This window comes from Parafilimonas sp. (assembly GCF_047606085.1).
Classification (GTDB): Bacteria; Bacteroidota; Bacteroidia; order Chitinophagales; family Chitinophagaceae; genus Parafilimonas.
On the sequence record NZ_JASGEX010000092.1, the window covers coordinates 1 to 57,671 of the forward strand.

A 57,671-nucleotide genomic window follows, 5' to 3' on the forward strand; every position below is an offset into this window, starting at 1 on the left:
CCATAGCCGTCAACTTAATCCCTCCGGGCTTAATTTGACGGCTATGGTGAGGATTCCCACCTGCGAAAAGAAATGCTGCCAAATAAACCGTGAACAAGTGAACCCGTGAACTTGTAAACTATAAGTAAACGATATTGATTCCATCAATAAAATTTCGCTTACTTTCATAATGCCTGATACAAAAATTTTATTACAGATATGCGGCCAATATTCCATAACATATATAAACACCCGCTTTTATCTGAAACAGATTTGCAAAACATTTCGGCTTTGCATGAACAGGCAGGCTTTGCCAAAGGCGATATTATTTTAAAAGCCGGCTGCATTGCCAATGAATATTATTTGCTTGAAACAGGGCTGGTGAGGGCGTTTCTTATCAATTATAATGAAGATGAAATTACTACCGGCTTTTTTGCCGGGGGCAAGATCATTATTTCCCCTTCTTCCCTGTTTTAGCGCACACCATCGCAGGAAACTTTGCAGGCTGTTACAGATTGTGCTGCATGGAAAATAGTATTTGAAGATTTTCAGGAATTATACCATAATCTTCCCGGTTTCAGGGAATGGGGCAGGCTCTGGTTTTCCCCTTAGCTTTTTGCATTTAAACAACGGTCGCTGGACATGATTACGGAAACAGCCACCCACCATTATATCAGGCTTATAAAAGAAAAGCCGCAGATCATTCAAAACGTGCCATTAAAACAAATTGCCACTTATCTCGGCGTTACGGATACTTCACTAAGCAGGATACGGAAAGAGATTGTAAAAACATCCGGCACATCTGCATAACCGTTATTCACTGCATATAATAACATGCGCATTTCTTGCCAAATGGCAAGTTAGCGCAACCGTTTATTATGATAGTTTTTGACCTGGCAAAATTTATGGAAGACAAACGATTTAATGCCGTTATTGGCTGATGATATTTAAATGCTAATAATCCATACGCTCATAAAAGGCAATAACAACTATGTTTCTATTTTTCCCGGTTCAAGGGACGAAGCCGATAAGCTGTTTAACGGTTTACAGCAGGCGGAGAGGCTGAAATGCCGGTGGCAGACCAGTTCTGGGGCGATTATTTTGGAAGCTTCACCGATAAATATGGTGTGAAGTGGATGATCAACTATTCTGCTAAAAACAAATGAGCGCATACTGTATGTGTAAGCCTTGCTGCGGCAGGGCTTTTTATTTTAATCCTAATTATCCGCAAGCCAGGCCATAATACTGTTTCCCACAGGCTCTGTGCCAACAGCGGTATTTGACAAAACGATAACCGCAGCTTTTTTATCTATATCTATTTTTTATCTATATCTATCCCGAGATAACTGCGGTAACCGCCTGTGCCGCCGTTATGAAACAAAATGCTTTTGCCTGCCGGCGTTGGTTTTATATAATGCCAGCCCAATGCTGTTGTAACACTGCTGTCTTTAAAAACAGGCGCATGTGTAAGCTCAATAGCCGTCTTTAATGGTGGTGGTGCTTCGCCAAGATTGGCTTTGGCATACAGCAGCATATCTGCCGCATCAGAACGCAGGGAGCCTGCTGCTGCAAACGCTTTAAAATCCCAGGGGCCGTTATAGGCGCCGGATTCATTGTACCCTTTCGCAACCCGCGCTGAATCTTTTTTCTTTATAAACTGCATGGTACTATAAATATGCAGCGGTGCGCATATTTTTTCAGGCACCAGTTCGCTGTATGGTTTATTATAAATACGCTCAAGTATTACGCCCAGTGTAGCTGCCGCCAGGTTGGAATATTCGTACATTGTACCTGGCTTACGTGATAGTTTATATGATAGCAAAAAACTAAAAAGCTCCTTCTCTGTGTAGTTTTTATACGGGTTTAACGAATCAGTTGATGCTTCTGAAAAATTGGAAGGCATCCTCGGCAATCCTGACGTGTGGGCTGATAACATTTTTACAGTGATCATCGTGCCATCATAACTTAACGTTGGTATAGAATCAGGCAGGTATTTGTTTATGGGATCATCCAGTTTTATTTTGCCTTCATTCACTGCAAGCGCCAGTAAAATGGCGGTGAATGTTTTTGATATGGAGCCTATTTCAAACAAGGTATGCGCACCCGGTATTTCCTGATTGCCTTTTGCCGTTTCCCCGTAACCATAAAAGAGCATCCTGCCATCTTTCAAAACACCAATGCTTAAGCCGGTTGTAACACTATTGCTTAAATAGTTTTGCGCAACGCTGTCAACAATTTTATCTAACGGTGTGGCAAGCGGGTTATTGGTTGCTGCTGCAACTGCCTTTTTTGCCTGGGCCTGTGCATGCGGTTTAAACAGGAAAGTATATATCTTTTCTTTGTCATCAAGGCTTAAATAAAAATCAAGCATGGCATTGCCAAAGATTGCTTTGTATTGGCTTACACCGTTGTTTATGGCAACAAATTCAGTTTCCATTTTCCCCAGCGGAAAAAGATTATTATCTGTTATCTGTTTAAAAGTTTCATACGGCAATTGATTCCTGAAAATTTCTCCTGTTAATGCATATAATGAGTCAGCCTGCCTGGCATTAAAATATTGCTTTACAAGTGTGCAAACAGAATCTGTTTTTTCCTGTATTTGTGCTGAAACATCCTCTATCATAAGCAGGCAAAGGAAAGAAAATAAAAATGGCTTCATCTGCTGTGTTTTATAAGAGAGCAAGATAATTTTTTATGAAACACAGTGTTTGGAAGAATGCCTTTATACGTCTTTATTTTCAGCCAGGCCGCTGTTGCAGGCCGCCGGGCTTTGCCGCCAATCATAGTCTGAAAGCTTAGCTTCTTATCTCCCTGCGCATAAATAAATAATATGCTAAAGCGAAGCAGGCCGTTGTAGCCGCCAGCAGGCCGCTCAACTGCGGCCAAACCACCATCAGGCTTTCTTTAAAAGGCAAAGGCGAAGGAATAGCGCCGGCCATCTGTTCCATGGTAAGCGGGCCCAGGCTTCTTACCGAAGGCATAAGCAGGGTGGTAACCGCATCGGTATAAAGCTGGTTGGGCGCAAGGCTCATGATGTTCAGCAAAATACCGTTGTAATAAACAGCTTCTGCCGGGGAAAGAAAATTAGGGTTTGGCAGAAACGATTTGGCTATTAAGCTCACAATCATCGGGTAAAAGATGGTAAAGAACAGCCAGATGCCAATAGCTACCAGCGCCGATGTGGCCGCCTGTTTGAATTTGATGGAAAGCAAAATGGAAAGGCTCAGCCAAAAGCCAATATATACAATTGTGATGATAACAAAGCCGGCTATGCGCAGCGCTTCTTCAGGCTCCATGCGCACACCGGTAAGCAGCAGCCCGCCGCCTACCATGAGCAGGGCCAGCGAAAAGAACAGCGTGCTTACAATAATTAATGCGCTGATGAATTTAGACAGCAGCAAATTATCCCTGTAAACCGGTTGCGCCATCAGGCGGATAAGCGTGCCGCTGTTTTGCTCGGAATTAATGGCATCAAACCCTAAGCTTATGCCTAATAAAGGGCATAAAAAGCTGAGGAATATATGAAAGGCAGGCAATGAGCCATCGGTTGTTGTAAGCAGCTTCAGATAAAGAAAAAGATGGTCGGGGTCTTTTACATTCGCTATTGCCGTTTTTATGTTATTTAAGGAAACGTACATGGAAGCGAAGAAAGTAAGCGCCACCAGCAGCAGCAAAACCAGAAAGCGCCAGCTCCTGATATTATCAGCTATTTCTTTATACACCATTACCCTGAACGGGCTGTGTGGCTGTGCGTTATTGTTTGTTATATCTTTTAAAGAAAGATTTTTTAAAGAAACCGCCATGCTTTTCATGGGCTGTGCCCTCCGTTAAATTGTTTTCAAAATATTTTTGATAGATTTCATCCAGGCCATATTCTTTTTTCTGAACGCCTGTAACATCAAATTGCCGGTTCACAAAAAAGCGCACAATGCCGGGTGTTATATCTGCAGCACAGGCTACTTCAACGGCATTGCCGGCTATTGTAACTTTCTTAACGGCAGGCTGCAGCAGCAGTTCCTGTTCCAGGCTTTCAGGCGATGCTACCGGCTGTTTAAATGTTACATGCACCACATAAGTTTCTTCTGCAAACAGGTTGCGGGAAAGCTTATCCATATTGCCTTCCACCAGCAACCTGCCTCCCACAAAAATGCCCACCCTGTCGCACACCTGCTGCACCTGGTGCAGGTGATGGGATGATAATAAAACCGTGAGTCCCTGTTGCCGGCTCAACTGGCGTATCAGCGCAAGAAAGTCTTTCACACCGCTGGGGTCAATGCCGAGTGTGGGCTCATCCAGGATGATGACTTCCGGCTGTTTTATAAGCACATCGGCAAGGCCAAGCCTTTGCTTCATGCCCCGTGAAAAAGCGGCCGTTTTCTTTTCCATATCAGCGCCAAGCCCCACCATTTCCATCATTTCCACGGCACGCAGCCTTACCTCTTTTTCCGGTATGCCATTCAGCCTTGATACATACATCAGGTTTTCCAGCGCCGTCATGCCATCATAAAAGCCAACGCTGTCGGGCATATAGCCTACTTTTCTTTTTACATGAATGGGCTGCGTGGTGGCATTATAACCGCACACCGTAGCAGCGCCTGCTGCCGGCTCTGTTAACCCAAGCATCATCAGTATGGTGGTTGTTTTGCCGGCGCCATTGGGACCAAGCAGGCCGAATATTTCCCCCTTGTAAATATCCAGGTTAAGGTCGTCAACAGCCTTAAGCGGGCCATAACATTTGGTAAGCCCTTTCAGTTCTATAACAGGATTTTCCATAGCCGTTTATCTTCTGCCGTATTTGCGAATGAGACGATAAACAAGATATATCGCCAGCAGTATCACCAGTATGCCTATCCATCCTGAAATGATGGAGGTTTTAACCGTCATCCGGAATGCGGCATCGGAATGGCCGTTGGTGTTCCTCGCTGTAAAAGAAGTAACATAATCGCCGGTAATGGTTTTATCAGGCACTTTTAAAGTGGCTGTTACGTCGGCGGTTTTGCCCGCGTCGAGCTGCTGTATTTTTGCAGGCTCAAAAGTAGCTTCCCATTTGGATGGCGTTTGCGCCGAAAGCTCTACATTACTTAAAGGAAGCGAACCCGTATTCTTTACCACCAGTTGTATCTGCTTCTGGCTGCCTTCTGTTATATCGCCGCTCAAAAGCCCGGTGGGTGTGCTTAGCTGAATGCCGTAACTGCCTTTTACCACAGCCTGCAGGTTTAGCCGCAGGGTATCTTTTGCAGAAATGGCCATTACAGGTATATTGTATTTAGCCGGGCTGGTATTTTCTGCTGCATTTATTTCAATGCTTATATTTTGTGTTTTGCCGGCATCCACGCTTATGGAAGATACCTGGCTGCCCGAGGCGCGGAACACTATATTCCAGCCTGCAGGCGCCTGTGTGTGCAGGTCGTAAATAAGCTGTTGCGAAGATCCATTGTGCAGGCTGGCATTGTACCGGAAGGTTTCATTAACCGCCGCTTCCACGTTAATGAGGTTTGATGTGAAAGCAGATGGGGCGTTTGCCCCTGCGGCCGCCGCCGTTTGGGCTGCAGCAGGCAAAGCACGGAATAAACAAACTGATAAAATAAAAACTGCCTGCAGGCGGAAAAGGCGGCCCATGCGCCGCATGATAATTGTAGATTTTGCTGACATAGCCAAGAAATAAAAATTATTATAGTTAGAATAATAGTTTCGTTATTAAAATACTCCCGGTTAATAAAGGAACATTTGCGGCAGCAGTGGTTAAAAAATCGAGCTGCCAAGGTAATAGAAGAAAAAATATAGAAACAACAGATATTTTAGTTTTAAGAAAATTTTTAAATAAAGGCGAAGAAAAAAAGGTTTAAAGTTGAAGGTTTAAGGTGTAGGGCAGGATGTATTTCATCATTGCTGAACTCTTTTTATTTTGCGATATCTTATTTTAAATAATAATAACCGGTATAATGAAAAAAATATGCAGCTTTCTATATACAAAAATCTTTTACTGTTGCTTTATTACCCTCCTTTTTGCAGACTGCAAGCCAAAGCATGCGGCAACTGCAGATGCTTCTTTAAGCGATGCCGGCGTATCGCTTTCGCTCGCCACAAAAAGAAAAGCTTTAATCAGCAACATTCATTATACAGTAGCCGTGCATATTCCTGCCGATGCTGAAGAAATAATTAATGGAGAAGAAATCATTGCTTTTAACCTTGCCAGTGCTGACGACAGCTTATTGATTGATTTCAAGAATGATTCCAGCCATATTAAGCTGATAAAAGTGAATAAAAAAGAAGCGCCTGTCATCATGAGGAATGAGCACATTTTTATACCGCCCAATCTTTTAAAAAAAGGAAGCAACCATGTTCAGGTAAAATTTATTGCAGGCAATGAGGCGCTCACCCGCAAGCCGGAATTTATGTACACGCTGTTTGTTCCCGAACGGGCAAGAACCTTTATGCCTTGTTTCGACCAGCCCGACCTGAAAGCTGTTTTTACCGTAAAGGCTGCGGTGCCATCCGAATGGATAGCCGTTTCCAATGGCGCCGTTAAAAACACAAATATCAGCGGCAATGAAAAAACCTATTCCTTTAAAACTTCCGATACCATCAGCACGTATCTTTTCTCTATCGTTGCAGGCAAATTTCAGGCAGTTGCAAAAAAATTTGATAACAGGCGCATTACCCTGTATTACCGCGAAACAGATACAGCAAAACTCAGGTACAGCCTCGATACCATTTTACAGTTGCAGTATGCAGCACTGCAGTTTATGGAAAAATATACCGGCATCCTCTATCCCTTTCAAAAGCTGGATATCATCGCCCTTCCCGATTTCCAGTTTGGCGGCATGGAGCATGTGGGCGCTATTGATTATGTAGCGTCTTCCCTCTTTCTCGACAAATCAGCCACACAAAGCCAAAGGCTTGGCCGGCTAAAGCTGTTGTCGCACGAAATAGCGCATGCATGGTTTGGCGATATGGTTACGATGAAATGGTTTAATGATGTATGGATGAAAGAAGTGTTCGCCAATTTTATGGCCGATAAAGTGGCCGATGAACTGATGCCCGATGACAAAAGTGATTTTCGTTTTATGCTGGATCATTATCCTTCTGCATACTCGGTTGACAGAACGGAGGGCACGCATCCCATAAGGCAGCCATTGGATAACCTGAACCAGGCGGGCTTATTATATGGCCCCATTATTTACGATAAAGCGCCCATCGTTTTAAAACAACTGGAAAAACTGGCAGGTAAAGACCTGTTTCAAAAAGGCGCACAGGAATATTTAAAAACCTACGCTTATAAAAATGCGGAATGGCCCGATCTTATTGCCATTATAAATAGATTAAGCAACAAAGACATAACGGAATGGAATGATACCTGGATAAACAAAGCGGGCAGGCCGGTGATAAGTTATACGATGGGTGCAGCTAATGATGTTATCAGCAAATTCAATATTGCACAAACGGGTGAACATAACCAGCGCGGTTTATGGAACCAGCAATTTGCAACAGCATTTGTAGCGGAGAATAACATAAAAACAGTGCCTGTAGCCCTCAACGATGCATCCGTTACATTAAAAGAAGCGGCAGGCATACAACGCCCGGCTTTCATATTGTTCAATGCTTCGGGCGAAGGCTACGGATTATTCCCTGCCGATGAAAACATGCCTGCCAATATGCGCCTGCTGAAAGACCCGCTGATGCGTTTGTCAGGCTATATCAACCTGTATGAAAATGTTTTAAACGGCACCGTATTAACACCGCAGGAATTTTTGGAGGCAGGCATGAAAAACCTGGCAACAGAAAAAGAGGAGCTTAGTGTAAACCTGCTGAGCGGGCAATTCAGCAGCATCTACTGGCAGTTCCTGCTGCCTGCTGAAAGGGATATGATTGCTGCAAAAACGGAAACAGCTATATGGCAATGTATGCAGCAGGCAGATAACGCGGCCAAAAAGCGCATATTATTTTTGTTGTATAAAAATATTGCTGTAACAAAGCCTGCTGCCGATGTTATTTTCCATATATGGAAAACACAACAGGCGCCCCAGGGCGTGTTGCTTACGCCGGACGACTATACCTCCATGGCCGCCGATCTCGCCATACGGCAATATCCCAATGCTGATACTATTTTATACAGGCAGCTTTCAAGAATAACGGATGCCGACCGCAGGGCAAGGTTTAGCTATTTGCTGGCGCCGCTTTCAAATAATGTAAGCACAAGAGATTCTTTTTTTTATTCTTTATCGGTTAAAAGCAACCGTATGAATGAAGCCTGGGTATTAACGGCCTTATCGTACCTGCATCACCCGTTAAGGGCTGCTTATTCGGAGAAATACCTGCCGCAAACACTGGAATGGCTGAGCGATGTGCAGCAAACAGGCAGCGTATTCTTTGCCATGCGCTGGCTGAATGCGTCGTTCGGCTCATATCAAACCCAAAGCGCTGCTGATGTGGTACACGCTTTCCTGAATGAGCATCCTGATTATAATCCAATCCTGAAAAGAAAAATTTACCAGGCAACCGATATGTTATTCAGGGCGGAAAAGATCACGCAGCATATTGAACAGGCCGGCAAAGTAAGATAACCTTCCAAAGGTTATCTTACTTTGGTGTAAAATTGCATCAGGGTTTATTCACAATACACCAATCAAAAAAAATTCTGTTATGTCAAAACAAAACCACGCATCACGCAGAAAATTCCTGCAACAGATCGGCGCTACAGGCATACTGGCTGCCGCCGCGCCATTAAGCAGCCTGGCTGCAAAAGAAAAAGCGGAAGAAAGAATTCTGCATTACGAGAAAAAAATATCACCGGCAGACAAGATACGGATAGGTGTTATTGGTTTTGGCATACAGGGGCATTACGATCTTGCCACCGCATTAAAAGTGCCGGGCGTAGAATTAGCCGGCATTTGCGATTTATATACCGGCAGGTTAGAGAATGCGAAAGAACTATATGGCAATGATCTGTTCACCACAAGAAATTATAAAGCGCTTTTAGACAAAAGCGATATAGACGCCGTAATAATTGCCACCACTGATTGCTGGCATGCCCGCATTACAAAAGATGCACTGGCAAAGGGCAAAGCAGTTTACTGCGAAAAACCAATGGTGTATAAAATAAGTGAAGGCGCCGATGTAATTGATGCGCAAAAAAAAGCCGGCAAAATTTTGCAGGTGGGCAGCCAGCGGGTAAGCAGCATTGGACTGGCAAAGGCAAAGGAATTATTGGCGGCAGGGGAAATAGGCAAGCTGAATATGGTGAATGCTGTATATGACAGGCAGGGATCAATCGGGGCATGGGAATATACCATCCCTGATGATGCCAGTGCAGAAACAACGGACTGGGAACATTTTATTGAGGTGACTGAAAAAATGCCTTATGATGCTAAAAAATTCTTCTGGTGGCGCGCCTTTAAAGAAGTGGGCACCGGCGTGGCCGGAGATTTGTTCATCCACTTATTAAGCGGTACACATTTTATCACCAATTCCAAAGGCCCCTCCTCCATTTACAGCACCGGCCAGTTCAGTTACTGGAAGGATGGCCGCAATATGCCGGATGTGATGGCAGGCGTAATGCAATATGCCGATACACAGGAACATCCTGCATTTCAATTGACGCTGCAGGTGAATTTTATAAGCGGCACCGGCGGGCAGGAAGCCATACGCTTTGTTGGCTCTGAAGGCGTAATGGATGTGAAGGGAAGCAATATTACGATACACCACAGCATAATGCCCGAAGCGCCGGGTTTTGGCGGCTATGATTCTCTTTTCACCTTCTCAAAAGAAATGCGTGAAAAAATGCAAAAGGAATATGATGCCAAATGGACTGCGGCGCAAAAGACACAACTAAAAAAAGATGATATTATTTATAAAGCGCCGGAAGGATACAGCGAACATTTAGATCATTTCACCAATTTCTTTGACGCCATAAGGACCGGAAAACCCGTGGTGGAAGATGCCGTATTTGGATTCAGGGCGGCTGCGCCTGCACTTGCCTGCAATGAGAGCTATTTCAGGAAGAAGATCATGAATTGGGACCCGGAAAACATGCAGTTGCTGTAATTAAAAAAGGCTTGAAACAAGCCTTTTTTAATTTGCAGGATTTTCAGATGCATTACTTGAATGTATTGAAAAGCTCATCATATTTTTTGTACAAAGCATCATATTTATCGTAATCGGCAGCATTACCGTCGAATTTGGTCCTGTCGCGTTTCCACAGGTATATCTGCGAAAGAAAATTAACGGTGTGGTTCAGGTTCGCGGTTTCAAGCTTTTCCCTGTCCTGTTTGGCGCTGAGAACGGCAAAGGCCTTTTCAAGCCATGCTGCTGATGTATCGGCGTATAACATTTGCTCTTTAGCTATGTCGTTACGCTTGGCTTTTAATGCTGCCGATTCACCCGTATAGCCGTGATAACGGTCATCAAGCACTTCAAATGCATAATGATAATAATAACCGGCCCCAAATGCATACAGGCCGTTAGCGCCATTGGTAGCATCGAATGCTTTACCATACGCCTGGGCAGCCGCTAATTTTAGCTGGACCTTCTGGGTGCTGTCAAGCCCGTTTAACTGGGCAGAATCATTGGTGGCAAATGCTTCCCCGTATGCCACCAGTTTTTGTTCGTCCAGGCTTCCTGCCGATGATTCCTGCTGGTACTTTTGCAGAAGCTCAGTAAGGCTTGCATTGGCGGTCATGTTAGACATTTCATACTGCGACCAGGTGGAAGCGCTATCCGGGTAAACTTCTTTTGCAAGCGCAAGATATTTTTTAAAATCGTCATTGTCTTTTTTGTCCATGTAATATTGAATCAGGAACTGGTAGATGCTTGCATAATCTTCACCGGTTATTTTCAGGTCGGCCAGCCTTGAATAATATTTGGCGGCAGAATCAAGCTGTTTTGAATTTTGCGCGGCAACGCCGGTAAACAATACCATGGTTGTATCAATAGTAGAGGTTGACTGTGTCAGCTTATTATCAATCATCACCTGTCCCAGCCTTTCAGCTTTTGAAAAATATTTAAAAGCGCTATCCCAGGTTTTGGCTTTCCAGTAATCGTTGCCCCTTACTATATACCCGTTATAAACACTGCTTAGCCCATTAACAAAATTGCCTTCCTTCATTTGTTTTAAGGAAGGGTCTAATTGCTGGTACTGGTAAAAAGCATCCAGGGAAACAGCATCGGCGTCAGGGCTTTGCGGGCCCATCGCAGAGTCGCCGTACAACTGTCCATATACATAGGATTTCCAGAGTAAGGCAGTTGGCTTTTCTTTATCTTTCAACTTGGGATCGGCCGTCCATTTATCCACCTGTTCTTTTGCTTTATCAAATTTCTTTTGCGACACATACAAGGCTATAACATCGCCATCCTGTGCCATAAGGTAACTGCTGAATGAAAATGAAAGCGCAATCAATAGAATTATTTTTTTCATTGTTCTGTTTTTTAATTTTATATTAACCGATATTATAATTAATGCTTTTATATATTTTTTAAACAACCAACATACCTTCCGGTTTATGGTTCACAATAAAGTGTAAACAGCTTTATTAAATATATCAAATTTAGGCCGGCGCGTTTACATCATCACTATTCTTTTCATCATTATCCTCAGCCCCCTTATCAACATGCTCCTCTTTGCCGGTTGTTCCGGCGACGGATTCTTCACTGTGCTCTTCTGCTATATCATTTATTTCCGTCTCTTGCTCCTGTTCATCCAGTTTGGAAATAGCGGCTATTTCATCGCCTTCATCCAGCCGTATCAGTTTCACGCCCTGTGTGGCGCGGCCGGCCTCTTTAATATTGGCAACAGACGTTCTTAAAATAATGCCAGATTTACAAGTGATCAATAAGTCTTCCTTTTCCTGAACATCAAGAATGCCCACAAGGCTGCCTGTTTTTTCTGTTATGTTGATGGTTTTTACGCCTTTTCCGCCTCTGTTGGTAATGCGGTATTCATCTACTTTTGTACGTTTTCCAAAACCTTTCTCACTCACCACAAGAACAGTTTTGCCGGTTTCGCTCCTCTCGACACAAATCATACCAATTACTTCATCGTTTGCATCCTCCACTTCAATTCCTCCCACGCCAATAGCGCCACGGCCGGTGGCCCTTACTTTTTCTTCGGGGAAACGAATGGCACGCCCGCTTTTTACTGCCATCATTATTTCAGAATTGCCATCAGTTAACCTGGCAGTAAGCAACTCGTCGCCTTCCAAAACAGTAATGGCATTTACACCGGTGGTTCTTGGCCTGCTGAAATCTTCCAGCACTGTTTTTTTAATAACGCCTTTTTTGGTGCACAGCACGATGTTATGGCCCTGAACAAATTCTTTGTCATCAAGGTTTTTAACATTGATGATAGCCTTTACTTTATCGCCCGGTACCAACTGCACCATATTCTGAATAGCCCTGCCTTTGCCCTGCTTTTCTCCTTCAGGCACTTCATATACCTTAAGCCAGTAACATCTTCCCTGCTGGCTGAAGAACAACATGGTATCGTGCGTGGACGCTACAAACAAATGCTCTACATAGTCTTCTTCCCTCGTTTTGCTGCCTATGGCGCCGCGGCCGCCGCGGCGCTGCTGCCTGTATTCAGATGCACTGGTTCTTTTTATATAACCCAAATGGGAAATGGTTATTACCACATCTTCTTTTTCAATCAAATCTTCAATGCGCATTTCATTGGCGAGGTATTGAATTTCCGTTTGCCTTGGCTTGCCGTATCTTTCTTTAACCTCAAGCAATTCTTTCTTTATAAGATCATAACGCAGTTCTTCGCTTGCCAGCAAGGTTTCCAGCGCAGCAATCTGCCTTTGCAATTCTTCATATTCCTCCTTAATCTTTTCACGCTCCATGCCCGTAAGACGCTGCAGCCTTAATTCGAGGATGGCCTTTGCCTGAACTTCATCCAGGCCCCAGCCTGCATGTATTAAATTGTCTTTTGCAATTTCAGGCGTGGAAGAATTTCTTATTAAACGGATCACTTCATCCAGGTGATCGAGTGCAATTAAATAGCCGTTTAAAATATGCGCCCTTTCCCTGGCTTTGCGCAGTTCATAATTGGCGCGGCGTATCACCACCTCCATCCTGAAATCAATAAACTCGCTGATGAGTGCTTTTACATTTAAAGTCTTTGGCCTTCCCTTGCTTAAAGCAACATTATTAATGCCATAGCTCGTTTGCAGTTCAGTAAACTTGTATAACTGGTTAATGATAACGGTGGCAACACCATCGCGTTTCAAATCAATAACAATACGGGTTCCTTCTTTCTTATTGCTTTCATTGTTTACATGCGCAATGCCTTCAATGGTTTTATCGTTCACCAACTGGCCGATGCGGTCGGTTAACGTATCGCGGTTTACCTGGTAAGGCACGGCTGTAATAATGATCTGTTCCCTGCCGCTTGCCTTTGTTTCCACATGGCATTTTCCGCGCAGCACTACCCTTCCGCGGCCGGTAAGCATGGCCTGCTGCACACCGTCCATTCCGTAAATAACGCCGCCCGTTGGAAAGTCCGGCGCCTTTACATATTTCATTAAATCTTCTGCTGAAATTTCTTTGTCATCAATATGCGCAATACAGCCATCAATCACTTCAGATAAATTGTGCGGCATCATATTCGTGGCCATACCAACAGCGATACCGCTGGACCCGTTTACCAGCAACTGCGGGATGCGGGTGGGCAGCACAACCGGTTCTTCCAGCGAATCATCAAAGTTTAACTGGAAATCCACGGTTTCTTTTTCAATATCATCCAGCATGCTTTCGGCAAGGCGTTCCAGCCTTGCTTCTGTGTAACGCATGGCTGCCGGCGGGTCGCCATCGGGGCTGCCAAAGTTTCCCTGCTTATCCACAAGCGGGTGGTTCATGCTCCACTCCTGCCCCATTCTCACCAATGCATCATATACGGCGCCATCGCCATGCGGATGGTATTTACCCAGCACCTCCCCCACTATACGGGCGCATTTTTTATACGGGCGGTTATAGCTTAAACCCAGTTCATTCATAGCGTATAAAATGCGGCGATGCACCGGTTTAAAGCCATCCCGCACATCAGGCAGGGCACGGCCCACAATAACCGACATTGAATAATCAATGTAGGCCGTTTTCATTTGTTCCTCAATGTTTACCTGGATGACACGATCGTTATCTGCAGTTTCCTGCGGTAGTTGATTTTCTTCCATTCGTTATTTACATGTAATATAAAATCGCTAAAAAAATAAAGCCCGCAAATTTAATGATTTATATGCTGTTTAAGGGTTTAAATAAAGTATTTTTTGCACGTGTGAATGTTAATAAACCTCATCCTCATTCCTTCTCCAGAAATGAAGGGGATGCCCCTGTTTTAGTGTCATCATAAACTCGTGCATGGGGTTGCGAATATTTTTAGGTGCGCTTAAATATTTATTATTACGCTACGCTTACAGGATTTTTTATTTGGTTTAGCAGCAATGTTTTTTTATGGCAGTCCGCCGCGGCGGATCTCAACACTTGTGCAATATAGACCCCGAGGGTTTTTGAAACCCTCGGGGTCTATAGCTTAAGCACATTATAATCTATTCCAAAATATTTTTTTGCATAATCTTCTAATGGCTCAAGCCCAACAGATGCCCTGCGTTTATTAACATTTGGTTCGTCTATAATCGGATAAAACTCATTTTTACCAGTTTGTTCATTTCTTCTAACCTGACTGCCATATATTTGAGGTTTGCCCTGATTGGTTAACACTCGGTCTTCAAGCAGCGCTAATTGCTGGGGCTTGGCTTTCCCTTCTTTTACTGCTTCTTGCATTTTAGGCAAATAAGTTACTTGCGTCAGTGAATCAGCATGCTGAACTACTAAAAAAATTGTTGATGCTCCCTTTTCACCAACTACATCAGGTCCGGGCCAGCCATGCATATCAATAATATGTTTCACCCTCATTAAGTTCATTGAATCATGATAACCCATTATATTCATCAGAGAATCCATTTGTTTTGATTGCCATCCAAATTGTTTCCGGATCGTATCTATATTTAACCTGTCGCCTTGATCTTCTTTGAATATCGTATCAAGCAAAGCAATCAAGGGTTTGCTAAGGTTGCTTGCTGCGTTCTTCTTATCTGACATTATCTGTCCAATGCAATAACCTGTCATTAATACACAACAAAGAATTAATACTATTTTTTTCATTATGTAAACAAGTGTTTGTAATACCGCATCTGCAACCGACAGGGATGACAACCTTTTGAAAGCAATCAGCTACCCGCATTCAAATTATATAAACATTTTCGAGGCAGGGCATCCCTCCCGATGCATCGGGAGGGAACGAGGGTGAGGACAACTACACTTCCTGTATATCATATACCACCACCTTATTCCAAAGCCCGCTGTAGTTTTTAATAAACGCCTGGTGAATGGGATGATTTTGATAGTTTGCCTGGTCGGCGAGCGTATCAAAAAACATCAGTTCGGAAACGGCCCAGGATGCATCTACCACATCCCGCTTTTCGGTATCAGCAACAATGCCTACCTGTAATTCTTTTATCAGGGGAATTTTTGATAAAGTTTTTACACCTTCCACCAGCTTATCGCGGTCTTCAACAGAGCCGGCATTCTTAAGCCAGAAAAATACATGATGCGCTATTTGTTTACTTTTCATTTTGAGTGGTTTTGCGTTCAAAGCTAAGGCAGCGCCGCCTCCTGCTGATGTAAGTATAAATTTTCTGCGGGACGATTTTTTCATTGATAAGTATTTGAAGTGGGTGCTACACGTAAGTTTATAACCGAATATAAATATGTAAAGGATAATTAATCAAGATTAATTTCTTTATATCACAAACATACAAATTGAACTATTGTTTATTATCACTGTACATCTGAGATTTTGCCTATTTCTAAAATCTTCGCATTTTCTGGCAAAATATTTTTGAAGGTCTTTCAAATTCAGTATGGACAAGGGTTTCAGAGAAAAAATAAGAAATTCAACTTTTGAATTTTTATCCTTTATGGTCTGGCTTGTCTGGTGTCATGTCAATTATAAATTTTCTGGTAAAATAGATTACTTTTATAGCTAAAAAGGCTATGAAGAAATATAAAATTACCCTTACAGAGGAAGAAAATAGAGGAGTTAAAAGGGATAATGCAAAAAGGTAAGCACAATGCGAAAGTTGTTAAGAATGCCCTGATCTTACTGAATGCAAATGAAGGAAAGTATGGGAAATCCAAGAAAGATGAAGACATAGCGGATTTTATAGAAGTAACAGTAAGTACAATAGAGAACATCCGTCGCAGGTTTGTAGAAGAAGGATATGAGGTTGCTTTGTACGGCAAACCAAAAGAGCGGGAATATATAAATAAAGTAGATGGGGATATTGAGGCATATCTGGTGGCACTGAGTTGCAGTAAGCCACCATTGCATCAAGTGCTGCTGATCTAAAATCGAAAGCTGCAGGAATTGTTGCTGCTAAGTATGGAAGTGAAGAATTATTTGAAATCACTGGTATTGAATATTTTTCTGTTCAAAAAGGGCTTGCTGCAATTGTCATTTATAAAACTAAAAGCGGAGAAACAAACAACTTTGCAATGGTCAGGGGTGTAAAATCAAATATTAAATCGCTGTCCTTGGTAACCAGTACCAACAGAGGAAACTATGTAACTGCAAATGAAGTAAGTAATTCTGTGCCATCTGATAGTGCAGTTACTATTAAAATTTCTTGCACACGCACTGGCAGTTGCGAGTGTAAAGTTGAAGGAACGATCAATTCTAATACTGGTGTTATAACTTGGCAATGCAGTTGCGAAGATTGTGATGCTACAGTAACTTATAGTTGATCTTAAAATTTCCAATCATTACCTTTCGATATGCGCACATTTTTTTCCTTTTTTTTTATTTTTTCTGGATTAACGTTTCATGTACTGGCACAAACAGATACCGCTTCCAAAAAAGCTATAACAATAAATGCAGCAAAAGCAATTTTCTTAAATGCAAATAAAGACACCCTTACGTCTGATGAATACATGAGATTAGTAAATTCTGGTTTATATGCCATTAGTTATAAACAGTCAACTAATCAGCCAACTGTTTTTATATTGGATTCAACAGATCTGCTAAAATCAATTGGTAAAAAATTGCCAGAATTAAAATTCACTTTATTAAACGGAAAAAAGGCTTCTATAAAGAAAGGCCACGCAACTATTATAAATTTTTGGAGCACAACCTGCAAACCTTGCATAGAGGAGCTTGATTCTTTAAACGTACTATCTAATAAACAACAAAATGTAGATTTTTTAGCAATAACCCCGGACTCTATTAGTACAGTTCATACATTTCTGCAAGGCAGACATTTTAATTATAAGATAGTTTTTCTCAGCAATCAGGATATTGAGACCTTGCTTAAAGTGAGCGTGTACCCTACTCATTTTTTAGTTGATCCAAACTATGTTTTAGAAGATGTATATGTAGGAAAAGAACCAGCTACCTATAAAAAAATCAGAAACTTTATCAAAAAATATAAATAGCCCAGATAAACAACTTTAGATAAGGCCTGAAGGTTTAATAACCATTATTACTGACTGGTGCCAATCCGGCCGGCCCGCGGCAGCGGCCTGACCGCAGAATGAAAGCGCATAAACTGCACATCTCCCAACCATCATCCATCACACCGGCTTTGCCGTGCTTTGCTGCATATATTTATGGGTTCTCTCGCTTACATTTGCTGCAATCAAGAAAGAAAAATGAAAAAGTTTTTACTCCTCCTGTTATTATTCCCTGTTGCAACGGCAATGCAGGCCCAGTCGAAAAGAGCCAGGGCAAAGGCGGATAAAATCATTACCGCAAATATTGAGTCGCACATTAATTACCTGGCAAGCGACAAGCTTGAAGGCAGAAGGGCGGGCAGCCCGGGCGAAAACCTGGCCATGCAATACATCAGCAATATGTTTGAGAAATACAGGCTTTCGCCCAAAGGTGATAATGGTTTTATTCAGGCGTTCAATGTGAGCGAAGGCAATGCATACACCTCGCCCGATAATCATTTTTCTGTAAATAATGAAAAGCTTGAGCCCAAAACAGATTATTATCCTTTGTCTTTTTCAGCAAATACGGCTGCCAAAGGCAGCGTTTCGCCCATGCTGCGGGAGAAAGGCCAGATATGGTTCTGGAATGTATCGGATGTGCTGGAAGATAATAAAGGCAATCCACATTTTGATATGGCCGGTGCAGTAAAAGAAGAAGCGGAAAAGGATGCAAAGAAAGGCGCAACGGCTTTAATTGTGTATAACAGTTCCAATTTAGCAGATAATGTGCTGTTTGATAAGTTTGATACCACAGCGACAGTGGATATACCGGTGATTTATGTAACGCAGCAGGGCCTTCAGAAATATTTTGCTGATGTTACGGGCTATTATGACCTTGACCTGAATGTGCACCTGCAGGCTGATAACCGCAAGGCGCATAACGTGGTGGGTTATATTGATTTTAATGCGCCCACCACTGTGGTGATAGGCGCCCACTACGATCATTTAGGCTATGGGGAAGATGGCAACAGCCTTGATGGCGCCGGCCAGATACATAACGGCGCAGATGATAATGCAAGCGGCACCGCCGCCATGATGGAACTGGCAAGAATTTTATATAACACCAAAGCAAGAAACAATAACTACCTGTTCATTGCTTTTTCCGGGGAAGAATTAGGCCTGCTGGGGTCAAAATACTGGCTGCAGCACGCCTCAGCCGATATCAATATGAATTATATGATTAACCTGGATATGGTGGGAAGGTATTCGGCTGATCGCAAGCTCACCATTGGCGGTTATGGCACTTCACCCACATGGGGAGAGGTTTTTCAAACCACAACCGATCCCAATCTTGAAATAAAATTCGACAGCAGTGGCAGCGGCCCAAGCGATCATGCGGCTTTTTATAACGATAGTGTGCCGGTGCTTTTCTTTTTTACCAACAGCCATGCCGATTACCACAAAGCCACAGACGATGCTGATAAAATAAATTATAAAGATGAAACGGAAATAGTGGATTATATCGTAAACATCATTAATGCAGCCAACGATAAAGGCAAGCTTGCCTTTAGTAAAACAAAAGATGCGGAAATGCGCATGGTGAGCCTGCCTGTAACATTAGGCGTAATGCCGGATTATGGCTTTACCGGCGCCGGCATGCGCATTGACGGTGTAAGCAAGGGCAAAACGGCTGAAAAGATTGGCCTTAAACCCGGCGATGTTTTATTACAGTTGGGCGATTATAAATTTGTGGATGTGCAAACCTATATGCAGGCATTGCAGCATTTTAAAAAAGGCGATAAAACAACATTGATTATTTCAAGGGATGGAAAAGAAAGCAGCTTTGATGTGCAGTTTTAGGCTGGCGCCGTTACTTTAAGGCATTCCAGCCCTGCGCCGTAATATCAAAAACATTTCCACCTTTGCTTATTAGTTTGCAGCCTTCGCTTTGATCAGCCATATAACCAACTATGCTGATATTATCGTTCAAAACAAGTTTATCATAATCATCCTGCTTCGCCGTAAAAATCAGTTCATAATCTTCACCGCCGTTAAGCGCACAAACGGTGGGATCGAGCCCAAACTTAAAAGCAGCCAGGCGGGTTTCCTCGGCAATGGGCAACTTATCTTCATACAGCCTGCAGCCCAGGTTGCTTTGGTTACTTATATGTAATATTTCGCTGCTTAAGCCATCGCTTATATCCATCATGGCAGTTGGCACCATGTTTTGTTCAGCGAAATATGCTGTTATATCCTTCCTTGCCTCAGGCTTTAAAAAACGGCCGACAATATAATTTTCCCCTTCCAGGTCGGGCTGCACCTGCGGGTTTTCGAGGTAAATGCCTTTTTCCCTTTCCAGTAATGTAAGGCCTAAGAATGCAGCGCCCAAATCGCCGCTTACACAAATCAAATCGCCTTTATTCGCGGTGCTTCTTTTTACAAATTTATCAGGCGCCATTTCCCCTATTGCCGTAACGGAAATAATAAATCCTTTTTGGGAGGAAGATGTATCGCCGCCAACCAGATCAACATTATATTTTTCGCAGGCCGCATAAATGCCTTCATAAAATTCATTCAGGGCTTCGAGGCTGAAGCGGTTGCTTATGCCAATGCTTACGGTAATTTGCGTGGGCGTTGCATTCATGGCATACACATCGCTCAGGTTTACGATCACGCTTTTATAACCCAGGTGTTTTAAAGGCGTGTACATTAAATCGAAATGCACGCCTTCAATTAACAGGTCGGTTGTAACAACGGTTTGCCTTCCGTAATGATCAATTACGGCTGCATCATCGCCCACCCCAACAATAGTGGATGCATTATTTATTTCAAAGTTTTTTGTGAGGTGATTGATCAGGCCAAATTCTCCCAACGTTGATATTTCTGTGCGGTTACTCATTGCTATTTACGATTTACGATTTACGATTTTAGCCTCTGCTATTTTAATGGGTTAATTATTTATTCTGATTTCCGGCTGCGCAAAGTTTTCAGGCTTGCAACAATAATGGCCAGCAGTTCATCACCTTCTTTATGCAAAAGATTTATTGATTCGCCAAACGAAGGATTTAATTCAACTATCATTTCAAGAAAAAAAGTTGACTCATCCAATTCTTCTTCAACAATCTTAAATTTATTTATAAAATCTGCGTGTGATTTTGCCCGGCATGCAGCCCTGTAATTTGCTGCTGATGAAGATGCGGAACGATTACCCTGATCAGCATAATTTTTATTAACAATATTATACGGAAGGCGTAAAACAAGCTTTGCATAGTCCAAAGCATATTGCTTTAATCTGTGCATTAAAATTTCTTTCGTCATTTTGCTAAAGATTTAGAATTTACAATTTATGATTAAAATTTGTTTTGAATTATACACATATAAAGCAATCAAACATAAATAAATCGTAAATCCAAAATCGTACATCGTAAATCATTCCACCTCTCCGCCCTGTACCACTTTTAATAATGCATCATGAATAATGCCATTGGTAGCAATTATGCCTGGCTGGTAAGGGTTATAAGGATTGCCTTTCATATCTGTTACTTTTCCTCCGGCTTCTTCAATTATTAAAAAACCAGCGGCGCTGTCCCAGGCATTCAGCTTATGTTCAAAGAAACCATCAAAGCGGCCGGCAGCAACATAGCAGAGATCAATGGCGGCGCTGCCCAGCCTTCTCACCGGCACGCCTTTTCGTATGAATTTGCCAAATACTTCCAGCGGGCCATTCGGCATATCAAGATACGTGTAAGGAAAACCCGTAACGAGGCAACTGCTTACCAGTTCTTTCCTTTTGCTTACCTGTATGGGCTGCCCATTCAGTGTGGCGCCTTTGCCGCGCTCTGCAAAAAAGAGCTCATCTATAAAAGGGTTATAAACAGCGCCCAGTTCCATGCTGCCATCTTTTTCTATGCCAATGCTTACACAGCATACCGGTATGCGGTTGGCATAGTTTACGGTGCCGTCAATAGGGTCAATTATCCATTTATAATTTGAATCCTGTATGATCTCTCCCGATTCCTCACTTAAAATATAGTGGTCAGGATAATTTTTTCTGATGATCTCAAAAATAACTTCCTCGCATTTATGGTCCACTTCTGTTACCAGGTTGTTGATCCCCTCTTTATTGCTGATAGAAAAATTACGGGTGGAATAGTCTTTCATAATTGCGGCTGCTGTTTTAACCGCATCGAATAATACCTGTTTAAGCATGTGCAAATATACCTGACTTTATTTTCCAGAAACCCGTTTATCCTTATTGATTAGTTAAGAGGGAAATGAAATTGGTATGCTGATGTAAAATTTCCGTAGTTTCGTAGTTTGAATAAAGACCACATGGATGGCATTATTTGACATCAAACTTCCTGAAACTATTCGTGCACGACTTGGCCTGCCACAAAATGATTTTAAAAGGCAGCAGGAACGTGTTTTAAGGAAATTGTTACATAAAGCAAGGTTTACCGAATTTGGCCAGCAATACCGTTTTGATGAGATTGCCATCCGGGAAAACTGTGTGCAGTTATTCCAGGAAAAAGTTCCCCTGTTTAACTATAATAAAATTTATGATGCCTGGTGGCACCGTTCTTTACAGGGCTATCCGGATGTTTGCTGGCCGGGCAGAATAAAATATTATGCTTTAAGCAGCGGCACCAGCGAGGCTGCCAGCAAATATATTCCCATCACAAACGATTTGCTTAAAGGCAACCGCGTAGTTATGATGCGGCAGATACTTTCTTTGCGCAACTACAGCGATATTCCTGTACGTTCCATAGGCAAAGGATGGCTGATGCTGGGGGGCAGCACGGCTTTGCAAAAAGGGGCGGGCTATTATGCAGGCGACCTTAGTGGCATTACGGCTAAAAAAGCACCATTCTGGTTTCAGCCGTTTTATAAGCCGGGCAAAAAGATTGCAAGGCAGCGCAACTGGAACCGTAAGCTGAGGGAAATTGTAAAGAAAGCGCCTGAATGGGATATTGGCTTTATTGTGGGCGTGCCGGCCTGGATACAGATGTGCATGGAAATGATAATTGAGGAGTATAACCTGAAAACCATTCATGATATATGGCCCAACCTTGCGTTTTATGTGCATGGCGGCGTAAGCTTTCAGCCGTATAAAAAAAGTTTTGAAAAGCTCCTTGCCAAACCGCTTACCTATATTGAAACTTATCTTGCCAGTGAAGGCTTTTTTGCTTACCAGGACAGGCAGAATGCAAAAGGCATGCGGCTTGTAACCAACGAACATATCTTCCATGAATTCATCCCGTTTGATGAAAAGAATTTTGATGCGAACGGAGACCCGGTGGCCAATCCGCAGATTTTAACTGTTGCAGAAGTAGAGGAGCATAAAGATTATGTGCTGGTAATAAGCACCAGTGCAGGCGCCTGGCGGTACATTGTGGGCGACACCATCCGCTTTACCCACAAGCAGCGCTGCGAAATAGTTATTACGGGCCGTACCAAACATTATTTAAGCCTGGTGGGTGAGCACCTGAGTGTTGAAAACATGAATAAAGCCATTGAGTTTGCCAGCAGCGATATGAATATTTCCATTCCTGAATTTACGGTTGTGGGTGAACCGCACGAAAATTTATTTGCCCACCATTGGTATGTGGCCTGCGATGATGCGGTGAATGCAGAAACCCTGCGCTTTAAGATAGATGATTATCTTAAACAGCTCAATGACGATTATGCCACGGAAAGAGGCCATGCGTTAAAAGAAATTTTTCTGGATGTGCTGCCTGAAAAAACGTTTATACAATTCATGCGCTCGCTGGGCAAGATAGGCGGCCAGCATAAATTTCCCCGCGTATTGAAAGGCAAGATGCTGGAAGACTGGAAACTTTTTTTGGCAAATGAACTGGTGCCAAAACAATAATTAATGCTTTAGCGGCCTTTTCTTAATCATGCCGCCCTTAGTATCTTTTACGCTATTCATTACAATAAAGGCCCCGCTGTCTATTTTATCAATTTCTGCAGTAAGCTTGCTTAATTCAAGGCGCGTTATAACGGTATAAAGAATATCCCTTTCCTTATTTTCACCGCTTTTGCCAAAGCCTTCGCTGCCTTTATAAATAGTAACGCCGCGACCCATTACATCAATTATCATTCTTTTTATTTTTTCATTATGAACAGATATGATGGTAACGCCTATGTACTCTTCAATGCCTTCAATAACAAAATCAAGTGTTCTTGACGCAGCCAGGTAAGTTATCATGGAATACAATGCTGTTTCTATGGTAAGAAAATAAGCGGCAAAGGAAAAGATGATCGCATTTACGATAATGATGATATCGCCAATGGATACATTTAATTTTTTGCTCAGGAAGATGGCAAGTATTTCCGTACCATCCAGCACAGCCCCGCCGCGTATGGAAAGCCCGATGCCCGCTCCAAGAAAGAAACCGCCAAAAACAGCTACCAGCAATGCATCATGCGTTATTTCAGGCAGCTTTAAAAATGCAACCACAACGGCAAGCCCGGTTATGGTAATAATTGTTTTTATGGCAAATATGCGGCCAATGGTTTTATAGCCAAGCAATACAAACGGGATATTCACCAATACCAGCAAAGCCGAAACGGAAGCGCCTGTTACTTCGGCAGTAAGCAAAGAGATGCCTGTGGCGCCGCCATCAATAAAACGGTTTGGCAGCAAAAAGCTTTTTAACCCGCAGGCCGCCGAAAATATACCGCAAATTATAAGCGCCCAGTTTCTTATGCTGCGTATAATATTTTTCTTTAGCTGCTTCTGCCCTTTTGCAATTTCAAAAGAAGAATATGCAGAGCCTTTCTTCTTTGTTCCTTCCCAGTTATAAAATATAATAAGCCACCGGTAAAATTTATGCATAAGCTGCAGCATTGAGTTGTTCCAAATCTAATAAAATAAAAAACTCTGAAGATAAATTGAAAGATATTCCCGCAGTTCTTTAATGTGTTTTTACCTCACCGCACAGGCAACATAACCTGCCTTGATTGCTGTTAACCATCTGTCATCCACAGTTTTCTTTTCAAAAGCATTAAAAATGCCTGGTAAGATATTTATCACTAATTATAAATTAAAATACTAATTGCAATCCGTGTTATCTTTAATCAAATTTATTTCATGGTTATCAGGTTGCCTTTACGGTTTGAAGGAAGCAAAGGAGAACAAAATCTTTATGCATTATTTGATAGTGGCGCAACTTATTCCTGCATTAATGAAGAAATAGCAGAAGGGCTTGAAGTGTTTACAACACTTCATACACCCATGCGTATGGCAACCGCTACTGCTACTACAATCATGGAAATCAAGAATCGTGTAACGCTCGATTTTTATCATTATGACACAAGGTTAACGGATGAATTTTATGTAATACCCGATTTGAGCGAACAGGTAATAATCGGTGCTTCGACCATGCAGAAATGGAGAATAAAACTTGATTTTGAGAACGATACTATTATTCTTGACCCAACGGTTGCGAAGGCAATTTTAATAAACCTTATAAAACATTAATCCTTTTATATCTTTTACTTCTTTTCATCTAATCTGTCTAACCATTGCCTGGCAGTAATATCATCCTGCACGGTTGATTGCATTAACAAGTTAGCGCCTTTGGGAATATTGAGCGGAAATACGCAACGGCTATAATAGTTCAGTTGCTTTAACGTGTTTTCATCGTTGGCAAATGCATATAAAAAGCCCAGTGTGGTTTTGGCGGGGAGATAATTTTTATCGCTCGCTTTAGTAAGCATCTCAAAAGCCTCATTGCAATCCAGCCGGTCATTCTTTCCCTGCAATGCAAGGTTGGCATACTGAAACATGGCCTGCGGGATTTCCTGCTGCGCCAATGTTTGGTAAATATCGAGCGCAGCGTCTTTATTATTGGCTTTTAATAAATCCCTTGCATTGTTTAACTGCTGCTGTTGCTGCGGTGTTATACGCGTTAAAGAATCAGTGAGCAATGTTCTTCCGGCAGTATCACGGATATTGTTTTTATGGTTTAACTGGATGGCATATATAAAGATGGCTGCTACGAACAAGCCGGCAAGTATCCATAAGAAAACTTTAGGCGCACTGCTTTTCTTCTTTTGTATAAGTATATCTTCCCCTGAAGTGGTTTGATAAGAGGTAACGGTTATTTTGCCGGAACGAAACTGCTGCAATTCATTTTGCAGGTTCCTGTTCTGTTCAAGCAGCTTACGGTTTTCCTGCTGCAACAATCTGATCTGGTCTGAAGCTTCGCCTTTTGCAAAGAAAACACTGTTTCTCACAACAAAGTCATGCAAGGCCATGCCGCTTGCAAACCTGTTTTCAGGCTTCTTCTCAAGACAGCGATATACCATTGTAAACAGCCACTCCGGTATCAGCATTTCACTTTCTTTCTTCTCACTATTCCATGATTCCGGCAGCGCCTTTCCACGCAGCGCAAAAATATTGGGCGGCGTATTTTCCATGTGCGCAAGCATTACGGCATTGCGGGATGTTTCGCCTTTATCTTTTAACGGAAAGGGAACAACGCCGGCAAGGAGCTCAAACATCACCACGCCAAAACTGTACACATCTGTTTCAAACAACATGCGGCCTTCATTTTGTTCAGGCGCCATAAATTCTATTGCGCCCGCATGGCGCAGGCTGGTGCGCCTGTCTTCATCGCTCATGATGGCCAGGCCAAAATCAAGTAAAACATAATTGCCGGTACGCACATTAAATTTTATATTATTGCTTTTTATGTCCCCATGCTTTACATTAAAGCGATGGCAATGCGCCAGAGCGCCGGATAACTGTTCTGCTACCTTCAAACATTCTTTTATAGTAAAAACAGGGTCGTGTGGCAGCTTTAATAATTCTTCCAGGTCAGGCCCTTCAATAAATTCCATTTCAATGTATGGAAAATTGCCTGTTTCCGTTACGCCGGAGCTGACGAGCTTTACAACATTGGGGTTGGGCTGCTCATTCACTTTTTTTAATTTCTGTACTTCATTCTGAAAATGGGTAAAGTTTTTATCATCGGCTGTTTCACTGTAAATAGGCGTGGGCAACAGTTTAATGGCGGTGATAATTTCGCCCATGCGCCGGCCTTTATACACAGATCCCTGGCCGCCTGTTTTAAGGGCACCCATAGTTTCCAGGCCTGATGTTATCGTAAAAACTTTACTCATTAATGTACCGGATAAACATTTATTTTAAACTATACAAAACGGCTTCAGCCTGCTAATAATACAAATATTTTCTTTGGCATACATGTTCATGCCAGACGATTTTTATTTTTATTCATACAATTGCGCTACGCTTTGTGCCGGGCGGTTGCTACCGGTCTGACGCTTTGAAGCGTCTGACCGCGTTCCTGCTCTGCGAAGTCTCCTGACCATAGCTGTTCGAAACTATTTTCTTAAAGCCTCACAGAGGCTTAATGTGTGTACAATGCTGCCCGTAATGTTTCTTTACCGTTCCATTGGAACGGAACGTTTACGCGCTCCACACCTACGGTGTGGAATCCCCCCTGGCACAATTATTTCCACACACGTGGGCGATTCTATGGATCGCGGATCGCTAATGCAGGTTTCGAACACTTGTGGTGCCCGGACTTCACAAGCCTTATGCGCGAAGTCTCCAACTTCACATAAACACATCGTTCATTATTCCGAATAACTAAACTCCAGCAATGCCGATTCACCCAAAATCACCTGGTCGCCTTCTTTTAAATGATAACCCACTTCCGTAGTGATCAGTTTTACTTCTGCGCCTTTTTCAGGTTTCACTTTCACTTTATTTGCCGGCGGAATGCCGCCTTCATCTGCATATAAAAAAAATGCGCCAAGCTCTTCATTCCACTCAATATGCGCATGCCGGCGGCTGATGGATTTATTGCTCTTGTTGCTGCTGCTGTCAGTAAAAGCGATGTGGTTCTGGCGCAAATAACCATCGGCAACCTGCACATTTTTTTCACGGCCGATATTAATTTTTTTACCGGATGATGTAAGCGTGTAAACGGCCTGCTCCGCTTCACCATTCAATACCTTCAGGTAGGCAATTGCTTCCCGCCTGATAGCAGGCCGCTGCCGGGTTGATATAAATATAGCAGCATCAAGGCTTGCAGATTGTATAGCTTCCGGCGGCACCTCTTCCTCACAAAAAACCTGGAACTGCCAGCCTGTATGGAGGCTGATATCAAAATCATCGGCTATGCGCTGTATTTCTTCTCTAAACTGTTCGGTATCGTTTATATATACAGCGCTCTCGTATAAAAATTTATCCTGCGCATGGCAGTTGATATATAAATGCATGCCTTTAATATCGGCGCCTTCGCCTTCTGCTTTTTTTAATTGATCTTTAATAAAATCAAGCAGGTCGCTCCTTAATGTTTTTACATCTTTGGGCTGTTTGTCTTTTTTTAAGAAGCTAAGCATATTATCATTATTTATTGTTGATTATTTGTATTGGGCTGATCACGGTTAACCGCAAGTTGTTGCTTTGCTATAACCGGCTCTTTCTTCACCGGTTTCTTTTTATCTTCTCCAAAACCTTTTATATAACCCATCTGTTCTAATACAGGAACAACATGTTTACCGGCAAGCTTAACCGCCACGCTTGAGCCCTGGCAGCTTTCAATGCGCACACAAACCACTATGTTACCACTGTCTTTTGGATTAGGTGCGAAGAAAACGTAAAGGCCATCGTTCACCCTTTCATTTTTCACAATACGCTCCGGTGTGCCTGTTTTGCCGGCAACGCTTATTCCCAATTTTGAAACTTTAGGAAGGCTTTGCTCGATCATATATTTTGTCATCAGCTTCGATGCAGAATCATTCGTTAACTCAATGCCCGGCGCCAGCTTTGTTTGTTTACCGCTTACTTTTAAAACATAACGGCTTTGCATCATCGTGCCGTTATTGGCAATACCAGATGCCACACGGGCTACGGCGGCAGGTGTGGCAATTAACTCTCCCTGCCCCCAGGCCATGCCCGAAATGCCTTTACCTCTTGTTCTCCTGATGTTAGAGGGGTTATACGTTTTTAAACTGGCAAACTCGGTTTTACGCCATATATTTTTCCATGCCTCTTCCTGTTTTTTATTATTCATGTCATAATCATAATAATAGCCGCCAACGCCATGCAAAAACATGCCTGATTTCAAATACAGGTCGCCCATGTATTCCTGCAACTGCGATTCATTGGCAAGCCGTATAAAAAATGAATTATTTGATCTTACAATAGCACGTTCAATATTTATATTACCCGCTTCATCAGGCTCATAACCTTTGGTACGTATAAGGTCTGCGGGATATACCTTAATAATTTTTTTTGCAGCAGCGAGGCCTAATTTATTAAATGCGGCAAGCGCCGTAACAAGCTTCGCCGTTGAACCAGGCTGCGATGCTATGGTGAAGCCAATATCGTTATCTGTAATCCAGCCTGGCAGTTCATTTTGCTGCTGTGGGGAAAGATTAAGCTGATCCCAGTCGTTCACAGGCGGCAGGGGGTAATTGGCTGAAGCCAGCACATCGCCGGTTTTATCTTCCATCACCACAACGGAAACCCGGTTGTTCACCAGCGAATCGTCGCTTTGCAATGATTGCTGTATCCTTGTTTGCAGGGCGGCATCAAGCGTTAAATGCACATCGCGGTTTTTATTTTTGAATGCATCCACAGCAGCGCTGTTTATACCGGCAATTAATAAGGGCGCCAATGCGCTATAATCTTTCTTTTCCACACTCATCTCCGTTGATGTTTCCGGCAGAAAACGTTGCTCATGAAAACGTGTTGCACTTACGGAGAAACTGTTTTTGGGAACAGGGAAACCACGCATCTCAGCCGCTTCGCAGTATTCGGCAAAATAACCATTGGATGCGCCATTGAATACATTGGTATTGGCATCGCCCGTCCAGAAAAACATTTGTGCGCCGAAAGGATAATAACGATCCTGCCGTTTATAAAACATGGCATTAATATCTTCTTCCGGTATGTTCAGGGCCAGCAAAGAATCGCGTTGTGTATTGATTAAATCCTGGTGGCTGGTGGCCAGTATGCGGCCATTCCTGTCCAACAAATTACCGGCCTGCAGCCTGTTCATTAAGATGCTGATGCGCGGGTTATAACTGAACATTCTTGCGCCGCTCCTGTCTGCTACCAATGCCGGCTGCACAATCCACTGCGTATTATTGAATAAATATTTTGAGACGCTCACGCCAAGCAGTACAATGCCCGCACATGCGGCCATTAATGCGGGCATAAGGTTTTTATCCTGTTGCTGCGATATAAATTTCATTTGCACAGGCGAGCCCTGCACCGTTGAGGCAGATAATAAAAATCCTGCTGCCAGCATATTGACTATTAATGACGAGCCGCCATAACTCATGAACGGCAGGGCCACACCCGATAAAGGCAGGGCGCCCACTGACCCTCCTGCAATCAGCAAAAACTGAACAAAGGTGGCAATACCGATTCCCGAGCATATATAAAATAAAAACGGCCGTCCCGAATGCCGGCCTATAACAATGGAACGGTGCAGATAAATGAAAAACACAATGAACACGCTTATAATTCCCATGAAGCCAAACTCCTCTCCCATGGCCGGCAATATCATATCTGTATGCGCTTCCGGGATTGTTTTAGCAAACCCCTCTCCTGCGCCCTGCCCGGTTACGCCGCCGCTTGACATGGCCCAGATTCCGTTTGCAATCTGGTCGCCGCCAAACACTTCATTATTCCATGGATCCTGCCAGATAGCTTTACGATCAATTAACCTTTCCATAGGCCCGGGAAAATATTGTGCGATCAATGGTATTGTATCCAGCAGCAAAAATGCTGCAATAACCACCAAAGCCATCACAGACGATTCGCTTAATTTCTTTGTAACCGCCAACGTGTAGATAACAAAAAATACAGCGGTAACAGCCGTAGCTGTTAATACATTATCCAGTAACCAAACAGCGAGCACATAAAATAATACAGATATAATTATATGCAAAAAATCGCCCCTCGAAAAAGAAAATAAAATAATAAAGGTGAAACAGCAAACCATGGCCGGGCCTAAATCGCCCAGCATTAAAAAGAGAAATATGGTTGCGAGTATGGCAACTAATGCAAACACAAAGAACCGGCTTCGCTTTGTCCAGGTAAAATAAGAAGAAATAAATTTTTCATTGGTGGCAAAGAAACCGGCAAGGAAAAATACAATAACAAATTTTACAATTTCACTTGGCTGAAAACCAAAGAGATTTACTTTAACGCCGCTGCCTTCAGGGCCGGTACCAAACATCAATGTCATGGCAAGCAGGCCTGATGCGATAACAGCCCAGGGCCATCCGTTTGAAGCAAGCTTCATTTTGCTGAAAACAAATAAGCGATAGCGTTTTGAATCGGTTGTAAAACGCTTTAGATCGAATAATAACAACAGGATCATCCCAAGAATGCCGGCAATAAAATAGCCGGTTGTATTTCTTGCCAGGAACCAGTCGCGCAAGGGATCCTGCAGGCTAAACAAGGTTATAAAAGATAAACCGGTAATCACCATTACGGCCGGAAGTATTAGCTGGTCAGCATGTTTAAACCACACGCTCATAATTATATGCAATAAGAGAAATCCTGCAATAAAAGAAATGGAGATGATCCAGAACCATTGCATTACTTCATCCGGGGTTCTTACAATAAACGCTTTTTCTTTTTTTAATGAACTGAAATCTTTTGTTGAAAAAAGTTTTAAGCGATGCGGTGAACGGTAGAAATTAAACGATGCATCATGGTCTAATTTTTCTATGCCCTGCGCATAACCGAAAGCATAATTCATTTGCAGCGGAAGCACCTGGTAGGTTTTGTTGTCCGGAAGGTTTTTGAAAGAGAAACGGCCCTTTGCATCTGTTTGTGTATAGGCAATCAACGATTGCAGCTGTTTATTGTTTAATGAATCAACGGCATAGGTTTTTCTTACCGTGATGGTACTCTGCTGCAGCATGCTGTCAATCTCTTCCACGGTATTGCTGTATAAACTATCCTGCGGTAAAACCAGTTGCAGACGAACAATAACATTTGGCACAGCAGCGCCCGCCTCCTGTATTAACCCGTTAATGCTATGGCTGCCTGCATGCAGATCGTTAACTGAATTAATGGCGGAAGCATTTTTCTGCTGCCATGCAAACAGCGCACTGTCTTTACCGGTTATGCCCAGGGCCATTCTTTCGCTCCTTACTCTTTTCTTAAAAGATTCGCCGCCCTGCGCCAGGGCTGTTTCTGCGGGAACACTGTATTGTTTTTTATTGAGATCGCCTATATTATCTATTGCAACGCTGTCTGCCAGCCTGGACTTTTCAAAAGTTGAACTAATCAGGTTAATATCTTTTTCATCGCTGAAGTAACGGCCCTTTTGCAGCAGCATTTGCATGTTCCTGGCATAGTGTGCATCATTCAGGTTAATCATTGTGCCATTTTTCACACGTTCCGGAACGTCTTTAAAACCGGCATGTATAACCAGGTACATTTTATAAAAAAGCACAGCCATTACCGCAGCTATCAGCAGCAAGAAAATTCTTTCCGTATTCCTGTTTATATGCGGGCCTGCTTTTGCATTCATCTTTCGTGAACAATGGTTTTAGCGGAATCAATTTTTAATAAAGCGCTGTCTGAAATAACGCCGGATACATATATATCACCGGGCAGGCTTACAGCATACAAAACAGGCGCAATACAGTTTTTAAACCGTACATCTTTTAAATGCACAGACGTATTGCGGGCAATGAATGCTGTATTAAAGCTTTGAAATGTTATACTGTCGAGCAGCACATATTTGCATTGCGGGAAGAAAATAAAAGCTGCTTCGTTATAACCTGAATCGGCAACGAATGTGGCATTATTGCCGTGAATAATCAGCGTATCTGCCTTTATAAGCAATGAATCGTTTATAACGATTTTAGGGTTATTGCCAAAAAGGGTTCTTAATGAAATAATATTTGATTTCGAGTTCCTTATGCTGTCTGATAATTGTACAACCTGGCTGTTTCTTGCAACCGCAGGTTCATCTGCAATAACGGTTTGTGTATTATCTTTTATAAAATAATCCTTGTAAATAAACCAGGCAAGCGCAGCGAGCAGCAGCAGGAAAAGCACTATCAAAAAACGAGCGCCTGCGCCGCTGCTTTTCTTAACCGCCACTTCCTTCTGAATGTATTCCACGCGCTGTGGTTCTGTAATTACTTCCTCCGCACCTGCCTTCTTTACAACGGGCCTGGTTGCTTCATACTGTGAAGGCGATTTATCATTCTTAATTAAAACAACGGTTATATTATCTTTTCCGCCGGCAAGATTGGCGGCATCAATTAAAGCGGCAGATTTTTCTTTCAGGCTGTGCGATGAACTTAAAATGCCGGCGATGGTGCGGCTGTTAATCATATCATACAGGCCATCGCTGCAGAGCAATAAAGTATCACCCGGCAAAAAAGGTGATTCGCCTGTTTCAATATAATCTGATTCCAAAAATTTTTCTTCATCAAAGCCCAATGCTTTATTGATTTCATTTCGTTTGGGATGGCTCATCGCGGCTTCTTCCGTTAAGCGGCCGCTTTCCTCCAAAAAGCCGACAAAGGAATGATCATGCGTAACCTTTACCAGCGAGTTATCACGAAAGAGATATAATCTTGTATCGCCCACATGCGCGTAATAAAATTTGTTTTCATTTATATCAGCCAGTGCAAGCGTTACCACGCAAGCCATTTGGGCATGTTCCGCGCTTGTTTGTTTTTTTTCAACAATCTTTTTACTTGCCCCGGCCATTGCGGTTTTCAGTATATCAATTATATCGCCCGAAGCGTTTTTTAATGTATTAAGAATAGCTGTACGGGCAAGCGCTGCCGCCACTTCACCGCCTTCATATCCGCCCACACCGTCAATAACACAGCCAACAATATATTTATCATGTACGATCGTCTGGGCAATAAAGTTATCTTCATTATTGTCGCGCATTTTGCCTGTATCCGTATTGCCGTAAAAGTTATCAGCCATCGTTCCTGTGCGTTTTTTTTACATCGCGAAAATTCGCAGCCAGCAGCAACAGGCAAACAATAAACAGCGATGATGAAAGAATGATATTTAGCATGGTTGATGTTTTTTGAACATTTTTTTCGTCAAACGTGAATCGTCAAACGTGAATGTAACAATGTTCATTTTTTTATATTCCCAATTGATATTTATACTTCGAATTATCAAATTACTTTAAACAGACTGCCTTCAACACCTAAAATATTTTGACTGCTGCATTCCAAAAAACCTTTCAGGGTTTTCACGTTTGACGATTGACGTTTCACGTTCATGATTTAAAAATATTCACGCCCACAATACCATTCAGCACAATACGTGAATTAAGCGGCAACGGAACCCATACCGGGTTATCCATATCGCTCGCCACTACTTCATTTTCATTCACCAGCGTTTTTTCCCCAAAAGAAGCGAGATAAAATTTATGGTCATCCTTATTAAATTTCACGCGCAAATGCGGCGTATTCACCCATTCTGACGGTATGCGGAAAATATCTTCCTTATCAGCAGCTTCATCCTTACCTGAAATAAGCACATCCGGTTCGCGCATGTAATATTCAATTTTTTTCCCTGCAAATTCTTTATCAGGCACAATCGTCTCAAACCTTGCAAGGAGCTTAGGCGCACCGTTTTTTACAACTGTATCCTGCATGCGGAAATGCGGGTTGTAAGCAATTTCATAATAGCCGTCGCTGTAAAAGATAAAGCCATCCAGTAATTCGGGGTTTACATCAAAGGTTTCCGCAATACCCGTTTGCCTTGGAATGAAAGTAACGCGCACACTTTCTTTTTTCTGCTGCAGGCTGCCTGGCATTAGTTTGCCGATTACACTTTTATCGCCGGGCAAATATTCAGGATGCGCTGCAAAACGAAACACCCATTTATTGGAAGCCGGCGCTACTATTTTTCCTTCATTGTGGCAGCGTTCGAGAATATTGTAAAACTGTTTTATACATTCCTGTACAATCAGCCCGAAAATGCCTTTTTTATTTTGCGCGAACTGGTTGTAATCATCTTCATTAAAACACACGATGTATTCATGAAAGAAAACAACGCGGTTAGCGAATGAGAGCTCTTTTATGGAATCTTCAAATCGCTGAACAATATATTTATATACATCAGCAGCAGTAAGCGGCTGCGTTTGTTTTACATTATAGGTTGCTTCACGTTTAAGGAACCATTCGTGAAAGCCCATGCGCTGCCAGAAAGAAGTTTTAGTTTTCATCTAATCTTTATTTTTTTTACCGAAAAGCCTCTTAAAAAAGCCGGGTTTTTTTTCAGGCTCTTTATTTTGAGGCGCCGGATTTACCGTTCTTTTCACTTTACGCTCTGCTGCAAGGCCCTGGTTTAATACAGCCGTATCGCTTGCCAAAACATTTATTATATGACCGTTGTATTGCTGAACATGCTGAGCGTTATTCAGCCAGATGGCATGCGATTCACTGTGCAAAACCTGTTTATTGCCAAGCGTAGCAGGCTCTTTGCCGGAAGCCACAAACAGCGAATCCCAGGTTTGGCCGCCGTCTAAAGAATAGATATATTCTTTATTCCCAACATCGTAATATATATTTTTCTCCGGATAATAATGAAATTCATAGTCTTTCTGCAAAACACTGTTACAGGAAGAAGCCATTAAAATAAAAGCCGTAGAAAAACAAAACAGTATGGCAGATTGTTTCATGCACAAGGTTTATCTCAAAGATTATTCCACTAAAACGAAAATTATAAGAAATACTTATACGGACAAACTTTCAGAACTGTTAGAAGAAATGTAATTTATGAAAAAAGGGAACAATACGCAAACCCTCAAAGTTTTTTGCGTTTGGCGATTTATACAAGCCGCTCATCATCTTATTAAAACAAAAGTGCCCTTTTTAAAGTAAGGCTTGTTATTATAATCTGTTGCCGCCACAACGTAAACGTAAGTGCCGCTTGGTTGTTTATTGCCATTGTATGTGCCATCCCAGCCTTTGTTTGGCGTTCCGGTATTGAAAAGCAACTGGCCCCAGCGGTTATAAATTCTCAGGTAGGAAAACTGTTTCATCCCGGCAACTGTTATTTTATATACATCGTTCACACCATCTCCATTGGGTGTAAAAGCTGTGGGTATAAATACTTCGGGGCCTGTTTCAAAAATATATATCTTAATGCTGTCGTAACTGTAGCAGCCTTCCGGCGTGCTTACCTTCACGCTGTATGTAACCGTATCGGGCCCGTCTGTAAATGTTGCAACCGGATTGGCTATAAACGGATTGCTTAAATTAGATGAGGGTGACCATTCATAATTGGTGCCGCCTGTTGCATTAAGCTGCAATGGCTGCTGCCTTACAATAACCGTATCGTTACCGGCATCAGCAATTACTTTTGGAATAACGGTTACCACAACCGAATCGCTTACAGGTTTGGGGCAGCCAATTGTATCTGTTACCGACAGCACATACGTTGTTGTTGATTGCGGCCCGGCAATGGGCGATAAACTTTCCGGATTAATAAGCGAGCTTACCGGCGCCCATGAAAAGACGGAGCCTTCAATGCTTGCATTCAACTGGGTTGTATTACCATAACAAATACTTACATCGCTGCCGGCATCAGCAGTGGGATATGGCGCTACCGTTACGTTCATTGCATCTGTGGCCGTGCATTTTCCTACAGAAGCCGTAAGCGTATATTGTGTGCTTGACAAAGGAGCAGCCATGGGCGCCTTTGTGGTATCGCTGCTTAAGCCGTCTGCCGGCTGCCACAAAAAGTAAAGTGCATTGGTTGATGGCGTAATCTGTATGCTGTCGGTTTTACAGATAGCCGTATCGGCAGGCAGTTCCAGCAATACTTTATCAATAACATTCACGGTAACCGAGTCTTCTGCTTCGCAACCTTTATAATTTACCGTGAGATTATAGACAGTGGTTTGTTTTGGGTAAACATAAGGATTGGCGGTATTGGCATCAATTATATTATATGCCGGCAGCCAGCTAAATGTGGCGCCGGCTGTGGTGGAAGATGCATTCAGCCTTAGCGTGTCAATGCTGCAGATAAGCGTATCCCTGAAGCCGAGAGATACATCGGGACCGGTGCTAACATCAAGCGCTTTGGTAGCAGTGTCTATGCAACCTTTGGAACTGGTTGAGATCAATGTTATTGTTTTTTGCCCGGTATCTGTATAATTATAAACAGGGTTTTGGATGGTATCGTCCAATGTGCCGGTTTCGCCAAAATACCATTTCCATGAATCCACATAACCATATTTTGTGGTGGTGAGGTCTGTGAAATTGTATGGATTGAAGATGCAACTGCCATCAATGGAAAAATCTGTGGCAAAGCCCGGGTAAATTTTCACTTCCGTTTCTGCGGAATCTTCGCAGCCGGCCGTGTTTTGCGCTTTTAGTTTAACCGTGTAAACGCCTGTATCAGGATAAGTATAGGTGGGCTGCGCTTCTGATGAAGTATCTGTGGTTAAAGTGGTAACGCCAAAATCCCAGAAATATGTATAGTCAGCGCTTGTGCCTGCCCCATTCACAAAGGTAAAATCAAAGCCATCGCAGGATATATAGGAAGAATCTAACCGGGCCCCGCCTGTTTTACAGTTAGAAACCTCAAGGTGCAATTCTTTTCTTGTATGCCCGATGTAAACACCGTTCCGGTATTCGTCAATGCAAACGGCAGCTACATAGGTGCCTGTGGTTGCAGGGGCGGTGCCGGAAAATATGCCGGTTGCCGGATCAATGGAAGCGGCCGAGCCAAGCGGCTGGGAACCTGAATACGGAGATGTATAGGAAATAGAACTGTATGGCGGCGCCGGGGGATCTTCTACTACGGGCTCTAACTCGGTGCCCCCGGTTAAGCCGCTGCATAATGAATATACGAGGGAATCGCCGTCTATATCTTCCGCAGAAAAATCGAAGGAGAAAGGCGAGCTTACGCAAATGGCAGAAGCATCATTGAAGCTAAATACCGGGCTGTTATCCTCACTGTTGCTTCCGCCCGGTATGCTTAGGGTATAAGTTAGCCCAACTGTATTGGACGAAGGCACATTTTCAATGCCGGAAATGCGGCAGCACCGCTGCACCGTAAGCACATAACCGCTTTCGTTTTCGGGAACGCCAATGGTGGTAGTATATACAGCCACAAGATAACATACATCGGGCGGGTTTTGAAAGCAGGGCCCGAAATCGCTTTTTGATTCTTTAGACAAGCTTGTTTCAGCAACGTATTTAACCATTAAGGAAGACGTGGAATTACCGGCAAATACGGCAAGATAAATACCTGCATCCACCTTTTCGGCCTGGTCGCAATCAGAATACTGATAAAAGGAAATTTTGTAATTAAGCGTGCTGCCTGTTTTACCGGTATAGGTATATTTCATCCAGCCGCCTTTAAGATGATCTGCATAGGATTTTTGTGCTGATAATAAACATACCAATACAAACAATAACTTAAAAATATGTAAATGCCTATGCCACGTCATCTATAAAATTCTTCAATATTGCATTTAGCTTTTCCGGCGCTTCCAGCATGCTTGCATGCGCCATGTTTTTCATAATGTGAATGTATGCAATTTCAGGCTCATGCACCTGTTTTAAAACATCGCTCAAGGGGGCAGCCATATCTTCTTCCCCCAAAACAAATAAAACAGGCGATATATTGTTTCTGAGCAGATAGGTTTTATCTGCCCGGCCCATCATGGCATAATAATACTGCTGCAGGTTTTCTTTTTTAAAATGCTTCCCGTCTTCAATTAAACGCTTTACCACTTCAGCATGTTTTTCCTTAAAAGCTGCGGTAAATAAATTGGGGGTGACCGTCTTTAAAAAAGCATAGCTTCCATAGGCTTCCATTATTTCAATGGCGCGTTGCCGGTTTTGTTTTTTCTCCTCATTATCAGCATAAGCCGTTGAATGCACAAAGCCAAACGCTTTTAATTTATCAGCATATCGTTCAGCAAACGATAATGTAACATATCCGCCCATGCTGTGGCCAAGCATGATGCAACGGCCTATATTTTCATTTATAATTATTGCATAAACACTATCTGCCAGTTCATCAATGCTTAAGTTCCCTTTACCGGTTTTGAACAATCCCGATTCGCCGGAGCCGGGCAGATCGGGCACGATCAATTGAAAATAATCTTTTAAAAAATTAAACTGATTACGCCATATCGTATATGTTTCAGCAAACCCATGCAATAATACCACAGGGAAACCTTCACCATAAACATGATATGACAAAACAATATTTTTATAAGCAATATTTTTTTTCATTTTAAGCTGCTTTCCGGTATTTATTGGAAAGGACTGCATAACGGTATAGTAATAAAACCACCACAGGCAGCAGGGCTATGTTTAGTTGCTGGGGTATGAAGAACCAGGTAACAATAAATACGGCTGTGATAACGGCTATTATAAAAAAATAGTTACTTAACCAGGAAGGCTTTTTAATTAAACAAAACGCAACAGGCAAATTAAACGGCAAAGCCCAAACCAGGTTCATGTTATTTTTGCAAACTGTATGATCTGTTGCAAACCACATAAATAATAAAAGAACACCTATCAGGCCGGTTATATACAGCAGCAAAGCATCAGTAAAACTTGTTAGCTTATTAGCCCAGTTTGCTTTATGCCCGGACACGAAAAACAGGGCTATGGAAATTATGGCGAGTATAATAAGCGGAACATATTTGCCGGAGGATCTGTCTGCCTCATTTCCCTTTAATATAACCGTTGCATCTTTTGCCAAATACACGCCTTTATCTGTTGCCTCTGCCAGGCCCTTCATAAAAAATGCAGGCATAAACATAGCTTCATCGTTTGAAACCACCTGGTCAACTCGGCTGCCAAGCAGGATGTCTATTCCCATTTTCGTCCAGTGCTGGCCGCCTCTTTCAAGATAATGGTGTATGAGGTCCCGTGCAGTGGTATTTTCAGGAACAATCTTATTCTGTATAACAGCGCCTTCAATATTTTTTAGCACAATATCCTTTACCCTCGTTGTACAGTTGTCGAGCAGGAAATCGTATTTATAAAAACGGTTATTGCCCTGCATGTTGAAGCTAATGGCATCCATGATTTTTTGTTTTGAAGCACTATCTATTTTTAATTCCTGCTCATACACGCTGCGGTGATCCTGTAAATATTCATACATGAAGTCGGGGAATGCATCGGCGGAGGAATAATACAACAGCTTGCCGCGCATAAACTTGAGATAGAAGTTAGGCTGGTCGAAAGTAAACCCGCCCCAGTTATATACCATATCCGTATGGTGCATGCTGTCAATGATGCGCAATGCCGTATGGCCAAATAAGGAATACAATTCATCGCCCGGGCCGCAGGTTATAACGCTGATTCGCGTATGTGCACTATTAGCCTGGGCCTTAATAAAAGGTGAAATAAAAAGCAAACAAATGCCGATAATAAAACACTTCATATAAAACGAAATAAGCGGGTTCGGTTGCAAACAATATTAAGCAATTCAATTAAACTATACCGGATCGTTCGCTGCTATCTGCGACATGCCAAAACGTTCATTCTTCATTATATTTTCCAGCTTCCATTCTTTCTTTTCCCGCAGAGAGACACAGGAAGATTTACCCTTTTCATCAAATATAACGGCGCAGCTTACCGGGTAGCTGCCATCGGTATGAACAAACATTTCAACCTGGTCTCCAAACTCAGAAATAATTAAATTTTCCAATGCCACCACTTCTTCATGCGCTTCCAGTACATTCAAATAAAAAGGAAGCGTAAGGTGGCAGTCTATATGCAATATGCTACCATATTTTATAATGCGCAGATTGTGTATATCAATCCAGTCCGGCCTTCTTTTTTCATTAAGCAGCCGCACCATCCGTTCAAGCAACTGCATATCTGCTTCATCCATTATGCCGGCCAGTGATCTGCGCACAATATTATACCCGTTAAAGATAATTGCAATAGCAATAATACAGGCAACTATCTTATCAAGCCAGTAAAACTTCGTGAATAAAATAATGGCAAGCGTTGCAACAATAGCCAATGTTGACCATGTATCAATTATTAAATGCCGTCCGCTTGCCTGCAAAGCAAGCGATCTGTTGCGTTTTCCAATTTTTAAACAAATCAGGCCGGCAATAAAATTCAGCACGGCTGTAAGCGCAATAAGCCATACGCCTTTATCAAGTTTTTCAAGCGGCCGGGCTGATATAAAATTTATGACGGCTTCGTAGAGGATGAGTATGCCTGATGCTACAATAAGCGATCCTTCGGCGGCAGCAGAAACAAACTCTGCTTTGCCATGCCCGTAAGGATGGTCTGCATCTTTCGGCTTTGCCGCCACATATAAACTATACAGCCCTATAAAGCCGGCCAAAACATTCACAATGCTTTCAAGCGCATCGGAAAGCACAGCCAGTGAATTGGTAAAATAATAGGCTACGATCTTTGCCGCAAAAAGTATTACAGATAAAGCCGTAATCCATTTTTGAACCTTAAAATTTTGTTGTGCTGTTTGCAAATGCAGTTTGTTGAATTGAATAATGTTTGTCTTGAAAAATGCCTGTCACCATCGCCCGGAAAACAAACGGATCGGGCGATCAGACTTCATCAGCAGGCTGCGTTTTTTTTAAAGTTGATTTAACCCTTTTGAAAAACCTGAAATAAAATTCTTTATTGAACAATTGCGAATCTCTCATGGCTTTCGAGGTAAGAAATATGCCCACAGGCACCAAAACAATACTGGAAAGCCACATGCCGAAAGCAGCACTTGTAACACCCTGCTTTGAAAATTTTTCTCCGAATGTGTTGAGCAAATGAAATATAACAAAGAAAATAACGGCAAACACCAGCGGCGAGCCGAGGCCGCCTTTTCGAATGATGGAGCCCAGCGGCGCCCCGATCATAAAAAGCACAATGCAGGCAAATGATAAACTAAATTTACGATTCCATTCTACCCGGTTTTTACGCAAAAAGTTTTGCTTTTCGCTGTACTCGTTCTGCGCAAGGTCAACAAACCCTTTTATGGAGCTTAACGAGGAAGATGCCCGTTCATACACGGTTGATGACATGCTGTCCGGGATAATTGACCGCATATTTTTCAGGGGCTTGTTTTTTAAGGAATCGGGCAGCATCCAGGCACTGTCCCGGTATTTTAAAAAAATGAGCGCAGGCCGCAACTGCGATTTTAACCGGTTAATACTAGAATCTCTCAGTTTGGTTATGGAATCAATAGACAGGTTTAGCTGATGCACGGTGAGCATTTTCGGATCCCACTTAAACAGGCTGTCTTCCGTTTTATTCATTTGAAAGCTGCTGAGGTCAAAGTCTTTTTGATAATCTTTAAAGCCCAGCCTGATAAAATCTGTATTGGTACTGTACTTGTTCCCGTTTTCCTGGTAACGCCACCCATCATGCAATGTAAACTGAAGAAAACGTTTATCAGGCGTTACCTTCATTACACCGCTGTTGGCCACCAGGAAATCATCCTGCGGGCCATTATTCTTTTCGTAAATAACAACATTGTGAATGGTGCTGTCGTCTTTTTCTTTTTTACCAACCTTAATTACAAAGCCTTCAATCTTATCATAAAAAACACCTTCTTTAATATCGAGCGCAGGCTTGGTAACAATTATATCATATTTTAAAGCGTTCAGCTTAAGATTAGCAACAGGTATGATATTATTGGCAAATAAAAAAGCAACGCCGCTTATAAGCACTGCAACTATAAGCAGCGGCGCCATAAACCGCAACAGCGGAATGCCCGCCGATTTTATAGCCACTAATTCAAAGCTTTCGCCGAGATTTCCAAACGTCATGATGGATGAAAGCAATAATGCCAGCGGCAATGCCAGCGGCACTGCTGTGGCAGCTACATAACTTATTAGCTTTAAAATGGTAATTATATCAAGCCCCTTGCCTACCAGGTCGTCAATATACAGCCAGAAAAACTGCATTACCAATACAAACAGTGAAATAAGAAAAGTGGCAATAAAAGGCCCCACAAATGCTTTAACAATAAGTATATCAAGTTTTTTAAACACTTTGCAATAAGTTTTAAAATATGCTTATGGCCGCCACAAATGTAGAGCTTTCAAAAAATGAATTGGAACTGGTTGTAAACAGCGAATTTATTTTAACAAAGAATAGTATCATAAAAAAGGTATATGATTTATTTGGTGCGTTGAGTGAAAGCTATAAAACAACGCTGGCTGAAAATAAAACCTGGCTGCCCCGGGAAATAGTTGATACGTCTCCCAAAATTTATAAAGGTGAAAATTATCTGCAGCTTCCTTATGTAATGATGGATTATCCAAGAATTTTTTTTAAAGGGGATGTGTTTGCCATAAGAAGTTTTTTCTGGTGGGGAAATTATTTCAGTGTTACGCTGCAACTGGCCGGAAAATATTTTGAGCACTTCAAAAACACGATCCATCATAATTTGAAACAGCAATTCAACAGTGATCTTTTTGCCGGGGTTAATGATGATATGTGGCAACATCATTTTGAAACAAGTAATTATAAGCCCCTGAATGAAGCTGATATTGATGAATTATTGGAAAAGCCATTCATTAAAATAGCTGATAAACTTTCTTTAAATGAATGGAATAAAGCGCCGGGATTTTTTGAAGGAGCCTATGGGCGCCTGCTGGCATTGCTGATGTAGGGCAGTTATCTTATTTATTTTTTATTTCCCGGCAGGCTCATTCCATGCAGGCTGAAGGCGGGTAAAAAATACTTCATGCTGCTGTTCTATACTATATTTTTCTTAAAATTTTCAGGAAGCTGCGACCAGTTTCTTATTTCCACAAGTATGGGAATGCTGCTGTTTCTTATCTTTTCAGCAAGCGCATTCATAACTGCAGCGGGATTTGGCATTTGTTCATTAAAGAATAATACAAGGTCTAAATCGCTGCCATCATGCGCCGTGCCATTTACCCTGCTTCCATAAGCCCATACCTCAATGGAAGCGTTAACAGATGAAAAAATTTGCAGCAACGCTTTTTTATCTTTTCTCTTAACAACATTTTAAATGGCTTTTAAATTTTTTATTGTGGCCGCAATATTTAAAGCATCAATAATAAACTGTGGCAAAAAAACAAGTGTTTCTTCTGCAAAACTTTCGCCGTAATCATGTGCTGTATTATTCCGGTTATCTCTGTATGTAAACCATCTGTCACAGGCGTCTGCATCAATAATATTATGCTTTACCGCATGGCGAAACACATCTTTAAAAACCAGCCCGTCAACAGCTTTGGATGAAGAACAATAAAGCTTCAATGTTTTGCGAAGCAATTTGCCGCTTTGCTCGAGAATAATTTCAAACTCTTTTCACACAGGCAGAACGCTACAAATCATAGTCAATATTCCCCGGGCTTGATTGTTTAAGCAACACCAATGCTTTATCTAAAGCAGCAATACAACGTTCCAGATAAGTGGTATCAATATTCATAATACGTAAACTGACTAATGCAAATTAACGCTTACTAATTGTATTGCAAATTTGCTGCTTTCCCAGGGTTAATAATTATGTAATATCAAAGTCTAATGCTATATAACGAAGAACCTGCTATGCAAAGCATATACAATCAGGACGGGGAAAATATCTTTTGTATAACCCTTACTTCTTAATTTGGGATTGTAACATTTCAATCAATAATCTTTGATTGCTTATTAATTCATCTTTTGCATGTAATAAAACTTCCCAAAGTTTGCGTTCATCTATGAGAGAATTATAATGATTAACAAATCCGATAGAATTATCATTCATACTTGGTTGATACAAAATATTGCTCTCAGAATTAGGAAGCAAAGAAGAAACAGGAACTTCTAATTTTTCAGCAGTAGAAACAATTGTTTCCCATTTGGGGGAAACTTTATCATTTTCAATATCAGATAAAACGCTTTGCGTAATACCTAATTCAGATGCAAGCCTTTCCTGCGTCCATCTTTTAGTTAAGCGTTGCTGTGCTATACGTTGTCCTATTGTTTCCATAAGGTAAAAATATAAAATATCGAACCAAACAGATTGTTTTGATAAAATATCTGCAATGCCGATAAAATATCGCTTTAAAAAATTTTTTAGTTTAAAGCGAAAATGGAGCATTGTGCAACTTGTGCTATTAGTAACAATCCCAACAAATGCACGAGATACTGAAACGATAGCAACGCAACCGATGCATTAGTTAAACCAAAGTTTTTTATTTTATGTTACAAATCAATTTTTTAAAAATTAGAACAACTCTAATTCCTGCTGTTATTGTAATTCTATTTACTTCCTGTTCAGCAAAAATTTACACTAAAAAAGATGCAACACGTTACACAAGTAAGCATAATACAGTTGCTATTATTCCTCCAAAGGTAAAAATAGAAGTAAGGAAAAGGGATAATGACGAAAAAAGAAAAGCCAAGCAAGAACAAGAAGTAATTGAGTCCCAAAATGCTCAAAATGAAGAATATAGCAGATTGCTTCAATTCGTTAGAAAAGGTAAAATGCATCTTGAAATCCAAGACATTGAAAAGACTAATGCAATATTGTTAAAAATAAATTGTCCTAATGGAGATTGTGGCATGGCACCCGAACAATTGGCACAAGCATTGGGTGTTGATGCAATTATAGAGTCCAATTATGTGTTTTCTTCCCAAAAGAATATTGGATTAGGAATTACGTATGCGATAATATTTTTCCCATATTTAACACCTTTGGGAATTATGATGGCTTGCTCCCCGACCAATAGAGCGGATTTAAACATAAAATTGGTTGACGGCACTACGGGTTATTTACTCTACAGTTATAATAATAAACTTAGTAGGCTAAATAAGAAATTTGTTGATATTGTTGATAAGGCCACAAAAAAAGCAGGAAAGAAAATACCTTACCATTAAAAGAGGAATCAGGAGTAAATAATAAAAAAACGCCTGCCACTTTCAAATTTACATTATCCTTTAAACCAAAATATCTCAGCACCAAAATCTAATTGCCCAGGCGATGAAAGAGTTCTTTTACCTGGTATTCCCAAAGCTGGGTTTGGTCTTTTACCTCGCCTTTTTCTGCAAAATCTTTTATAACCAGTATAGTTTGATTGGTAATTTCGGTTTTCTCAATCCTGAATTCAAAGTATTCATCTTTTGGCGCAGTAAGCCAATGAAAACGGATAAATTTATCCAGTTCAGAATCCACCACTTCAGCTTTCTCAACAGAACCATTCCATGAAAAAATAAATACATTGTCCCTTTCATCAACTTTATCAGCAAACCACTCTCCCAAGCCTGCCGGCGTTGATAAAAATCCATAGAGAATACCTGGCGAGCAACGTACAGGATACTCAAGGGTAAAAATCTGTTTTTTTTGCATGATGCAACTTTAATTTGTGCTTTTCAGAGTTTGCAATAATATTAAATTATTATTAGCGTAAAAATTTTTTTCGCAAACTCCTTCATAACTGTTTTTATTCTGCAATATGTATTAATTGTTCCATATTTTCCAGTTTTCTTCTGCCTGCAGCACAAGCATTTCGTGCCCGTTTTTAATGGTGCAACCCGCATCTCTTCCATATTGCAGAAATTTGGTAAGCGGCGGGTTATATACCAGGTCGTAGAGGTAGTGCTCAGGCGTTAATAAACCATAAGGTAACAAAGGCGCATTGCCCGCATCCGGGTATGTTCCAAGCGGTGTACAGTTAATAATAATTTTAAATTCAATAAATACGGCCGGAGATATATCATTATAGGTAATTGTTTTTACAGAGCCATTTCGTGAAACCAGCAAATATTCAATATTAAGTTTTTTAAGCACATATTGTACAGCGGCAGAAGCGCCGCCGGTGCCTAATACCAGCGCTTTTTTATGATGCGGTTCCAAGCCTTTTATAAATGATTGTTGAAAGCCGGTTATATCGGTATTGAAGCCTGTTTTTGCGTTGGCGCTGATCTTTATACAATTGCAGGCGGCTATTTCTTTAACAGCGTCATCTACGCTGTCAAGATAAGGAATAACTGATTTTTTGTAGGGAATGGTTACCGCAAGACCCTGCAACCTGGTATGTTCTTTAAAAACAGTTTCAACATCTGCAATGGAAGGGATGGAAAAGTTGAGGAATTCCGCATCTTTAATATTCTCTTTCAGAAACTTCTCTGCAAAATATTTTTGAGAGAAAGAATGCGAGAGCGGAAAGCCAATCAAGCCAAATTGCCGCATATTAGTTTTTATCTAAAAACAAATGAAAACTATCGCCTCTCAGTCCAAGCCGCATGGCTTCCAGCGCTATAACCTCGGCGGGCGCAATATTACCAAGGTTCACATTAGCGCCAAGCAATTCAAGAAAATACAATTGCTGTGATTTTTGGGGAGCTTCCCATATAATTTTTTCGGCAGGTATCTGGGTAAGAATTTCCTGCACCAGACCCTGTCTTACTTCGCCGGTGCCGCGATATAAACCCACGTTACCTGCTTCTCTTGCTTCTGCAATTACATAGGATGAGCCAGCTTCAAGTTCTGCCCGCATTAATTCTATCCATTTATATGGCGGAAAAATGTTTGTTTCATCTTTGGAGCCCACCTCGCTTAGCACGGTTCCGTATTTTGCGAGCTTTTCTATATACCCACATTTTTCAGCATGTGGTATGGTTATAGAACCATCGCTTACCTCCATGTAGTTAATATTATAATCCTTGCATATTTCTATATAGTCGTTAAACTGGTTGCGAATAAGAAATGCTTCAAACAAAGTGCCGCCAAAATAAACAGGTATATTATATGACTGATAGACTTCTATTTTTTCCCTGAGATTTGGCGTAACATACGCCGTTCCAAAACCAAGTTTTAAAATATCTACGTGGGGATGGGAAATACTTAAGAAATTTTTTGTTTCCTCAAAGCTAAGCCCCTTATCCATTATCATTGTTATTCCACTTGCACGAGGCTTCTGCTTCCTTTCAGGAATTTGAGTAAGATTAAAATTCATGCAAACCTATTTGGGTCGCAAAAATAAGGTTATGAGGTATTATTATGATGTGTAATAAAAAAAGCAACTTATTTTTTGCGTTTTGTTTTCCTGTAACGGGCTAACAAATCAACCACACAGGTATTTTGAAGTATGGATGGGTATATTTCTACAAAGCTTTTTACCAGGGACGGCGATTTTTTAAGGCCGGCTTCCAGCTGCGCCAAAGCATCTTTTTGCCTGCCGGCAGCAAATAAAACCGCACTGTATAAATAATGGATTAACGGCTTGCCTTCGGTAACTCTCAGGGCGGCAATACATTGCTGAATAGCTTCTTCAAAATACTTTGACCGGTAAAGGCAGGTTATAAGCGCTTTCCAGCCACGCACATTCTTAGGGCGGCTTCTTACCACCATGCTAAAATAATGCACGGCGTCTTTATAATTTTCAAGCTGCAATACACATTGCCCCATGGCCAGGTTATACTCAGGCACATTCTTATGAATGCGCAGGGCATTTTCAAGGTGGGTGATTGCCTTGTTCCATTTTTGTTCATTAACATAAGTGAGCGCTATTTTATATTGAAGCTTGCTATCGCCGGAATTGATGTGGCTCGCTTTGCGATAATTAAAACGGGCTGATGCAAACTTGCCAAGTTTATGATAGCAATGGCCAATGGCTTCAAATATCACATCTTCAGGCCGGGTTATTTCTCCCACTTTTTCAAGCACTTCTATGGCATCTTTATACCTGCGCAGCCGTATATAGGCATCTCCCATATTGCGGTAAGCGTAATCAAACTTATCATTTATGGCAACTGCATATTGATAAGCATCAATGGCTTTTTCGAACAATCTCAGGCCCTGGTAAGCCGAGCCCAGGTTAAACCAGGCCAGCTCTGAATAGGGATGATCTTCAATTATTTCCTGGTGCAGCCGTATGCTTTCTTCATTGCGGCCTGTAAAATCTGTCCAGAAACAAATTTTATACAGCGCCTCCTCATTGGCCGGTTCCTGTTTAAGAATTAATACAAGACAATCGAAAGCCTTGTCAAATTCCTCGTAATCGTCATATACATCGGCAAGCTCAAACAAAAGGTCAAGCCTGTCATCGCCCTCAAAGGTCAGCAGGGCTTCTTCCAGCAATGAGGCGGCTTTTTGTGGCAGGTCCAATGCCAGGTATGCATCTGTCTTCAGGATATATATGTCTATATTGTCATGATCATAAAGCTCAGCCTGCTTTAGTGTATCCAAAGCGCCTTTAAAATCGTGGATAGCGATAAGCAGGTCGGCTTTTCTCACAAAAAGGTCACCCGAATAAGGAAAATAATCAAGTGCGGTTTCCGCTATTTCAAGCGCTTTATGAAAACTGTTCTTCTCATTAAAGTGCTCAATTAATATTTCGAAGGATTCTTCTTCGAGAAAAGATGATTTTTTGCCGGCCCGCAAATCTTCGTATTGCCTGATCAAATCATCAATCTCATCTGTATTTCCGCGAAAAGGACGGTCGTGCATAGGCGTGAAGGTTGCGGAAAATTAAAGAATGAAAATATATTTTCCAACTTATGTAACAAAAGATAATTATTTCCGTTATAAAAAAGTATATTTCATGTTAAAGTTGTATATTTGCGCCATGAAACAGATTTTATCTCCAAAAAAACTAATGCTGCTGCTGGCTTTTGTGATTAGTATGCGGGCATTCGCTTCTTTTGTGGATAATAGCACGAAAGCTAAAAAAGCCGACACTACAGATATTAGCCTTAAAAATTTCAACCGGAACGCTTTTAAAAATACGGCTTACCCAAGTTTCACGCTTTCTAAATTTCAATATAAGGGATCTTCCAGCCTGTACCAGATAAATTCTCAAAATTCGGTTGAAGGCCAGTCAATTATACGTATGGAAAACGGCAATACCTCCTATGTTTATCCATACAAATACAAGGTAAAAACGCCTTTCTTTAAAACGCCCACGCCTCCTAACACGCATTAATGCCGCTACAGTTATATTTTAGGTAATCATCGCTTACTTTGAACGGTCTTATAATCTTTTAAAAGTTCAATTGTATAAATTTTAGTGCAAAACCCTGTAACCGGCCTGGGGTATATCGAATTGGTGCGTAGCTACCGGTTTAAAGTCAATGTTTTGCGCCGAATACGTTATTCTTTCCCTGCGTTTATTGGTTGATTCATATTCAAGCACCATGCCCGGTATATTATTCGCTTCAAAAGGCATTTCCATAATTGAAGGAATAAGCCCCGGCACATAGTACGCTTTATAGGTGTCCCCATTTTTTAAAGTAAGTACCGCCTGTTTGCAATGATAACCGAGAATGTTTTTTTCAGAATCGTTCAGTGTCACTGTAATACTATCATAAATATGATTCGATCTTTTCCATTCGCCGGCATTGTACTGGGCTATATATTTTGATACCCCTATCTCCTTTAAAACGGTAGCACTTCCTGTACCGCTGTTATAAAACAGCGTTTGGTTAAAAGCCCTGGTCTCCAGGTCAACACGCATCTGTTTTCCCTTGATAAAAATGGTTTTCGAACCAATATCCGGATGCTCTGAATCAGAGCTGTTTATAGAGAAGAAAATGGTGCAGTCAGAAATTATTTTCTGGTCCTGTGCAATTGAAACCATACATAAAATAAGCGCCGGTATGATGATGATTATTCTTTTCATAAGCATTTACAGCATCTTATACCTGCAATTTAACACGCAATATTTTAAGCAATAGCCTGCGGCTTAATAATAAGCACATTTTTAAGAAAGCATTACATTTAATTTTACCTTCGGCTTAAGTATAGCAAAACAATTTATGCAGGCAAAACAAGAAAATGGCCGTAACAGTTATATTTTACAAATGCACCCTCTGCAAAGAATTGCCATCAGCCTGATCATCAGCGCTACCGTTCTTTTTCTTTTTCACAAAACGCCTTTCCTGATAAACATAATGCTTATATGGGATATATTTTCAATATGCTATCTCATTTTAAGCTGGATAGTTATTGTAAAAAGACCGGTTGCCCAAATAAGAAAAACAGCAAAGAAAGATGATGGAAGCGCTATATTTATTTTTATACTGATAGTAGTTTCATCGCTGGCAGGCATGTTCACTATTTTACTGCTCATGCTTTCGCAGCAGGCGGGCTCAGTAAAAGAAAGCCTTTACCTGCCTGTGTCTGTAAGCGGCATGATGCTTTCGTGGATAATGGTGCATTCCATCTATACTTTTCATTATGCACACATCTATTATGATGACGATAAGCATAATACAGGTAAAGATGCGGCCGGGCTTGAATTTCCCGGAGATGCAAAACCAAACTACCTCGACTTTGCTTATTTTTCTTTTGTAATTGGCTGCACCTTCCAGGTTTCGGATATTGAAATATCCTCTCCCAAAATAAGGCGGATTGTATTGTTTCACGGCCTGTTATCATTTGTGCTTAACACATTTGTTGTAGCGCTTACCATCAATCTTATTGCAGGGCTTAAAAGGTAGATCTCTTATATCTGGATTTACATGAAATTATTGCACATAAAACCATCCATCATTTTTTTCTACTTGCCTGCTTTTCCCTGGTTGAAACAAGTGCGCAGAAAAACAACCCGCCTTTTAAAGTACTGGCTTTTTATACCGCAAAACAAGACCTTGCCCATATAAGTTTTGTACATGAGGCAAACAAATGGTTTCCTGAAATTGCCAGGCAATACAATTTCATTTACGACTCAACCAACGACTGGAGCAAACTGAACACCGGATTTTTAAAGCAATATAAAATTGTTATTTTTCTGGATACAAGGCCCGAAGATCCGCGTCTGCGCCTGGCTTTTGAAGCATATATGAAAGAAGGCGGCGGATGGATAGGCTTTCATTTTTCTGGCATTGCCTTAACGCCTTCCGGTTACCCGCAAAACTGAAACTTGTATTCTTAATGAATTTATGGACGCAGGCGAATATAAATCCAATACCTGGCGTAATACCATCCTCTGGATGGGGAGAAACAAATAAACGCTCAAAGCCGATGCATTTTAAAAACGTGTCCTGCCTGATCCTTCTTTTCTATGGTTTACCGGCATGGCTTATGCACATTAAAAAACCTTTCGTTGCTGAAAGGTTTTTTAAAATATAGATAGATGATACTATTTCTGACTTTTGCCGGAACCACTGCCGCTGTTTTTTGATTTATTAAATTTATCGAGCGCAGCCTGTAATTGTTTTCCTGCACCATCTGCATTTTTATATTCCTCTGAATTAGGATCAGGATATAAAGCTTTCATCTTTTCAGTTACGTCAATTGCTTTTTGATATTCCTGGTCTTTTGGTATATCGCTGGCATATTGCGCATAATAAATCAACAAATAATAATAATTAAAGTACGCTGTCTTTTTATTATCAGCGCCGGTATCTTTTGACAGGAAGTCGTTGTATTGTTCTATGGGCGCTACAGCCAGCCCCCTTGTGGTATCAGCATCAGTCATTTTTGCAAAACGCGTTCTGAATGAATAACCCTGCGGTTTATCCGGATAAGCGGTTATGTACAGTTGTATAACAGAATCGCCAACAAGGTATTTTGAAGAATCAAACGTATGAGTGGCATCTGCCGCTTTTGCATCAGTAATAGCCTTTGCCAAAGTAAAGTATTCTGTTTCGGAAAGCTTACCACCTTTTAAGGCTTCCATTTGCTTAACAATGGATAGCTGTTGTGAAAATTTGCTGTTTTTTGCTGCAATTTCCCCTGCTGTTGTTAAAAACTTTATCTGTTCTTCTTTTATAGTATCTATGGCAGCAGCTTTTTGCAGATAAGCAATTGCACTGTCTCCTGTCTCCGGGAATTTAGCCAGCACTGTTCCTGCAAATGCGTAATCATCAGGCTGGATGGTTTCTGCCGGGGCTGTTGCAAAATATTTCTGGATATATGTTCTGGCTTGTACCGAATCGCCTAATCTATCATAGTTATAAGCATATAAAACATTTAGTCTTGTATAATTGGCACAGCCGCCATTTTCCATATCCTTTGCTTTCTGCAATGATTCCTGGTACTTGCCGGCCCTTAAAAGATAGTTGCCTACGAAATATTCTGTTTTACAATCTTTATCTGCATTGGCAATGTATTTATCCAGATATTCTTTTGCGGCAGAAACATCGGTTTCAGAATAAAATTCGAAATACTGAAGGTAAACCGGTGCAAAAGCAGGGTCTGCGGCAATTGCTTTTCCATACCATTCATTCATAGACTCCAGGTTGCGCTGGCTTTGATATATCCTGCCTATCCTGTAAAAACCTCTGGCATACTGCTGGCTGGCGGTAGTTGATTTATTGAAAGCTTCAAAAGCCTCGCCACCATGATCGCCGCCCAGTTTCAGGTAACATACGCCCAGGTTATTAAAGATGTCTGGATTTTGAGGAGCTATAGCTGCAGCCTGTTTTAATTTATCAATGCCATAGTTCGGATCGCCTACACCACTGCCCCCGTCAGCCATGGCACGACCTATTGCATCCAGGATATCAGGGTCAGGCCCTTTATTTTTTCCTTTGGTTTTAGTAGTTGCAGTTATTGCCTGCTCAAATTTTTGCTTGGCCGCATTAATATCTCCGCCCTGCAATACATCCACATGGGCGCTGCCAATCCATATCCACGGATCGTTAAGACCTGCATTCAAAGCATTTTGATATACAATTTTTGCACTATCCAATTGTTCTGCATCCAGGTAAGCCTGTCCAAGCCAGTAAACGGCCTGTGCATCTTTATTGCCCGCTGCAAGTTTTTGAAATACCTGTTTAGCGCTTGTAAGCCTTTCGTAATACAGAAACTTTTTCCCATCGTCAATGCTCTGTGCAGAAACAATAGCGTACGCGCTTAAGAAAGTAACAAGAGATAAGATAGTTTTCTTCATTATTCCGTTGTTTTATTTATGAGATTTGTATTTGACTCCATCATGGATTTTCTTACCGTAAAATTCATTTTTGCCGGCACAAGATAACTTCTTCTGAATATTAATTGTCCCCGCTCAAGGCTTAAGAAGTTTACAAAACCTGAACCTAACCCTAAGGTGTTTTCTTTCAACACAAAAAACAAAGGCCGTACCAAAGGATATTCCCCTGCTGAAATTGTTGCCTGCGAAGGCCTTGCATATATTCCTTCCCCGCAATTTTTGCATTCTACCAGGCCAAACCTTATAGAATCTTTATATCGTTTCTGCACAGGGTCATCCTCATCCCCAACCCATGAAAAACCAATGAAGCCTATAGCGTTTTCATTGGATGAAACGTAACTGATTAAGTCTTTACTATCCGGCGCGGCCATCACATTCTTTCCAAATTCTGCTCCCATTAATAAAGAATCTTTTAACATTCGTACAGTACTTGTGGCATTCCTCCCATCCACAGCAACCAGTTTGGCGGTATCTTTTCCGCTTAAATACGCTTTAAGTTTATTGATAGTAAAGAGACTGTCTTTTGAATGTTTGTTTACAATTGCCACAATGGCATCGTAAGCTAAAATATCCCATTGTACTTTAAACGATAATTTCTGTTTATAATACTCGTTTTCTTCCTCGTTCAGGCCCCTGGAAACAATTATCATTCTTGTACTGTCTTTCTGCAGATCCCTGAAACAATCGGCTTCTGATTTATAACTTGCTTCAATATGCGTTTCCGGATGCGATGATTCATACACTTTAATCTGTTCCGTTATTACGGGCTTAAAACTTTCATCAACGCTTATAAAAATTGTACCCTTTACCGGCGAATCGTATTTGTCAACTTTATTTCTGCAGTTTACAAAGGCCAAACATAAAAAAACACTTGTATAAAAACCAATAAAAAGCCTGCGCTCGCTCATCATTCAAAAATTAATAGTCGTGTTTTATGCCACGGTACACTCTGAATCCCCCATACAATAAACACAATGCGCCAAAACCATAACGTATAAGCGAATCAAGGCCTGCAATTAAATCCAATCCGATTTTATCGCCAAAAAAAAGTATAACAGACATACCAATCATAAGGCCGGCCATGGTTAAATCATAAATCATGCGCATTTGCGTATAGCTTTTACGGCGCCTGCTTTCGAAATCATTATTCATTTATAAATTCAAAGTTGGCAATATAAAATATTTTTTATTCTTCACTCATAAATGTTACAGGCAAATTAAAATATACTGCAACAGCAGTGCCATTTTGCCTGCCAGGTTCCCATAGCGGCATTTTATTAATCACCCTTATCACTTCTTTATCAAGGTCTTCTCTTCCGCTGTTCAGGATTTTTACCTCCTCAATTTGCCCGTTTTTATTTACAACAAACGATACCCTTACAATGATTTTTTCTCCGGCCTGCAAATCATCGGGTTGTCTTACATTTTTCAGCATGAACTTTTTAAGCGCCTCCATCCCACCCGGATATTCCGGCATAACCTGTGCTGTAATCAATGGTTTATCATCTTTTACCGGTTCAGGCTTTACCCCGTAAGTTCCTTTACCAGCGCCTGTTTCCACAGGCGGTTTAATAGAGCCATCATCATCTGCGCCAATAATATTTTGTGTTCCGATTATACTCCTGTCTAAATCTTCAAGGGTCGGCATTTCCGTTTTTACATTATCATCAGCAATTACCGGCGCTGAAAATATTTTCCGGTTAAATTTTTTTTCAGCCGGTTTAGTTTTAACAGGTTCCGGATTTTTAGGAACATCCACTTTTATCAATTCCTGGTTAGGAATAAAAACAACAGGGCCTGCCGGCATAACATTATTTTTATGATGCATAAACTGTAAAAAAGAAAAAACAGTTGCCATTAAAAAAGTAATACCCGTGGCATACAATATGGTTTTCTTATACGATTTTCTTAGTGCGTACGCACCATAGGTTTTATTCCTGTTTTCAAAGAGTATATCAAGCAAATCACCCTGCATAATTTTTTCAGGCAGCATACAGTGAAAATTTAATGATGAATAAATATTGTTACAGAGCGCTCTGTATTTAAGATGCTTTAAAAAAGCAATTCCATAAACACTGAAGTATTTGAAAAAACATACCGGTTTTGATTTCAGCATAGCTGAATGCTTGTTTGGATACATTATTGTTGCAAATGAATTGCGTAAATACAGGGATTGTTAGTTGCACTGGCGCAATAAAAAATTGTAAATTGCGGAAATTTGAGGGCAGTCCGGCAATGCGAACTGTGACACCACAGACACAGGCAAGCGAAAAGATTGCGGCCTTTGACAAATGAAAGATATTTTTCCGTTTTACAGTATTGGGCGCTTCATTAACCAGCCGGCAAACCCGACAGAGTTTGAAATACTGCAGTTTGACAAAATGGAAAAATCCAATGTGAACGACTTTCACAAACACTGCTTTTACGAAATTCTCTGTGCAGAGAAAGACAAAAGCAAACAGATTATTGACTGCAGCGGGTATGAAGTAAAACCAAACAGTTTGTTTTTTATTTCGCCTAACCAAGTTCACCATTTTGAAGAATGGTGCTGAATTGGTTGCCGCTTCGCCACAAACACCCTGTAATTCTTTGAGCCTTGTTGAAAAAAACGGATTAAAACCTGACGTGCTTAGCGATAAAAAACAGTTGCCAGCCAGTTTACGGCTGTTTTCAAATACTCTGATAAATCTTTTGAGGCAATGAAAAATCTTGGCTTTAGCTCATACTATACACTTTCTTCTGTGACGTGGAAATAAGGAAATCAACAGACCTTCTTCCGGCGCCTTCAATCAGAAGAAAAAGACAGGTAAGTATTTGTGCATAGTCGGAACGGATTTCGTGTAATACTGCCCAAATGCCCGTTTTTGGCGGGGCTGGCGGCAAAGGCAATGGGCTTGTACCAAAATATAAATCAATTTTAGTACTAAGTACGGCAACTATCATTTGTACAATAAAATAAAATGCTGTTATCCTTGTCAGTAATCCGAAGATGAGTAACAGCCCGCCAATAATTTCACCTACAGCAATAAAATGAGCAGTAGTTTCAGGAAAAGGAAAACCCAATTTCGTAAACCTGCCCACACCCTGGTTTGTGTAAACAAATTTTAAAATGCCTTCCCAAAAAAATACGCTTCCCGCCATTAAACGCAGGATTAAAATAGCAGATTGCCCTGTAACAGGAGGATTGATAAACCAATTGATAATTTTTTTCATTTTTAAAAATTTTATTGTTTGATAGTGCAAACATCAACACTATACCACAGGCCAAAAAATTACTTACAGCATCTATGCTTTTTTCTTGATTAAAGCCTGCCTTATCAAGAATTTCACATGGGTTATGTAATAAAATTTACGCCGGTACATACATTGTTACCTTTGAGAAAATAAAAAATTGAAAAACAAAACATTTTTATACCATTCGTTTTTTTGGATAAGCATATATCTTTTCTGGGTGCTTGTTTTTCGCAGTTATTCGTTTTCCATTACCAAAACAATGACGGTTGAGTTTTGCTATTTAATTTTCATAACAACAGATTTTTATGCTGTCAATAATTTCATCGTTCCTCAGTTTCTATTTAAAAGAAAATATATACTTTTTGGGTTGGCTACAATAATCATCATTGCTGTTTCGGCATGGTTCAGGGCATTAATAGCTGTTCAAATGAATTTGCATTTTTTTCATGCCCCCCTTAGTTGATTTCAAAACAATATATCTAAATTCAGTAGTCAATATTTCTCTTTGGGTATTGTTAGTTACGATAATAAAAATGCTGATTGACAGAATACAAACCCAGCAACAATTAGATTTCCTGGAAAAAGAAAGAATACAAAGTGAATTAGATTATTTAAAAGCACAAATCAATCCCCACGCACTTTTCAACTCTTTAAATACAATCTATGGCCATATTGACAAAAGCAACCAAACCGCCAGAGATGCACTCCTGCAGTTTTCTGAATTATTGAAATATCAACTCTATGAATGCGGGGCAGAAAAAGTGAATGTAGAAAAAGAAATTGCTTATATAAAAAATTATGTGGCTTTTCAGAGATTGAGGCAAGATGATAAATTAATTGTAAATATTGACGCGGATAACATTGCATCAGGATCAAAAATTGCCCCGCTTTTAATAGTTGTGTTAATCGAAAATGCTTTCAAATTTGTAAGCAGTTTTTCCGGCAAACAAAATAAAATCAACATCAAAATATTTACAAAAGGAAATTTAGTGTATTGCTCTGTTATCAACACCAAAGAAATGCAACACAATTCGGTTAATGTAAATCCGGGAGGAATTGGAATAGTAAATTTAAAAAGAAGACTGGAATTGCTGTATCCCGATAAACATACGCTTAGCGTGAACAATGAGAATGACTTTT

At 41.2% G+C, this 57,671-nt stretch carries 50 protein-coding genes and 2 pseudogenes (1 of these 52 running past the window's edge); 16 read left to right on the forward strand and 36 right to left on the reverse strand.

The window, feature by feature from the left end:
* Window positions 1-198 precede the first annotated feature (198 nt).
* Window positions 199-456 carry a hypothetical protein gene (locus tag QM629_RS07910; RefSeq protein WP_415158926.1) on the forward strand — a complete coding sequence of 86 codons (258 nt, stop codon included), beginning with the start codon at window positions 199-201 and terminating at the stop codon, window positions 454-456.
* 165 nt (window positions 457-621) lie between these two features.
* Window positions 622-789, forward strand: a complete 168-nt coding sequence (locus QM629_RS07915; RefSeq protein WP_415158928.1) for a hypothetical protein — start codon at window positions 622-624, stop codon at window positions 787-789.
* Between the two features lie 505 nt (window positions 790-1,294).
* Here the strand turns inward: QM629_RS07915 and QM629_RS07920 are convergent.
* From QM629_RS07920 to QM629_RS07935, 4 genes are all read right to left on the reverse strand, one after another.
* Complete coding sequence (locus QM629_RS07920; protein WP_415158930.1) at window positions 1,295-2,638, reverse strand: serine hydrolase domain-containing protein; 1,344 nt, start codon at window positions 2,636-2,638, stop codon at window positions 1,295-1,297.
* A gap of 136 nt (window positions 2,639-2,774) precedes the next feature.
* Window positions 2,775-3,782: an ABC transporter permease gene (locus QM629_RS07925; protein ID WP_415158932.1), complete on the reverse strand. Its 1,008-nt coding sequence runs from the start codon at window positions 3,780-3,782 to the stop codon at window positions 2,775-2,777.
* On the reverse strand, window positions 3,733-4,752 hold the full coding sequence (locus tag QM629_RS07930) for an ABC transporter ATP-binding protein (protein ID WP_415158934.1): 1,020 nt from the start codon (window positions 4,750-4,752) through the stop codon (window positions 3,733-3,735). The genes QM629_RS07925 and QM629_RS07930 overlap by 50 nt, the downstream gene beginning before the upstream one ends.
* A 6-nt stretch (window positions 4,753-4,758) precedes the next feature.
* On the reverse strand, window positions 4,759-5,631 hold the full coding sequence (locus QM629_RS07935; RefSeq protein WP_415158936.1) for an NEW3 domain-containing protein: 873 nt from the start codon (window positions 5,629-5,631) through the stop codon (window positions 4,759-4,761).
* A 290-nt stretch (window positions 5,632-5,921) separates the two neighbouring features.
* Here QM629_RS07935 and QM629_RS07940 point away from each other — a divergent pair, with 290 nt between their 5' ends.
* On the forward strand, window positions 5,922-8,543 hold the full coding sequence (locus tag QM629_RS07940) for a M1 family metallopeptidase (RefSeq protein WP_415158938.1): 2,622 nt from the start codon (window positions 5,922-5,924) through the stop codon (window positions 8,541-8,543).
* Window positions 8,544-8,622: 79 nt separating this feature from the next.
* Window positions 8,623-10,023: a Gfo/Idh/MocA family protein gene (locus tag QM629_RS07945; protein WP_415158940.1), complete on the forward strand. Its 1,401-nt coding sequence runs from the start codon at window positions 8,623-8,625 to the stop codon at window positions 10,021-10,023.
* A 52-nt stretch (window positions 10,024-10,075) separates the two neighbouring features.
* Here QM629_RS07945 and QM629_RS07950 read toward each other — a convergent pair whose 3' ends face one another.
* From QM629_RS07950 to QM629_RS07965, 4 genes are all read right to left on the reverse strand, one after another.
* Window positions 10,076-11,392: a hypothetical protein gene (locus QM629_RS07950; RefSeq protein ID WP_415158942.1), complete on the reverse strand. Its 1,317-nt coding sequence runs from the start codon at window positions 11,390-11,392 to the stop codon at window positions 10,076-10,078.
* A 130-nt stretch (window positions 11,393-11,522) separates the two neighbouring features.
* On the reverse strand, window positions 11,523-14,144 hold the full coding sequence (gene gyrA, locus QM629_RS07955) for a DNA gyrase subunit A (RefSeq protein ID WP_415158944.1): 2,622 nt from the start codon (window positions 14,142-14,144) through the stop codon (window positions 11,523-11,525).
* Between the two features lie 349 nt (window positions 14,145-14,493).
* Window positions 14,494-15,132, reverse strand: a complete 639-nt coding sequence (locus QM629_RS07960; protein WP_415158946.1) for a DUF6624 domain-containing protein — start codon at window positions 15,130-15,132, stop codon at window positions 14,494-14,496.
* 151 nt (window positions 15,133-15,283) lie between these two features.
* The gene (locus tag QM629_RS07965) at window positions 15,284-15,601 is read right to left on the reverse strand and encodes a Dabb family protein (RefSeq protein ID WP_415158948.1); all 318 of its coding nucleotides are present in this window, start codon (window positions 15,599-15,601) and stop codon (window positions 15,284-15,286) included.
* 627 nt (window positions 15,602-16,228) lie between these two features.
* On the opposite strand from QM629_RS07965, the pseudogene QM629_RS07970 reads away from it, so the two are divergent.
* From QM629_RS07970 to QM629_RS07980, 3 genes and pseudogenes are all read left to right on the forward strand, one after another.
* A pseudogene (locus tag QM629_RS07970) lies at window positions 16,229-16,354 on the forward strand (IS630 family transposase); the annotation flags it as partial.
* A 449-nt stretch (window positions 16,355-16,803) separates the two neighbouring features.
* Complete coding sequence (locus QM629_RS07975; protein ID WP_415158950.1) at window positions 16,804-17,460, forward strand: TlpA family protein disulfide reductase; 657 nt, start codon at window positions 16,804-16,806, stop codon at window positions 17,458-17,460.
* A 216-nt stretch (window positions 17,461-17,676) separates the two neighbouring features.
* Window positions 17,677-19,317: a M28 family peptidase gene (locus QM629_RS07980; RefSeq protein ID WP_415158952.1), complete on the forward strand. Its 1,641-nt coding sequence runs from the start codon at window positions 17,677-17,679 to the stop codon at window positions 19,315-19,317.
* Window positions 19,318-19,327: 10 nt separating this feature from the next.
* Here QM629_RS07980 and thiL read toward each other — a convergent pair whose 3' ends face one another.
* The 3 genes from thiL to QM629_RS07995 form a co-directional block, all read right to left on the reverse strand.
* Window positions 19,328-20,356, reverse strand: a complete 1,029-nt coding sequence (gene thiL, locus QM629_RS07985) for a thiamine-phosphate kinase (protein ID WP_415158954.1) — start codon at window positions 20,354-20,356, stop codon at window positions 19,328-19,330.
* Window positions 20,357-20,415: 59 nt separating this feature from the next.
* Window positions 20,416-20,775, reverse strand: coding sequence for a four helix bundle protein (locus QM629_RS07990; protein ID WP_415158956.1), 360 nt, complete (start codon window positions 20,773-20,775; stop codon window positions 20,416-20,418).
* Between the two features lie 111 nt (window positions 20,776-20,886).
* Window positions 20,887-21,666: an inositol monophosphatase family protein gene (locus tag QM629_RS07995; protein ID WP_415158958.1), complete on the reverse strand. Its 780-nt coding sequence runs from the start codon at window positions 21,664-21,666 to the stop codon at window positions 20,887-20,889.
* A gap of 127 nt (window positions 21,667-21,793) precedes the next feature.
* Here QM629_RS07995 and QM629_RS08000 point away from each other — a divergent pair, with 127 nt between their 5' ends.
* Entirely contained in the window at window positions 21,794-23,329 is a 1,536-nt protein-coding gene (locus QM629_RS08000; protein WP_415158960.1) for a GH3 auxin-responsive promoter family protein, read from the forward strand.
* Here the strand turns inward: QM629_RS08000 and QM629_RS08005 are convergent, their stop codons facing one another.
* Complete coding sequence (locus tag QM629_RS08005) at window positions 23,330-24,298, reverse strand: YitT family protein (protein ID WP_415158962.1); 969 nt, start codon at window positions 24,296-24,298, stop codon at window positions 23,330-23,332.
* A gap of 255 nt (window positions 24,299-24,553) precedes the next feature.
* Between QM629_RS08005 and QM629_RS08010 the strand changes: the two genes are divergently transcribed.
* Window positions 24,554-24,943 carry a retropepsin-like aspartic protease gene (locus tag QM629_RS08010; protein WP_415158964.1) on the forward strand — a complete coding sequence of 130 codons (390 nt, stop codon included), beginning with the start codon at window positions 24,554-24,556 and terminating at the stop codon, window positions 24,941-24,943.
* Window positions 24,944-24,957: 14 nt separating this feature from the next.
* Here the strand turns inward: QM629_RS08010 and QM629_RS08015 are convergent, their stop codons facing one another.
* The 11 genes from QM629_RS08015 to QM629_RS08065 all read right to left on the reverse strand — a co-directional run bounded on the left by QM629_RS08015 (window position 24,958) and on the right by QM629_RS08065 (window position 42,458).
* Window positions 24,958-26,589, reverse strand: coding sequence for a protein kinase domain-containing protein (locus QM629_RS08015; protein WP_415158966.1), 1,632 nt, complete (start codon window positions 26,587-26,589; stop codon window positions 24,958-24,960).
* A 477-nt stretch (window positions 26,590-27,066) separates the two neighbouring features.
* The gene (locus tag QM629_RS08020) at window positions 27,067-27,837 is read right to left on the reverse strand and encodes an FHA domain-containing protein (protein ID WP_415158968.1); all 771 of its coding nucleotides are present in this window, start codon (window positions 27,835-27,837) and stop codon (window positions 27,067-27,069) included.
* An 11-nt stretch (window positions 27,838-27,848) separates the two neighbouring features.
* The gene (locus QM629_RS08025) at window positions 27,849-31,997 is read right to left on the reverse strand and encodes an FtsW/RodA/SpoVE family cell cycle protein (protein ID WP_415158970.1); all 4,149 of its coding nucleotides are present in this window, start codon (window positions 31,995-31,997) and stop codon (window positions 27,849-27,851) included.
* The gene (locus QM629_RS08030; protein WP_415158972.1) at window positions 31,994-33,421 is read right to left on the reverse strand and encodes a PP2C family protein-serine/threonine phosphatase; all 1,428 of its coding nucleotides are present in this window, start codon (window positions 33,419-33,421) and stop codon (window positions 31,994-31,996) included. The genes QM629_RS08025 and QM629_RS08030 overlap by 4 nt, the downstream gene beginning before the upstream one ends.
* A gap of 304 nt (window positions 33,422-33,725) precedes the next feature.
* A complete protein-coding gene (locus QM629_RS08035; RefSeq protein ID WP_415158974.1) occupies window positions 33,726-34,679 on the reverse strand; it encodes a hypothetical protein in 954 nt (317 codons plus the stop codon).
* Window positions 34,680-35,135 carry a hypothetical protein gene (locus tag QM629_RS08040; protein ID WP_415158976.1) on the reverse strand — a complete coding sequence of 152 codons (456 nt, stop codon included), beginning with the start codon at window positions 35,133-35,135 and terminating at the stop codon, window positions 34,680-34,682. It abuts the gene before it with no gap.
* A gap of 165 nt (window positions 35,136-35,300) precedes the next feature.
* A complete protein-coding gene (locus QM629_RS08045; RefSeq protein ID WP_415158978.1) occupies window positions 35,301-37,916 on the reverse strand; it encodes a T9SS type B sorting domain-containing protein in 2,616 nt (871 codons plus the stop codon).
* On the reverse strand, window positions 37,903-38,709 hold the full coding sequence (locus QM629_RS08050) for an alpha/beta fold hydrolase (protein WP_415158980.1): 807 nt from the start codon (window positions 38,707-38,709) through the stop codon (window positions 37,903-37,905). The genes QM629_RS08045 and QM629_RS08050 overlap by 14 nt, the downstream gene beginning before the upstream one ends.
* A gap of 1 nt (window position 38,710) precedes the next feature.
* Window positions 38,711-39,871: a DUF4105 domain-containing protein gene (locus tag QM629_RS08055; RefSeq protein WP_415158982.1), complete on the reverse strand. Its 1,161-nt coding sequence runs from the start codon at window positions 39,869-39,871 to the stop codon at window positions 38,711-38,713.
* Between the two features lie 54 nt (window positions 39,872-39,925).
* The gene (locus tag QM629_RS08060) at window positions 39,926-40,936 is read right to left on the reverse strand and encodes a cation diffusion facilitator family transporter (RefSeq protein ID WP_415158984.1); all 1,011 of its coding nucleotides are present in this window, start codon (window positions 40,934-40,936) and stop codon (window positions 39,926-39,928) included.
* Between the two features lie 79 nt (window positions 40,937-41,015).
* Window positions 41,016-42,458, reverse strand: coding sequence for an LptF/LptG family permease (locus tag QM629_RS08065; RefSeq protein WP_415158986.1), 1,443 nt, complete (start codon window positions 42,456-42,458; stop codon window positions 41,016-41,018).
* A gap of 26 nt (window positions 42,459-42,484) precedes the next feature.
* Here QM629_RS08065 and QM629_RS08070 point away from each other — a divergent pair, with 26 nt between their 5' ends.
* Window positions 42,485-43,081 carry a hypothetical protein gene (locus QM629_RS08070; RefSeq protein ID WP_415158988.1) on the forward strand — a complete coding sequence of 199 codons (597 nt, stop codon included), beginning with the start codon at window positions 42,485-42,487 and terminating at the stop codon, window positions 43,079-43,081.
* A gap of 86 nt (window positions 43,082-43,167) precedes the next feature.
* On the opposite strand, the pseudogene QM629_RS08075 reads toward QM629_RS08070, so the two are convergent.
* The 3 genes and pseudogenes from QM629_RS08075 to QM629_RS08085 all read right to left on the reverse strand — a co-directional run.
* Window positions 43,168-43,416, reverse strand: a pseudogene (locus tag QM629_RS08075) (nucleotidyltransferase family protein); the annotation flags it as partial.
* Between the two features lie 27 nt (window positions 43,417-43,443).
* A complete protein-coding gene (locus tag QM629_RS08080) occupies window positions 43,444-43,734 on the reverse strand; it encodes a nucleotidyltransferase substrate binding protein (RefSeq protein ID WP_415159035.1) in 291 nt (96 codons plus the stop codon).
* A gap of 301 nt (window positions 43,735-44,035) precedes the next feature.
* Window positions 44,036-44,410, reverse strand: a complete 375-nt coding sequence (locus tag QM629_RS08085; protein ID WP_415158990.1) for a helix-turn-helix domain-containing protein — start codon at window positions 44,408-44,410, stop codon at window positions 44,036-44,038.
* A 212-nt stretch (window positions 44,411-44,622) separates the two neighbouring features.
* Between QM629_RS08085 and QM629_RS08090 the strand changes: the two genes are divergently transcribed.
* Window positions 44,623-45,300 (forward strand): hypothetical protein, encoded by a 678-nt coding sequence (locus QM629_RS08090; protein WP_415158992.1) that lies wholly within the window; start codon window positions 44,623-44,625, stop codon window positions 45,298-45,300.
* Window positions 45,301-45,388: 88 nt separating this feature from the next.
* Here the strand turns inward: QM629_RS08090 and QM629_RS08095 are convergent, their stop codons facing one another.
* From QM629_RS08095 to QM629_RS08110, 4 genes are all read right to left on the reverse strand, one after another.
* Window positions 45,389-45,769 (reverse strand): START-like domain-containing protein, encoded by a 381-nt coding sequence (locus tag QM629_RS08095; protein ID WP_415158994.1) that lies wholly within the window; start codon window positions 45,767-45,769, stop codon window positions 45,389-45,391.
* Window positions 45,770-45,880: 111 nt separating this feature from the next.
* The gene (locus QM629_RS08100; RefSeq protein ID WP_415158996.1) at window positions 45,881-46,612 is read right to left on the reverse strand and encodes a shikimate dehydrogenase family protein; all 732 of its coding nucleotides are present in this window, start codon (window positions 46,610-46,612) and stop codon (window positions 45,881-45,883) included.
* A gap of 1 nt (window position 46,613) precedes the next feature.
* A complete protein-coding gene (locus QM629_RS08105; RefSeq protein WP_415158998.1) occupies window positions 46,614-47,378 on the reverse strand; it encodes a phosphosulfolactate synthase in 765 nt (254 codons plus the stop codon).
* 68 nt (window positions 47,379-47,446) lie between these two features.
* On the reverse strand, window positions 47,447-48,871 hold the full coding sequence (locus tag QM629_RS08110; RefSeq protein WP_415159000.1) for a tetratricopeptide repeat protein: 1,425 nt from the start codon (window positions 48,869-48,871) through the stop codon (window positions 47,447-47,449).
* A 28-nt stretch (window positions 48,872-48,899) separates the two neighbouring features.
* Between QM629_RS08110 and QM629_RS08115 the strand changes: the two genes are divergently transcribed.
* Complete coding sequence (locus tag QM629_RS08115; protein ID WP_415159002.1) at window positions 48,900-49,346, forward strand: hypothetical protein; 447 nt, start codon at window positions 48,900-48,902, stop codon at window positions 49,344-49,346.
* Between the two features lie 81 nt (window positions 49,347-49,427).
* Here the strand turns inward: QM629_RS08115 and QM629_RS08120 are convergent, their stop codons facing one another.
* Window positions 49,428-50,042, reverse strand: a complete 615-nt coding sequence (locus tag QM629_RS08120; RefSeq protein WP_415159004.1) for a hypothetical protein — start codon at window positions 50,040-50,042, stop codon at window positions 49,428-49,430.
* Window positions 50,043-50,178: 136 nt separating this feature from the next.
* On the opposite strand from QM629_RS08120, the gene QM629_RS08125 reads away from it, so the two are divergent.
* Entirely contained in the window at window positions 50,179-50,862 is a 684-nt protein-coding gene (locus QM629_RS08125) for a DUF1345 domain-containing protein (protein ID WP_415159006.1), read from the forward strand.
* A 158-nt stretch (window positions 50,863-51,020) separates the two neighbouring features.
* Entirely contained in the window at window positions 51,021-51,281 is a 261-nt protein-coding gene (locus tag QM629_RS08130; RefSeq protein ID WP_415159037.1) for a ThuA domain-containing protein, read from the forward strand.
* A 222-nt stretch (window positions 51,282-51,503) separates the two neighbouring features.
* Here the strand turns inward: QM629_RS08130 and QM629_RS08135 are convergent, their stop codons facing one another.
* The 4 genes from QM629_RS08135 to QM629_RS08150 are packed head-to-tail and all read right to left on the reverse strand — an operon-like array spanning window position 51,504 to window position 55,290.
* On the reverse strand, window positions 51,504-53,258 hold the full coding sequence (locus tag QM629_RS08135) for a tetratricopeptide repeat protein (RefSeq protein WP_415159007.1): 1,755 nt from the start codon (window positions 53,256-53,258) through the stop codon (window positions 51,504-51,506).
* Window positions 53,258-54,208, reverse strand: coding sequence for a PstS family phosphate ABC transporter substrate-binding protein (locus tag QM629_RS08140; RefSeq protein WP_415159009.1), 951 nt, complete (start codon window positions 54,206-54,208; stop codon window positions 53,258-53,260). Before QM629_RS08140 ends, QM629_RS08135 begins: the two co-directional genes overlap by 1 nt.
* A 7-nt stretch (window positions 54,209-54,215) precedes the next feature.
* Window positions 54,216-54,449, reverse strand: a complete 234-nt coding sequence (locus QM629_RS08145) for a hypothetical protein (protein ID WP_415159011.1) — start codon at window positions 54,447-54,449, stop codon at window positions 54,216-54,218.
* A 34-nt stretch (window positions 54,450-54,483) separates the two neighbouring features.
* On the reverse strand, window positions 54,484-55,290 hold the full coding sequence (locus tag QM629_RS08150; protein WP_415159013.1) for an energy transducer TonB: 807 nt from the start codon (window positions 55,288-55,290) through the stop codon (window positions 54,484-54,486).
* Window positions 55,291-55,588: 298 nt separating this feature from the next.
* Here QM629_RS08150 and QM629_RS08155 point away from each other — a divergent pair, with 298 nt between their 5' ends.
* Complete coding sequence (locus tag QM629_RS08155) at window positions 55,589-55,849, forward strand: hypothetical protein (RefSeq protein WP_415159015.1); 261 nt, start codon at window positions 55,589-55,591, stop codon at window positions 55,847-55,849.
* A gap of 163 nt (window positions 55,850-56,012) precedes the next feature.
* Here QM629_RS08155 and QM629_RS08160 read toward each other — a convergent pair whose 3' ends face one another.
* Window positions 56,013-56,510 carry a DoxX family protein gene (locus QM629_RS08160; protein ID WP_415159017.1) on the reverse strand — a complete coding sequence of 166 codons (498 nt, stop codon included), beginning with the start codon at window positions 56,508-56,510 and terminating at the stop codon, window positions 56,013-56,015.
* Window positions 56,511-56,977: 467 nt separating this feature from the next.
* Between QM629_RS08160 and QM629_RS08165 the strand changes: the two genes are divergently transcribed.
* A protein-coding gene (locus tag QM629_RS08165; RefSeq protein WP_415159019.1) for a sensor histidine kinase crosses the window boundary here: on the forward strand, window positions 56,978-57,671 show its 5' portion. Its footprint extends 32 nt past the window's final position; only the first 694 of its 726 coding nucleotides appear in the window; it begins with the start codon at window positions 56,978-56,980; the stop codon falls past the right edge of the window.

Bases quoted from the DNA above. Each gene is read 5' to 3' on its own strand.
- QM629_RS07950 (WP_415158942.1), bottom strand. From the start codon at position 11,392: ATGAAAAAAATAATTCTATTGATTGCGCTTTCATTTTCATTCAGCAGT.
- QM629_RS08090 (WP_415158992.1), top strand. From the start codon at position 44,623: ATGTTACAAATCAATTTTTTAAAAATTAGAACAACTCTAATTCCTGCT.
- QM629_RS08110 (WP_415159000.1), bottom strand. From the start codon at position 48,871: ATGCACGACCGTCCTTTTCGCGGAAATACAGATGAGATTGATGATTTG.
- QM629_RS08025 (WP_415158970.1), bottom strand. From the start codon at position 31,997: ATGAATGCAAAAGCAGGCCCGCATATAAACAGGAATACGGAAAGAATT.
- QM629_RS08005 (WP_415158962.1), bottom strand. From the start codon at position 24,298: ATGCATAAATTTTACCGGTGGCTTATTATATTTTATAACTGGGAAGGA.
- QM629_RS08125 (WP_415159006.1), top strand. From the start codon at position 50,179: ATGCAGGCAAAACAAGAAAATGGCCGTAACAGTTATATTTTACAAATG.
- QM629_RS07910 (WP_415158926.1), top strand. From the start codon at position 199: ATGCGGCCAATATTCCATAACATATATAAACACCCGCTTTTATCTGAA.
- QM629_RS08035 (WP_415158974.1), bottom strand. From the start codon at position 34,679: ATGAAAACTAAAACTTCTTTCTGGCAGCGCATGGGCTTTCACGAATGG.
- QM629_RS07990 (WP_415158956.1), bottom strand. From the start codon at position 20,775: ATGACGAAAGAAATTTTAATGCACAGATTAAAGCAATATGCTTTGGAC.
- QM629_RS07915 (WP_415158928.1), top strand. From the start codon at position 622: ATGATTACGGAAACAGCCACCCACCATTATATCAGGCTTATAAAAGAA.
- QM629_RS08040 (WP_415158976.1), bottom strand. From the start codon at position 35,135: ATGAAACAATCTGCCATACTGTTTTGTTTTTCTACGGCTTTTATTTTA.
- QM629_RS07935 (WP_415158936.1), bottom strand. From the start codon at position 5,631: ATGTCAGCAAAATCTACAATTATCATGCGGCGCATGGGCCGCCTTTTC.
- QM629_RS08070 (WP_415158988.1), top strand. From the start codon at position 42,485: ATGGCCGCCACAAATGTAGAGCTTTCAAAAAATGAATTGGAACTGGTT.
- QM629_RS07995 (WP_415158958.1), bottom strand. From the start codon at position 21,666: ATGCTTAAACAGGTATTATTCGATGCGGTTAAAACAGCAGCCGCAATT.
- QM629_RS07980 (WP_415158952.1), top strand. From the start codon at position 17,677: ATGAAAAAGTTTTTACTCCTCCTGTTATTATTCCCTGTTGCAACGGCA.
- QM629_RS08045 (WP_415158978.1), bottom strand. From the start codon at position 37,916: ATGACGTGGCATAGGCATTTACATATTTTTAAGTTATTGTTTGTATTG.
- QM629_RS08085 (WP_415158990.1), bottom strand. From the start codon at position 44,410: ATGGAAACAATAGGACAACGTATAGCACAGCAACGCTTAACTAAAAGA.
- QM629_RS07920 (WP_415158930.1), bottom strand. From the start codon at position 2,638: ATGAAGCCATTTTTATTTTCTTTCCTTTGCCTGCTTATGATAGAGGAT.
- QM629_RS08030 (WP_415158972.1), bottom strand. From the start codon at position 33,421: ATGGCTGATAACTTTTACGGCAATACGGATACAGGCAAAATGCGCGAC.
- QM629_RS07960 (WP_415158946.1), bottom strand. From the start codon at position 15,132: ATGAAAAAAATAGTATTAATTCTTTGTTGTGTATTAATGACAGGTTAT.
- QM629_RS08055 (WP_415158982.1), bottom strand. From the start codon at position 39,871: ATGAAGTGTTTTATTATCGGCATTTGTTTGCTTTTTATTTCACCTTTT.
- QM629_RS08100 (WP_415158996.1), bottom strand. From the start codon at position 46,612: ATGCGGCAATTTGGCTTGATTGGCTTTCCGCTCTCGCATTCTTTCTCT.
- QM629_RS08160 (WP_415159017.1), bottom strand. From the start codon at position 56,510: ATGAAAAAAATTATCAATTGGTTTATCAATCCTCCTGTTACAGGGCAA.
- QM629_RS08115 (WP_415159002.1), top strand. From the start codon at position 48,900: ATGAAAATATATTTTCCAACTTATGTAACAAAAGATAATTATTTCCGT.
- QM629_RS07975 (WP_415158950.1), top strand. From the start codon at position 16,804: ATGCGCACATTTTTTTCCTTTTTTTTTATTTTTTCTGGATTAACGTTT.
- QM629_RS08095 (WP_415158994.1), bottom strand. From the start codon at position 45,769: ATGCAAAAAAAACAGATTTTTACCCTTGAGTATCCTGTACGTTGCTCG.
- QM629_RS07925 (WP_415158932.1), bottom strand. From the start codon at position 3,782: ATGGCGGTTTCTTTAAAAAATCTTTCTTTAAAAGATATAACAAACAAT.
- QM629_RS08145 (WP_415159011.1), bottom strand. From the start codon at position 54,449: ATGAATAATGATTTCGAAAGCAGGCGCCGTAAAAGCTATACGCAAATG.
- gyrA (WP_415158944.1), bottom strand. From the start codon at position 14,144: ATGGAAGAAAATCAACTACCGCAGGAAACTGCAGATAACGATCGTGTC.
- QM629_RS07940 (WP_415158938.1), top strand. From the start codon at position 5,922: ATGAAAAAAATATGCAGCTTTCTATATACAAAAATCTTTTACTGTTGC.
- QM629_RS08140 (WP_415159009.1), bottom strand. From the start codon at position 54,208: ATGATGAGCGAGCGCAGGCTTTTTATTGGTTTTTATACAAGTGTTTTT.
- QM629_RS08120 (WP_415159004.1), bottom strand. From the start codon at position 50,042: ATGAAAAGAATAATCATCATCATACCGGCGCTTATTTTATGTATGGTT.
- QM629_RS08135 (WP_415159007.1), bottom strand. From the start codon at position 53,258: ATGAAGAAAACTATCTTATCTCTTGTTACTTTCTTAAGCGCGTACGCT.
- QM629_RS07945 (WP_415158940.1), top strand. From the start codon at position 8,623: ATGTCAAAACAAAACCACGCATCACGCAGAAAATTCCTGCAACAGATC.
- QM629_RS08155 (WP_415159015.1), top strand. From the start codon at position 55,589: ATGAAAGATATTTTTCCGTTTTACAGTATTGGGCGCTTCATTAACCAG.
- QM629_RS08000 (WP_415158960.1), top strand. From the start codon at position 21,794: ATGGCATTATTTGACATCAAACTTCCTGAAACTATTCGTGCACGACTT.
- QM629_RS08105 (WP_415158998.1), bottom strand. From the start codon at position 47,378: ATGAATTTTAATCTTACTCAAATTCCTGAAAGGAAGCAGAAGCCTCGT.
- QM629_RS08015 (WP_415158966.1), bottom strand. From the start codon at position 26,589: ATGAGTAAAGTTTTTACGATAACATCAGGCCTGGAAACTATGGGTGCC.
- QM629_RS08150 (WP_415159013.1), bottom strand. From the start codon at position 55,290: ATGCTGCCTGAAAAAATTATGCAGGGTGATTTGCTTGATATACTCTTT.
- QM629_RS07930 (WP_415158934.1), bottom strand. From the start codon at position 4,752: ATGGAAAATCCTGTTATAGAACTGAAAGGGCTTACCAAATGTTATGGC.
- QM629_RS08020 (WP_415158968.1), bottom strand. From the start codon at position 27,837: ATGCTTAGCTTCTTAAAAAAAGACAAACAGCCCAAAGATGTAAAAACA.
- QM629_RS07965 (WP_415158948.1), bottom strand. From the start codon at position 15,601: ATGAAAAGTAAACAAATAGCGCATCATGTATTTTTCTGGCTTAAGAAT.
- thiL (WP_415158954.1), bottom strand. From the start codon at position 20,356: ATGAGTAACCGCACAGAAATATCAACGTTGGGAGAATTTGGCCTGATC.
- QM629_RS08050 (WP_415158980.1), bottom strand. From the start codon at position 38,709: ATGAAAAAAAATATTGCTTATAAAAATATTGTTTTGTCATATCATGTT.
- QM629_RS08010 (WP_415158964.1), top strand. From the start codon at position 24,554: ATGGTTATCAGGTTGCCTTTACGGTTTGAAGGAAGCAAAGGAGAACAA.